Origin of the sequence: Flavobacterium sp. W20_MBD1_R3 (assembly GCF_052119725.1) — a bacterium.
Lineage (GTDB): Bacteria > Bacteroidota > Bacteroidia > Flavobacteriales > Flavobacteriaceae > Flavobacterium.
Map to the genome: position 1 here is coordinate 57,672 of NZ_JBGQOR010000007.1, position 57,671 is coordinate 115,342.

Here is a 57,671-nt window from a genome sequence, read left to right on the forward strand (position 1 = left end):
GGAAGTAGTGCAACGCTACACGATAGATTTTCATAATATTTTAACTGCATTTAACTTTTTGCCGCCAAGTATTGAACCAACGGCAACGGGTCATATTGTAGAACAAATTGAAATTATAAAGACCATTATTGACAAAGGAATTGGTTATGAAGTAAATGGATCTGTTTATTTTGATGTGGTTAAATTCAATAAAACCAATCATTACGGGCGATTAAGCGGCCGTAATATTGAGGACATGCTTGCCAATACCCGTGATCTTGATGGCCAAAGTGACAAGAAAAATCCACAGGACTTTGCCTTATGGAAAAAAGCAGAAACGCAGCACATTATGCGTTGGCCTTCCCCTTGGAGTGACGGTTTTCCGGGATGGCATTTAGAATGTACCGCAATGAGCACCAAATATTTAGGTAATCATTTTGACATTCACGGAGGCGGAATGGACCTGAAGTTTCCACATCATGAATGCGAAATTGCACAGAACGAAGCTTGTACTGGCCAAACTCCTGTAAACTACTGGTTACATGCCAATATGCTGACTTTGAACGGTAAAAAAATGGCGAAATCTACGGGAAATAATATTTTGCCGCGAGAAATATTGACTGGAGAAAACACCATTTTGAGTAAAGCTTTCTCCGCATCGGTAGCCCGATTTTTTATGTTGCAGGCGCATTACAGAAGTATTCTAGATTTTTCTGACGATGCCATAGTTGCTGCCGAAAAGGGATACAAACGATTGATGGAAGCGATGAACTCCTTAAAAGAAATTAATGCTGGCGCAAAAAGCACGATTGATGTTTCAGCATGGAAACAATCCTGCTATGATGCGATGAATGACGATTTTAACACGCCAATTTTAATTGCGCAGTTGTTTGAAGGCGTGCGTTTTGTCAATTTACTAAAGGATGCTAAAGAGACTTTGAACACTGATGACTTGAGCAATTTTGCAAAAGCAATGCACGCATTTGTATTTGACGTTCTTGGACTGGAAGAAGAGAAAATTTTGCATAGCAATAACGACAAGTTAGAAGGAACAGTAAATATGCTTATTGAAATGAGAAAGCAGGCCAGAGACAATAAGAATTTCGCCTTGTCCGATCAAATTAGAGACCAACTGATTGCTTTAGGAATTCAATTGAAAGACGGTAAAGAAGGAACAACTTTTAGCGTTTGATATTTCATTTACTGGATCAACGCAAAATTTCAACTATTAAAATATGATTTCTAAATTCCTCATATTTCCTTTTGTACTATTAGTCAGATTTTATCAAGTTGCGATTTCTCCGTTTACACCTTCTGCATGCAGATTTGAGCCTACTTGTTCATCTTATATGATTGAAGCTTTACGTATTCACGGTTTGTTTTACGGAGGTTTTTTGGGGATAAAACGTATTTTGAGTTGCCATCCTTGGGGAAAAACCGGCTATGATCCTGTTCCAAAAAAAACATGCAATCACAAACATTAACTTTTTATGAGTATAAATGTACTTTAAAACTCTATTTTTACGACTAATAAACAAATTTAACACCAAATGACACACGCTTTAAACATCGTCTGGAATCCATCAGAAGGAATCGATTTAGGCTTTTTTATCATTCGATATTACAGCTTAATGTTTGTAATTGCTTTTGGATTGGGCTGGTATATCATGAAGAATATATTTGAACGTGAAGGTGAATCAATAGAAAAACTAGATTCTTTATTCATTTGGACAGTACTAGCAACCTTACTTGGTGCGCGTTTGGGTCACGTTTTCTTTTATGATTGGGAATATTATCGCAATCACTTATTGGAAATTTTGTTGCCAATTCGAGAAAATCCAAACGAAACAATTTTTTATATAATAAAAGGATGGGAATTTACCGGCTATCAAGGCCTGGCAAGTCATGGTGCTGCTATTTCAATTATAATTGCCATGTATTTCTACAGCAAAAATATATTAAAAAAACCGCAGTTGTGGATTTTAGACCGTGTGGTAATTCCTGTTGCAAGTGGCGCTATTTTTGTGAGGTTAGGTAATTTTTTCAATTCGGAAATTATAGGACACGAAACTACTTCCTCCTTTGGAATAAAGTTCTTGAAAGATCACTTTAGCCCAATGGACGCAGTCAATGCGACACAAATACCTAATCCTACGGCTGCATACTCAGCTATTGCTAACGATCCTAAATTTGCTTCCTTATTAGAGCAAGTTCCCACTAGACATCCTACGCAATTATACGAAGCATTTTGTTATGTTTTTGTCTTTGTAATTTTGTTTTTCTTATATTGGAAAACCGAGAAAAGAAGATATACTGGATTTATCTTTGGAATGTTCCTACTGCTTTTATTCACTGTACGTTTTATTGTTGAATCAGTGAAAGAAAGTCAAGGTGGTTTTGAAAGTGCATTAGGCCTATTTTCAACAGGACAATGGTTGAGTATTCCATTTATATTAATAGGACTGTATTTCATATTTACAGCAGAAAAAGAAATAACGAATTAAAAAGTACTCATCAAAAAAAAAGCGTTAGCCACTTTTTAGTAGCTAACGCTTTTTTTATAGCGAGAATAAAACACCAAAATCAATATTTTTTGTATTATATCCTGAATTATTTTTATACAAACCAGCATTAGAAATATGACGAACAGTAGGTCTAATATCAAAAACCACTTTGTTTATTCTGAAAGTAAACCCTAGTGCTAGAACATCTGCAAAAGCAAAACCTTTAGACAAACGCTCCGTCTCATTATCTATAATCATAGGTCCTATACTTGCTAACACATAAATTGAAGCCGATTTGAAGACCGGCTTCCGCATTAGCAATCCAATATTAAAAACATATTCTTTTACATCTTTTAGTGTTGTATATTTCTCCCGTTTTTCAATATAATTTGGTTCATCAGGTTCTACGAAATACAAATTTAAGAGTTGGTGTGTCGCAAAATTAAGCTCTGGCTGTAGCACTATTTCGTATTTGAAGTTCTTTGACTCTTTTATCTTGGAATAAAATTGCAACTTAAAACTCTGATTGGCATACGTATAATTACGGTTTTTAAATTCACTCCCTAATCCAAACGAAAACCCTAATTGTGTTTTATTCACTTTATCTTGAGCATAAAATGGAATTAAACCACAAATACAAATTGCAATAAAAAGTATTTTCTTAAACATAAAAATTAAGTTTTAAAACGCATCTGACCTTTCTACATTACTGTTAAGTTACTACATAAATTTTGACTTACACTTATAGATAAAAAAAAAGAGATTCAACTTTCGCTGAATCTCTTTTTTGTATCAATAAAAACTACTTCTAGCTTTCTAAATGCGCTTGTTCTACTCTTTCTTTATCTTCTTTTGAAATTGTATCTACCAATATTGGCGTTGCAATAAACAATGAAGAGTAAGTACCAACTATGATACCAACTAACATGGCGAAGATAAATCCTCTAATAGACTCTCCACCAAAAATAAACATAATCAACAAAACCATAATCATTGTTAATGACGTATTAATTGTTCTTGACATCGTTGTATTAATAGATTGGTTTACGATGTCAGAGAAAGAACCTTTAGTTTTTCCGGCTAAATATTCCCGAACCCTATCAAAAACAATTACAGTGTCATTCATAGAATAACCAATAACCGTAAGAATCGCTGCAATAAAGTGCTGGTCTATTTCCATACCAAAAGGCATGAATTTATAACATAAGGAATAAATTCCTAAGACAAAAATAACGTCATGCGCCACAGCAGCAATAGCTCCCAAACTATATTGCCATTTTCTATAACTGATCATCAAGTATAAAAACACAATAGCCATTGCACCTAATACAGCCCAATACGCATTCGTTTTAATATCCTCAGCTACTGTTGGTCCAACTTTTGAAGCTAGTACTATACCGTATTTTTTACCTTCGTAAGCATTCACAAATTTATTATACGTTAAATCAGCAGAAAAATGCTTTTTCAAATTATCATATAATAATTTATTTACTTCTTCATCTACTTTTAATCCAGACTCTTCGACTTTATATTTTGTCGTTATTTTTAATTGATTATCGTTACCAAAAACTTTTACTTCAGCACTACCATCAAAAACTTCACCTAATTCTGCTTTTACAATTTCTGTTTCGATTGGTTTTTCAAAACGTACTTGGAATGTTCTTCCTCCTACAAAATCAACACCTTCGTCAAGACCGTTAATTGCTAGTGAACTAAAACTAATTACAACGATGATACTAGACAATAAATAAGTCCATTTTTTGGCACCAAGGAAATTGAAATTAAAGTTAACAAACAAATTTTTAGAAAAATTAGTAACAAATGTCAAATTGTTCTTCTTGCTGATATTCCAGTCAATAAATATTCTTGCTATAAAAATTGAAGTGAATAATGACGTTATAATACCAATCAATAAAGTGGTAGCAAATCCTTTAATTGGTCCAGATCCAAAAATAAACAACACGGCTCCAGTCAAAATATGCGTTACATTGGCATCAGTAATAGAAGACATTGCACCTCTCCAGCTATAAGAAGTTTTAACAGCTTCTTCTAGTGTTTTACCGGCCCGTAATTCTTCTTTTGCTCTTTCATAAATAATGATATTCGCATCTACTGCGGTTCCCATTGTCAAAACAATACCAGCAATACCAGGTAAAGTTAAAACAGCTCCAATACTTGCTAGAATTCCAAACAAGAAAAGTAAGTTAACTGCTAATGCAATATTAGCAAACCAACCTGCTTTACCATAATAAATCATCATCCATAGTGATACTAACAGTAATCCTATCAATGCAGAATCAGTTCCGTTATCAATAGCTTCTTGGCCTAGGGATGGACCTACTACCTCTGATTGAACGATATCAGCTGAAGCAGGAAGTTTACCCGCTCTCAAAACATTAGCTAAATCTTTAGTTTCTGTAACATCAAAAGCTCCTGATATTTCAGATCTACCTCCTGAAATTGGACCACTAGAAACACCCGGTGCTGAATACACTACATCATCAAGAACAATCGCAATATTACTTTTTTGAGTGTACGCCTTACCAGTTAATTCTTCCCAAGCTTTTGCACCTTGACCATTCATCTGCATTGAAACCGCTGGTTTACCTGATTGGTCAAAAGTATCTTTTGCATCAGTAACTACACCACCAGCCATTGCAGGTACGTTATCTCTGTTGCCTTTTAAAGCATATAATTCTACAGCTTCAACATCTTTTGCTTTATCGTCTTTGATTGTCAATGGTTTTCCCCAAACAAATTTAGCATAACGTTGATCTGCAGCCAATAAAATTCTTATGTCTGCTCTTTTTAAATACCCGTTTACAGTAGCAGTATCTTTTGGAGAGAAGAGACCTAAAACAGGGCCTCCGCCTTGCCCAATAATTTTATCAAATAAAGGATTATTACCCTTTTCTGTAGTAGCAGAATCTTTACCATCAGAAAGTAAAGCACTAAGTGAATCTTTAACAACCGGTTTAACTTCAGTTGTATTTATTTCAGTTTTTTTTAATGACTCATTAGCTGCCATTAAAAAGTTACCAATTTCTTCAATCTTATAGGTCTCCCAGAATTCTAATTGAGCAGTACTTTGTAATAATCTTTTGATTCTGTCTACATCTTTAGCACCAGGAAGTTCTACTAAAATTCTTCCAGTTTCTCCTAATTTTTGGATATTAGGTTGTGTAACACCAAATTTGTCGATACGCTCTCTTAAAACACCAAAAGCACTTTCTACAGACTCGTCAACTTTTCTTTTAATAACTTTTTCAACCTCAGCATCTGTCATTTGGAAATTCACGCCACCTTCACCTTGCAGACTTCTATTCGCAAAAATATCAGGCGAAGCTAACTTTACAGATCCTTTAGAATTTGATTCGAAAGCATCAAAAAATGCATCAAGATAAGTTTGATTACCTTTAAGATTTGCAGTTGCATCAGCTAATGATTTATTGAAAACTGGATTTTTAGAATCATTTGATAAACCCTTTATTATATCTTTAACAGAAATTTGAAGTATAACATTGATACCACCTTCTAAGTCTAAACCTTTATTGATCTGCTTATCGCTTACCTCATTAAAAGTAAAGTTAGTAAACCCTAGGTTAAATACTTTTTCTTTACTGATTGAATCTAAATATCTAGCTTCTTTATCAGGATTTCCACCAGCAAAAGATTTTGCATCATTTTTTATCTTGTTTGCGACAAAAGTGAACGAAAGTTGGTAAATACTGACCAACGCAAATAGAATTGCGAAAAATTTAATAAGTCCTTTATTCTGCATTATTACTAAAAATTAATTATTTTATATTTATTTATTTTTGCTTTAAACCCTATACTACAACAACTTATACTCTTTTACAACCTTAAAGAAGAGTATTTTATGCTGCCTCATTTTTTTTAAACCGAGCAAATATATAATTAACGCTAAGATTAACCAATTTATTTATAGATTAATCTCAAGAAAAAGACTGCAATGATGCAGTCTTCTCTTTTTTATTTGTAAATTTTTATACCAAAATCGATTTTAAAGCGTCATTCATTTGTCTAACAGCTGCTGCACTTTTAGCAAATAAGGCTTTTTCAGCTTCATTTAGTTTAATGTCAAGAATTTCTTCGACTCCATTTTTACCAATAATACATGGAACACCAATACAAATATCATCTTGACCATATTCTCCTTCAACAAAAACAGAACAAGCAATCATTTTCTTTTGGTCATTCAAAATACTATCCACTAAGAAAGCAACTGATGCTCCTGGCGCATACCAAGCTGATGTTCCCAGAAGTCCTGTAAGTGTAGCTCCGCCAACCATAGTATCTGCAGCTACTTTTTGCAATTCGTCTTCTGATAGAAATTGCGAAACCGGGATCCCATTGTAAGAAGCCAATCGTGTCAAAGGAATCATAGTAGTATCACCATGTCCACCAATAACCATCGCTGAAATATCATTAGCTGGTTTGTTTAATGCCAAAGACAAATACGTTCTGAAACGAGAACTGTCTAATGCTCCTCCCATACCTATTATTCTACTTTTTGGTAATCCAGTAGATTTTAATGCCAAATATGTCATTGTATCCATAGGATTAGAAACCACTACTATGATAGTGTCTGGTGAGTGCTTCAATACATTTTCAGCAACTGTTTTCACAATTCCTGCATTGATTCCTATTAATTCTTCCCGAGTCATTCCCGGTTTTCTTGGAATCCCTGATGTAATTACCACTACATCACTTCCTGCTGTTTTTGAATAATCATTAGTAACGCCTACTACTCTGGTATTAAAACCCGTATTAGTAGCACATTGCATGATATCTAATGCTTTACCTTCAGCAAAACCTTCTTTTATATCTAATAACACTACTTCGCTGGCAATTCCTCTATAAGAAATCACATCCGCACATGTCGCTCCTACATTTCCTGCTCCTACAATGGTAACTTTCATATTTTAAAGTTTATTCGGTTATTTATTAATTTTTGTGGTTATTCGATTTTCTATTATTTGATTGGGCATTTCGTATAACCGATTTATAACCAATCAAATAAATTTTTTAATTATGCATCAATATTTGCATAAACTGCATTTTTCTCAATAAACTCTCTTCTTGGTGGCACCTCATCACCCATTAACATTGAGAAAACTCTATCGGCTTCCGCCAAACTATCAATAGTTACCTGGCGAAGGGTTCTAAAACTTGGATCCATTGTAGTTTCCCACAATTGTTCTGCATTCATCTCCCCAAGACCTTTGTATCTTTGTATTCCTGCGCTTCCGCCCATTCTTGCATTTGCTAAATCTCGTTCGGCATCACTCCACGCATATTCTTTCTTATTTCCTTTTTTAACTAGATATAAAGGTGGTGCTGCAATATACACATGCCCTTGTTCTATTAATTCTTTCATAAATCGGAAGAAAAACGTCAAGATTAATGTGGCAATGTGACTACCATCGACATCGGCATCACACATAATAATTACTTTATGGTAGCGTAATTTTTCAATATTTAGTGCTTTACTATCTTCAGCAGTTCCAACTGTAACTCCAAGTGCAGTAAAGATATTTCGAATCTCTTCGTTTTCAAAAACTTTGTGATGCATTGCTTTTTCTACATTCAAAATCTTACCACGTAAAGGCAAAATTGCTTGAAACATACGATCGCGTCCTTGTTTTGCTGTTCCACCTGCCGAATCTCCCTCGACAAGGTATACTTCACATTTTGCCGGATCTTGCTCGGAACAATCTGATAATTTTCCTGGCAATCCACCGCCACCCATTACGGTTTTGCGCTGTACCATTTCACGGGCTTTTTTAGCAGCATGACGCGCTTGTGCCGCAAGAATTACTTTTTGAACAATGATGCGGGCATCATTTGGATTTTCTTCCAAATAATTTTCAATCATTTCGCTCACCGCTTGACTTACCGGAGAAACAACTTCTCTGTTTCCAAGTTTGGTTTTAGTTTGTCCTTCAAATTGTGGCTCCTGAACTTTTACAGAAATAATAGCCGTTAATCCTTCACGGAAATCATCTCCCGAAATATCAAATTTCAGTTTGTCTAACATTCCGGATGCATCTGCATATTTCTTTAAAGATCTCGTAAGACCAGTTCTGAAACCTTGTAAATGTGTTCCTCCTTCGTGTGTATTGATATTATTAACGTAAGAAAAAATATTCTCGGTATAACTAGTGTTATAAATTAACGCTACTTCTACTGGAATTTCTCCTTTTTCATGATCCATAGAAATTACATGTGCAATTATTGGTTCACGATTTCCGTCCAAGTATCGAATGTATTCCTTTAAACCTTCATCAGAATGAAACACTTCGGAAACAAAATTCCCATCTTTATCTAATTCTCTTTTGTCAGTGAATGTGATAGTAATTCCCTTGTTCAAATATGACAGCTCCCGCATACGAGCAGATAATGTATCGTAAGCAAATTCAGTTGTTTGTGTAAATATACTTGGGTCCGGATAAAAAGTAACAATCGTTCCTCTTTTTGTAGTTTCACCAATTTGCTTTACTGGATATAGTGCTTTTCCTTTTTCGTATTCTTGTTCGTACACTTTTCCGTCGCTACTGTGAACAGTTGCGCGCAAATGGTTTGACAATGCATTTACCACCGAAACTCCAACACCGTGTAGTCCACCAGAAACTTTATAGGAATCTTTATCAAACTTTCCTCCTGCACCAATTTTAGTCATTACAACCTCTAATGCAGAAACACCTTCTTTTTTATGAATCCCTACCGGAATACCACGTCCATTATCTTCAACAGATACAGATCCATCTTCATTAATATCGACTATGATTGTATCACAATGACCTCCCATTGCCTCATCGATAGAGTTATCTACAACCTCATACACTAAATGATGCAGTCCTCGAACACCCACATCTCCAATATACATCGATGGACGCATTCTAACGTGCTCCATTCCTTCTAGTGCCTGAATACTATCTGCTGAATAACTGTCCTTCTTGATTTCTTCGCTCATATATTTTATTCTAAAAAATGTAATTTTTGTCTAACACGCAAATATATAAAAACGCAAATTAGATAACCGTTAAATTCCCTTTTTAAGCCCTTAAGTTATTAACATTTGTTCATATATTTATAAAAAAATGCTCTCAAAATTGAGAGCGTTCTTCATTTATATAAAATCGAAAATATTGTTTCAAACTGCAACTCCATTTTTAGCAATTTCGGTATCGGACTGCACGTGTGCAGCATTAGCTCTTCCGCTTGGATCTTGATTTTCTTGCCATTTTGGAATCCACTTTCTAACCGTTTGTGCCGCACTTATTTGGGGATAATATTTATTAAATATCAACCTATAAAAATAAGCTTCTTTGGTAGTTGGTGTGTTGTAAGGAAATTCTTTTGGTGCTGTCGCTAATTGCTCATCTGTTACTTGTGTTGCGCAATAATCAATCAATTCCTCAATCCACCTGTATCCTACTCCATCCGAAAACTGTTCTTTTTGTCTCCACAAAACTTCTTGCGGTAGATAAGGGTTTTCAGGAGTATCAAATGCTTTCCTCAAAATATATTTTTCTTTTCCATCGTAGGTTTTTGGCATTTTTTCCTTGGCTTGGACACGTACGGCCAAATCTAAGAACGCTTTATCTAAAAAAGGAACTCGGGTCTCTAAACCGTGAGCCATAGTTGATTTATCGGCTCTTAACAAATCGGCAGTAAATAATTTTTGTACTCTTTCGATGGTTTCCTTTTGAAAATCTTCTGGTGATGGTGCATTTCTAAAATACAAATACCCGCCAAAAATCTCATCAGCTCCTTCTCCAGAAAGCACCACTTTAATACCCAAATCTGATATCGTTTTTGACAAGAAATACATAGGCGCACTTGCTCGTATTGAAGTTACATCATACGTTTCAAGATGCCAAATTAATTTATCTAAAATTTTAATTCCTTCTTCAACAGTGAAATAAACTTCATGATGTTCTGTTTCTAAAAATTCCGCTACTTTTCTGGCAGCGTGCACATCCGGTGCATCAGCATCTAAACCAATAGAAAAAGAATGCAATTTTTTGCCGCTTTCCGCCAATAATCTCGAAGCAATTGCCGAAGTCAATGAAGAATCTAATCCGCCCGAAAGCAATACTCCAATTGGCACATCGCTCATTAATCGTTTACGAGTGGCATTGATCAATGTTTCTCTGATTGATTCCAAATTTAATTCTTGATCAGCTTTTAAATAATCTTCGTATTCCGGTTTGTAATATTTTACAAAACCTGTTTTTGCTGTGTAGTAATGTCCTGGAGGAAAAGTAGAAAATGTTTTACATTGATCAGAAATTGATTTCATTTCAGAGGCGAAATAAATTCTCCCCCTTTCGTCTAAACCATAATACAACGGCTTCACTCCCATTGGGTCTCTTCCAGCGATAAAATCATCGCCATCAACCACCACAAAAGCCCAGTCTCCGTCCAGCATATTGCAAAAATCATAACCAAACTCTTCGTATAAATGCACGATAACCTCTGAATCTGATTTTGTTCTAAAAGTATGATTTTTCAAAATTCCATCTCTCAATTCCTGATGATTGTATATTTCGCCATTATGAACCATAGATGACGTTTTTGTACCTTGCAAAGGTTGTTTTCCAGAATGCAAATCGATTATTGATAACCTTTCATGACTTAAAATATGCCCTTTCTCAGTAACAAATAGGTCACTTTCATCAGGACCACGATGCATCATTCTTTTTGAAAGTTCCCCAAACAACTGCTCCTCTTTACCTCTTCCGATAATGGCTAATATTCCGCACATAACTCTGTATTTTTATTTTTTACAATTCCAAGTCGACAAATATGCAATAGCAGTTACAAACACAAAATACAATTGTGATATTTGGTTACTATTTAAAACAATAAAACATGTTTAACATCAAAAATGTAATTTAATCATCAAAAGAAACAAACCTTATGCAACAACTATAATCCACAAAGCGCTTCCATCTAATTATTTGACCTTCTGACCTTTTAAATAGGTATTACTTGGTTTCATTTTTACTATCATGTCTTCTTTCACCATAATTAAATCCTGATCAAACATCACAAAATCAGCCCATTTTCCAACTTCAAGACTTCCTTTTTCTTTTTCTTCAAAATTAGAATAAGCGGCCCAAATAGTCATCCCTCTTAAAGTTTCAACTCTGCTCAAAGCATTTTCCATTTGGAAACCACCTTTTGGATATTCCTTACTGTCTTTTCGAGCTACGGCAGCATGAAAAGTGAGCATCGGATTTACTTCTTCTACTGGAAAATCAGTCCCTAAAGCTACCATTCCAGCTTTTTGAAGTAATTTTTTATAAGCATAGGCATTTTTCATTCTTTCTTTCCCCAATCTGTCTTCAGCCCAATACATATCTGATGTGGCGTGAGTAGGTTGAACCGAAGGAATAATTCCAAATTTGAAATAATCAAAATCTTGTTCACGCAAAACTTGGGCATGCTCAATTTTCCATCTTCGGTCTTTTGTACCGGCCAAAACTTCTGCATAAATTTTCAAAATCACCGTATTTGCTGAATCGCCAATAGCATGTGTATTCAATTGAAAATCTGAAATAGCAATTTGTCTGGCTACGTCTTTTAATTCTGGAACTGGCGCTAACAAAGCGCCATATTGGCCTGGCTTGTCAGAATAAGGTTTGTGCATGCAAGCACCACGAGATCCCAAGGCGCCATCACCGTACATTTTAAAGGATCTAACATTTAGATTATCCGTTTTATAAATTCCTTTTTTTAGATATAAATCAATATTTTTTTGATTTGCAGTAATCATAGCGTACACATTAAGCTTCATCACCTTTGCTTTTTGTAAACTGTCCATCAAATGAATAATATCCGGATCCAATCCTGCATCATTTACAGTTGTCAAACCATAATCAAACATGACTTTTTCGGCATCCAACAAAGCGGCTATTTGTGTTTTACGCGTTGGTTTTGGAATTATTTTGAACACTAATTCCATCGGATTGTCTACTAAAATTCCCGTTGGCTCTCCGTTTGCAATTTCGATCTGACCGCCAACAGCTTTCGTATCCTTCGTAATTCCTGCTAGCTCCAAAGCCTTACTATTCACAATAATGGCATGACCGTCTATTCGATTTAAAACTACGGGGATATCAGGAAAAACAGCATCTAATTCTGCTTTTGTAGGATACTTTTTGACTTTCCAATCGTTTTGATCCCAACCATTTCCAACGATAAAGGTTGCATTTTTATCTTTTTGAAAAGCCTTTAAACGGATAATTATTTCGTCCATACCTTTGGTACCGCGCAAATCAGCTTCCTGCAAGCTTAACCCATAACTATAAAAATGGCAATGGGCATCAATCAAGCCAGGATAAATGAATTTCCCTTCCGCTTCTATTGTATTTTTAGATTCGTATTGTTTTGCAATTTCACGATTAGTACCAATAGCAACAATTTTTCCCTTGTCGATTGCCATAGCCGAAGCCTTCTCAAAAGAGTTATTGACCGAGTAAATCGTAGCATCTGTAATAATGGTGTCAACGGAAATTTTATTTTTTTGATCGCAGGAAATCAACAAAAACAAAGCAAGAAATAAAGTAATAGCTCTCATAATAAACATTTTAGTTCTGCTAATATAAAAAACTCCGAGTAATTAATTTAGACAATATGCAATTATCACGTTTTTTCAAATTTTAAACTTCGCGATAAATATATTTCTCATAAAAAAAACGCTCTCGAAAAGGAGAGCGTTTGTCTTTTTAAAAAATATTTTTTATTTGTGTTTATGCTTTTACATATGCATCATCATGCACACTAGCTACAGCTCTTCCGGATGGATCATTCATGTTTTTGAACGCTTCATCCCATTCTAATGCAATTTTTGTACTACACGCAACGCTTGCTTCTTGCGGAACACACAAAGCAGCTGCATCACTTGGAAAATGCTCATGAAAAATAGAACGATAATAATATTCCTCTTTTGAAGTTGGTGTTTGTAAAGGGAACTTGTATTTAGCATTTGCTAACTGTTCATCCGAAATTTCAACCGCTACCACTTCTTTCAAAGTATCAATCCAACCGTATCCTACACCATCACTAAACTGTTCTTTTTGTCTCCAAGCAACACTTGGCGGCAACATTTCTTCAAAAGCTTTACGAACTACCCATTTTTCCATTGGATGTTCTGCATTAATCATTTTATCTTGTGGATTAACTCGCATCGCTACATCCATAAATTCTTTATCTAAAAACGGAACACGCCCTTCAATTCCCCATGCTGCTAAACTTTTGTTCGCACGCAAACAGTCATACATGTGCAATTTACCTAATTTACGTACGTTTTCTTCGTGGAATTCTCTTGCGTTCGGCGCTTTATGAAAGTATAAATATCCTCCAAAAAGTTCATCTGCTCCTTCACCTGACAATACCATTTTGATACCCATTGATTTAATAACTCTCGCCATTAACCACATTGGTGTCGATGCTCTAATCGTAGTCACATCATACGTTTCTAAGTTGTAAATTACATCTTTAACCGCATCCAAACCTTCTTGAATAGTGAATTTAATTTCGTGGTGAATCGTTCCTATATGATCAGCTACAATTTGAGCCGCGGCTAAATCCGGAGAACCTTCCAATCCTACTGAGAAAGAGTGCAATTGTGGATACCAAGCATCGGCAACATCACCGGATTCAATACGTTTTTGCGCATATTTTTTGGCTACAGCCGAAGTAATAGAAGAATCTAAACCTCCTGAAAGCAATACTCCATAAGGCACATCGCTCATCAATTGTCTGTGAACCGCAGCTTCTAAAGCAACTTTAATTTCATCAATGCTGGTTACGTTGTCTTTAACGGCATCGTAATCTGTCCATTCTCTTTTATACCATTGTACAAATTCACCGTCTTTGCTCGTCATATAATGTCCTGGAGGAAACAATTGTATTTTGGTACAATAGCCTTCTAAGGCTTTCAACTCTGAAGCTACATAAAAAGTTCCGTGCTCATCCCAACCAATGTATAATGGAATAATCCCCATGTGATCACGAGCTACAAAATATTCGTCTTTTTCTACATCATAAATAGCAAATCCAAAAATTCCGTTCATTTCATCTATAAAATGAGGTCCTTTTTCTTTGTAAAGTGCTAGAATTACTTCGCAGTCACTTTCTGTTTGGAAGTTGTATTTTCCTTCAAATTGTTTACGCAATTCTCTGTGGTTATAGATTTCACCATTTGCAGCTAAAACAAGTTGCTTATCTTCACTGAACAACGGTTGCTTTCCTGAAGCAGGATCAACAATTGCCAAACGTTCGTGAGACAAAATTGCTTTTTCATTACTAAAAATTCCACTCCAGTCCGGTCCACGATGACGGATAATTTTAGACATTTCTAATACTTGCGGTCTTAAAACTTCCGCTTTTTGTTTTAAATCAAAGGCACATACTATTCCGCACATAACTATATATTTTTAATGTTTTGTTTATTTTGATAAGGCAAAGATGCAGTTATAGTTCTAATTGAAAAACACAAATGCTATTTTTAGTTATAAATTACAACCAAAAAATAGTATTTGTATTTAAAATGTAATTAAAAGAGAATAAAAAAGGAATCGAAGTTGTGGATTGTAAAAATGGAATAAAAAGTAGACAAATTTTATTCAATAGTCTGCACTAAATATTTCGTACCATTAATCTCAAAAGTAAAACCTTCTTGATTTCCCATGAGTTTATTTCCCAAAGGCGATTGTGGTGATAATGCGATAATATTGATTCCCTCGACATTAATTTTAGGAAGCGCCACACTCAAATACAAATAGATTCCGTTTGCTTTTACCAAACTCCCCACAATAATCGTTTCGGCAATTGCGGCGGCATCAATTTTGTCCAAAACTGTTTTTTGATCCAAAACTTCTCTCAATTTACGATTGAGTTTTTCCTGCTCAATATGCATCATTGATAAAGCGGTTTCGTGTTTGTCTCCGGCAGAACCTTTGGCATCGTTCTTAGAATCTTCGGTAAGCGCCACAATCATGTCTTTGAAAACATCGATTCTATCCTGAACTAATTGCAGATAATGAGTGTGTATTTTTTGTTTGAATGTCATCTGGGAAATTTAACCGCAAAGTACGCAAAGATTTTCGCAAGGTTCACAAAGAAATTCTATAAAAAAGCTCACAGCAAAATATTGAAAATTTAAAAAATAAAAACTTCATTTTCGTTGCGTAGAACTTTGCGTACTTTGCGCTAAAAAACCTTAAAAATCAAATTTATAGTTCACTCCAGCAATAACTTGAAGACCTTGAACAGGAGTATTCATCCATTTTTCATAAGATGTATTGGTGATATTGTTCGCTCTCAAGAAAGCGGTCAATCGGTCGCTGTATTTATAACCAATATTGGCATTGACATCAAAATATGATTTTAGAGTTACCGCAGCAGCATTAGCAGCAAAGTCAGTATTAATCTGAAGATCTTTTCGCTCGCCTACATAAAACACATTTGCACCAGCGAACCATTTTTCTGTGATATTAAAATCTAAGCTTGAATTTATTTTTATGGCTGGTAAGTTCCACGCTTCTTGCTGAAAATCATTAGTAAAACTGCTAAAACTCCCGTTGATTCCAAAAGTCACGTTCTTAGAAAAATCAGCTTTTACTTCTCCGAAAAAATTCAAAGTTCTCATATCGTCATACACTACCTGAAAGGAATTTCCATACGCATAATATTGATTAGCCGTATTTTCATTATAGTCATTGCTTTTAAACAAGGATTTATTACGCTCATTTATGTAAGAACCTCTAATGTTATAACTCACATTATTTGTCAATTTACCTTTTAATCCAGCAAAAACATCATACTGCTGATCCGTTGGTGCTATTCTCAATGTTGGTGATAAAAACGGATTTTCATCTACAAAATCTTGATAGGAATTTTGTTCCAAATTTCCTTCAGCACCTGCATAGAAAATCATCAAATCGCCAACAACTTTATAGGAAGCATTAAATTTTGGATATACATAAAAGGAATTATTGTTATTTTGATTGTCCATGCTATAAAAAATAGCAGCACCAATATTCAATGTCCAATTATCTTCCTGCATCACAAAACTTGGTGCTATTCCAAAATTTGTAACGCCGTATTTCATGGCTTCCGTATTTGTATTTAAATAATTTTTCTTAAAACTACCACTAACGTAATCTACGATTAAGTCTGTTTTCACTGCGCTGTCCATCACATCAAATTCAATGGTCGGCTTGGCATAGAACCTGTTTTCTGAAGAATCAAAAGCATCTGAAAAATGATTAAATTTCAGATTCATTTTATTAAAAAAACTTTCATTAAAAGCAACATTTCCGCCTAATGTCAGCGTGCTGTAGGATTGCTGTGGCCTAATTCCGCTGATCAATATTGCTCTGTCCTGAGGCACCAGCGTACTACCAAAGGCAGCAGGCAGACCATACCAATTATAAATCTGGTTTTGATATCCTAGATCCAGATTCCACGAAACCTCTTTCCGATTTGAACCGTACATCAAATCAATCGACGTGTCATAAAAACGATCGTCTAAAACTACATTTTTAATACCGCCTTGGGAGGAATGATGCCTAAACATCCCGCCAATATAATCTGTATCGCTAAGGTCATGATTTACAAATAATTCCCCTATGAAGGTTCCGTAATTTCCAACACCAAATGTGGCATAATTTTGAAACAAAACCGCTTCTTTTTCTTTATCCACGCCTGCTGCTTTTCCTTTTGAAGGAGTAAAGGTTGATGCTACCGGAAAGGAGAAAATAGTATATTTTACTGCTTCTTTTTTAGTGTTTTCCTCTTCGCCCAGCGACGGTATTTCTTTTACTTTAAAGGCATCGGAGATTGTAGGTGCGTATGATTTGACAACATTTACAGTTTCAGTACCTATTTGCTCTTTCTTTTGTGCAAACGAGGATTGAGCGAACAAAAGGAACAAAATCCCCACCCCTGCCCTGCCCGAAGAAAAGGGTGCCATGAATGTTACAAGCGTACTAATAAATGATGTTATTTTTTTATCTTTAAATGTCATGTCTTATTTTTTTACTTCTTTATTTCTAATTCTACATTCTTAACCTTGTGCTTAAACTTCCCAGTCTCCTTTTGCAATAAATTGCGTTTTTCCACCAATTTTAATATCAAAAAGACCCTCTTTCAATTTACCTTCAAAATAAATTTGGGATGATCTGTTTATAAAATCGCCCTGATGATTAATCATTTCAATCTCCGCCGAATGATATTTTAAAAAAAAAGCCTGCAAACATGCACTCGCACTTCCCGTAGCCGCATCTTCTATAAGCTGATTCTCTTCAATACAAAACATCCTGCTGCTCAGCTTTTTTTCTTCTAAACAATAAAAATAAAACGCCCTATGACTGGTTTTGCAATGTTCAATCAGCCAATTATTCATTTTATCCTTATCCAAGATCAACTTGCCTAGAGCCATTTTACTTTTAACAGGAACAATGACAAAAGCGCTTCCCGTGGTCACTTCCTGAATAGGAAAAGTATCATCAAAGTCACCACTGCTTAAGTTACTAAAAGATTCAAAATTCTTCTTTGAGAAAATATTTAGAAACTCGGGTTGAGCAGCCTGCAGCCAAACCAAATCTCCCGATTGATGTACTAGAATTTCACCAATAGGAACCGATAGCGTGATCTTTTCTGGTTTATTATCAAATATTTTATGGATCAAAACCCATGATGTCCCTATAATTGGATGTCCTGCAAACTGCATTTCATGGTCAGCTGTAAAAATCCTAATAGTGGCAACTTTATTCTTTGTGTCAAGCTTTGTGATAAAGGTACTTTCAGCAAAGTTAATTTCTCTCGCAATTTGCTGCATTTGTTCCCCACTCAAGGAGTCAGCACCTAAGAAAACCGCGAGTTGATTGCCCGCATACTTTTTCTCTGCAAATACATCAACGATATAAAAAGATAGGTTCATTCTTTGTTTTTTTGATTTTCAATGATCTAAAAAATTAAGTATTGATTTAGGTCGTTTTTCCAACTTCTAATCAAAGCGCTCTTTATTTTGTTATTGATGAATTTGTTTTAGACTCTTCCGCTTTAATTTTGTCTAGTTCTGTTTGTGCATCTAGGACAACATCTTGAAAATCAGTAAAATTTTGGATTACATTTTCTAAAATATACGTTGCCTGATAACTGTCATTTAATCCATAAAAGTTTTTTGCCATTACCACTAAGCCTTTGGCTCCAAAATACTTATAACTCGCATAGTTTTTGGCTAATTTTTGAACTGCAATATTAGAAGCTTCAAACTTATTGTCTTTATTTTTGAAATAAGCATCATAATACAATGCTTCAGCCGCTAATTCTCCCTTAGCAATTATCATCACTTTAGAATAAGCGGAACGAGCTTTTACTTCATCATCGGTTTGCATGGCTGCTCGTGCAATAATAATTTGTGCATCACTTTTGACGTTATCATCCGTTTTTGGATTCATTAAGACCTTCTCGGCGTAAACCACTGAATTTTGATAATCTTTGTTTTCATAAAAACATTTCATCAAGTTAGATTGTGCATATGTTTTATTATTAGAAACATCGGCTTCATTTTCTAACCGCGACAATACTAAAATTGCTTTGTCATATTCTTTGTTTTTCAGAAAAATCTGTGATAATCTTGACAATGATGGTTCTGTAAATTCACTTCTGGATTGCGAGACAACGAATTCATAATTAGGAATTGATTTACTTTCAGCTCCCTCAGAAAAATACAATTGCGCCAAGTAATAATTAGCCTTCAAAGCATGAATTCCTCTAGAAAATTGACTTAAATAACCATTGAAACCTATAATTGCTTGCTTGGTATTGTTTTGTTGAAATTGCTTTTCGGCTGCTTCAAAAGTATCATTATCCAGTTCCGCATCAGTAACGGCAACAAAATCTAAAGTACGCACCCAAGTTGCATATTCATCTACACGACCTGTGTCTACATAAATCAATCTGGCTGCGGCAACCGCTTGTAATGACTCGGGAGTTCGAGGAAAATCAGCGGTAACTTTCTTAAATTTTACTAATGCCTGCTCATTTTTATCTGAATTAAAATAAATTAAACCCTGACGCAAGATAGATCTTGCAACAAAAGAACTCTTTTTGAATTCTGTGTTGAGTTGTTCGTACGCTTTAATTGCCTGATCATTCTTATTTTCAGCAACATACGTATTTCCAAGTTCGAATAAAGCATCATCTCGATAAACTGATTTTGGATACAATTGTAAAAAAGAATTCAACTCATCGATTTTTCTATCATTTTTAGCTAAAAACCCATAGGAAATTGCTTTTTGAAAATAGGCATAATCCGCATCAACACTTTTAGCGGCTATCACTTTAGAGTACGCATCCATTGCTGGACCGTATTTTGAAGTTACAAAACGACAATCTGCTAAACGCAAATACGAATCATTCAAGCGCACTTTATCTTCAGCTGCTCTTTCAATTTGATTTTCAAAATAATTTCCCGCCTGATCGTACTCTTTCAATTTGAAATAGGCATACGCAATATTGTAATTGTAATTTTTATATTCCGGTGTTTTTGACGCTTGTGCAAAGCCTGCAAATTGCTTAAAACTCAATAAAGCATTTTTAAAATCATTCAAAACATATTCTGTTTCCGCTTTCCAGAAAGCCGCTCTGGCAGTGAAATAAGGATCTTTTTGTTCGTTCATAGATTGGGTAAACATTTTCAATGCTTCCGGATATTTTCCGTCAGTGTACAATTCTAGCCCATTATAAAACGTAACTTTTTGATACGCTAATTTGTTTTCAGGTGATTTGTTTTTTTCTAATATTACTAAAGCCTCCTTGTAGTTTTTAGACGAAATATAGGAATCAATCAAAAGTTTTTCTATCTCAGAACGATTGGCATTATCTGGATATTTATTTAAAAAAGCTTGCAAAACTGCAGGTACACTTTGGTAGGAATTTCCAAGTTCATAGCTCAGTTTAGCATAGTTTAAACTCGCATCCTCTTGAATTGCAGCATCAAAACTCATTTCCGAAGCATTTTTAAAAGCATTCAAAGCTTGTTGTTTTTTATCTGTATTCAAATAGCTTTCACCCAGATGATAGTACGCATTTTGTGCTACAAAATCCTTCCCACCAATGATTTTATTAAACTGAGAAATGGCATTTTCATAATCTTTTTGTTTGTAATACGCATAACCCAATTGATAGAAATCCGTATTATTCCACTTTCCTTTTTTACCTTTATAGGCAACTAAATACGGAATTGCGGTATCGTATTTTTTTAAATTAAAATAGCTTTCGCCAATGATTTTATTTAATTCTGATTTTTCTAAAGGATTTGATTTGGCCATTGCTTTTTCCCCTAAATCAATTGCTTTTTGGAAATTTCCTAATTTAAAATTCATATCGGCTTGATAATACGACAGTTTTTCTTTGTATTTTTCTTCACCGGAAACGGCATCAAAATATTTTGTTGCCTGCTTGTAATCATCTCCTTCATAAGCCATAAATCCCAGATAATATTTGGCTTGCGAACCATATTCAGCTGAATTCACTACTTTATTAAAATAGACAGTGGCCTCTTTTTTATTTTTGGCATTAAAAAAACTATAGCCTTTTTGAAAATTAAATTGATCTTGTTCCTTACTGTTTAAATTCCGTTCATCAACTTTGTTAAACCATTGCAGCGCTTGAGTATAATTCTCCTGACTAAAGTGATACTGTGCCACTTCAATATAAGCTTGATTTTGTTTGACACTTGTAGGATAATCAAAAACAAAGCGTTCCATCATCTCATCAGCATTAGCTTGATTAGTCCGTATGGCGCAATTTGCGACGTAGTATGCACAATCTGATTTTAATTCATCGGTACCGGCAGATTCTTTTACTTTATTAAAAATAATTTGTGCCGATGCATATTGCTCTTCATTAAACAACGAAACCGCTTTATTGAAATCCTTTAAATCGTGGGTATAAATAGTTGATTTTTGTGCCGAAATACTAGCAGCACTAAAACAAAAGAGACTACAGAAGAGCCAAGAAATTTTACGCATTGTGATTTTATTTTAATAATTCAAATGTATTGCATTCTGCTCTCTATAACGAATTGCGATTGGTTTTTATTATCAACATTTTTTACAAACCACTAAGAATCGTACCTTCTTAAACTAAACAGACCAATTATTATACGTTTTGATAACTTAAACTGGGGGTCAAATAACACAACCATAACTGACAACTAGTTTTGGCTTAACATGTAAAAAATATCTTTACTTCAAATCAATTCAAACAAAAAAAGAAAAGAAATGAAAGTAAATTACTATTTTATTTTATTATGCACACTGTGGTTTTTCTCTGGTGAAGCACAAGAAAAAAGCAATTTAAAAGGAATTATCACCGATGAAATAGGTAAACCTCTTATTGGCGCCAGCATCAACATCAGCACATTATCTAAAAACACTATTACTGATGGGTCCGGGAGCTACAGTTTGCAAAATATAAATTTTGGCACCTACACCATTCAAATCGCATACCTTGGTTACGAAAGTCAAAAAATCTCAGTTAGCTTAACTCAAACTGAAACCATCAAAAATTTCACATTAAAAGAAAGTTCTTTTCAATTAGATGGCATTATTGTTACCGCTCAAAAAAGAGAACAATTAAATAAAGATGTTCCCATCGCTATTACCTCTTATGGAGGTAAGTTTATTGAAAATTTAGGAATTGCAGAATATGATGCCTTTTCAGATTATGTTCCTGGATTACAAATCCAAATTCAAAGTGTCAATAATCCAGGTATTGTTATTAGAGGAATTACCAGTGATAGTGGAGATTCACGGGTTGAACCTCGAGTTTCTATTTTTCAAGACGGTGTTTCTATCAGTAAATCGCGAGGTTCTGTAGTAGAATTATATGACATAGAACGTGTTGAGGTACTGAAAGGTCCACAGGGAACACTTTTTGGTAGAGGTGCGCAAATTGGTGCTATGCATATTATTCAAAATAAAGCTAAAAACGAAAAATCAGGTGAACTAAAATTGGGCGCAGGTAATTATAATCAGTTTTCAGTGAATGGGTTTGTAAATACTCCTATTATTAAAGACAAATTATTTGTAAGAGTAGCCGGAATCCTGAGCAAAAGAGATGGTTTTATTGAAAACAGGTCTGGAGGCAACTTGAATGGTAAAGAAACAGTAGCGTTCAGAACTTCTTTAAAATATTTAATCAGTGACAAAACTAGTTTAGATTTAATTGCCAACTGGCAACAAGACACTCCGCCCGGAACTGGTTTCAAAAGTGGGACATTTGCACCTCTTGGAGGAACAACCAATCCTAATACTTTTGCAGATTTAGAACGGGGAACCGAACTAGGAATTGATAGAAAAGTTTTTGGTATTACAGCAATATTGAAATCAGAGATTAACCCTAACTGGGACATGACAGCCACTACAGCTTATAGAGAATTTGATTCGGATGAAGCATTTGATGCCGATGGTACAGCAGCTCCGGCACTATATTTTAGAGAAATTGCCGAAGGAAAACAATTCAGCCAAGAAGTGCGATTTAATTTCAGTGACAAAAATAAATTGTCTGGTTTTATTGGTGCAAATCTATTTTATGAAAAAGGACAACAAGCAGTTCCTTTTGAAGTAAATGAACAAAGTTATTTTGCATTATTAGCAGCCAGAAACTCACTAATTGTTGATGGTGTTCCTACTTTATATCCGAATATTCCAAACGATCCTGCTTTTGGTCCTTTAGCTGGAGCTCCGCTTTTAGCTTTTAATAAAGAAAAATCAACCAATTTTGGCGAAAATTATTCCGGAGATATTTTTGCAGATGCATCGTATGACGTAACGGAGAAATTGAGTCTTACATTAGGGATAAGAGCTACTTTGGAAAACAGTAATGCAGGATTAGAAGTTCAAAATGCGGATCAGCCAGGCGTATTAGGTAATTTTTTAGGCGTTTATCCTAATAATTTATTTGCGGCCACAAATGGAAGAAAAACTGCCAGTGAAACCTTTACCTCTGCCGTTGGACGTTTTGCTGTAAATTATGATGTTACAGATCATATTACTCTTTTTGGAAATGTTGCCAGAGGCAGAAGACCAAATGTAATCAATGTCACAGCAAAAACAGTCGCCATTTTATCAGACGAAACGGTTTGGTCGTATGAATTTGGAGCTAAATCTCTTTTCCTTAGCAACCGATTACAATTTGACATTAACGCTTTTATATACGATTACAGTAATTTTCAAACTACAATTGCAAGGTTAGACGAGCAGGATGGTTTAGTAATTCTTCCTAACGATAGTGGTTCCGCTTCCTCTTTTGGTTTTGAAACCGCAGTACAATATCAGTTTACAAAAAACAGTTCTTTCTTTGCTAATTATGGATACATCGACGCAGCATTTGATGAAACTGACTCAAATGGAAACCAACAACAATTAGCAGGAAATACTTTCCGACTGACTCCTAAACATTCGTTCTCTGTTGGGTTTAATTACAATCCATCAGTCAATACTGCCGTAGATCTTTACCTTAGACCAAGCTATACTTACAAATCGAAAGTGTTTTTTGAAGAAACAAACTTACCTAATATTGCACAAGATGGTTATGGTATTTTGAATATTAGAACAGGTTTAAACATTAGAAAAAAATACGAAATAGGCATATTTATGACTAATGTATTTGATAAAAAGTATATTATTGATGCCGGAAATACGGGTGGTGGTTTTGGAATACCTACTTTTATAGCAGGTGCTCCTCAATTTTATGGGGTACAAATGTCGGTGAAATTTTAAACTCTAAAAAAATGAAAAAAGTAACAAACACGCTACTTGCAGCACTCTGTTTTTGTAGCTCTGTTTTCGGACAACAACAAATTAATACTGTCGAAATAGCAAAATTAGATTCCTATATCGCAGCCAAAGAAGCTAAAATAATGGGAATAAGACCCAATAACGAGGCCGAAATAATGTGGGCTGATGGCTTCCAAAACAAAAAAACTGCTATTGCTTTTGTCTATTTACATGGTTTTGGTGCTAGTCATCGTGAAGGAGAACCAGTTTTAAAAATGCTTTCCGCAAAATATAACGCCAATATTTTCCTGTCGCGTTTAGAGGAACATGGTATAGATCGCGAAAATAGTTTTGAATTTCTTACTCCTGAAAACTACATGGCCTCAGCAAAACAGGCCTTAGAAATTGGAAAAATACTTGGTGAAAAAGTGATTTTAGTAAGCACATCCACTGGAGGAACATTAAGCTTAAAATTGGCCTCAGAAGATCCTAGCATTTCAGGATTAATTCTTTATTCGCCTTTTGTGGACTTATATAATCCCGCTATGTCAGGTATTATTCTGCCTGGCGGTAAAGAAAAGTTCAAAGCAAGCATTGGCGGAGACATCCAAAAACAAAACCGTCCCGTTGAAGAAGCTAAGTATTGGTCTACCAATTACCACATAAATGGTTATGTTTCTTTGATCACCATGCTCAAGCAAAATATGATCAAAACTACTTTTGAGAATATTACATGTCCAGTTTTTTTAGGTTATTACTATAAAAATGAAAAGGAGCAAGACCAGGTAGTTTCCGTTTCTGCGATGCTTAAAATGTATGATTCGCTGGGAACACCCAACCTTGAAAAAACAAAAATAGCTTTTCCAGAAAGTGGCAACCATGTTATTGCTTGTGATTTACGTTCTAAAGATTGGCTGGGAGTGTACGAGGCAACAGTCACTTTTATGGATCAAACACTATTAAAATAAAAAAAATGAATAAAGTTTTAATCACGGCTGCATTAGTCTTTAGCCTTCTTGGTTGTAAAGCAAAGTATGAAAAAAAGATGGTCCAAATGAGTTCTGAAACAAATCAAAGTCACTTCAATTTTGATTTACAAGGACACCGTGGAGCAAGAGGGCTCTATCCAGAAAATTCTATGGTTGCTTTCGCAAAAGCAATCGAATTAGGTGTAAACACGCTAGAATTAGATGTTGTTGTCACTAAAGACGATCAATTACTGGTTTCGCATGATCCTTTTTTCAATCATATAATTTGTTTAGATAGTTTGGGAAAGACCATTAACAAGGAGAACGAACTGCAGCTCAACATCTATAATACCCTTTATTCTCAAGTAAAAGAATACGATTGCGGCAGTATCAACCATTCACAATTTCCGGAGCAGCAAAAAATTAAAGCGTCAAAACCATTACTTTTAGATGTGATCGAACAGTCTGAAATCTTGTCTGAACAAAAAATTAATTATAATATCGAAATAAAAAGTACTCCAGAAGGAGATACAATTTATCACCCAACTCCACAGGTTTTTGCAGATCTGTTTGTTAGCACCATCAAAGGACTTATTCCTTTAGACAGACTAACAATCCAGAGCTTCGATTTTAGAGTATTGCGCTATTTACACGACACCTATCCAGAATACCAACTAGCTGCTCTTGTGTACAAAGGCGATGTAAAAACAAACTTAGATGCTTTAGGTTTTGTTCCAAATAGTTACAGTCCAGAACACTCAATGCTGACACCAGAAATTGTATCCGAATTGCATGCCAAAGGAATGAAAGTTATTCCTTGGACCATCAATGAAACAAGTAGGATGAGTACTCTTTTGAGCTGGGGAGTTGACGGAATTATAACTGATTATCCAGATAGAGGGTTGCTAATTAAGAAATAAAAACTATCCTTTAAAGGTAATGCTTCCCAAAAATTTAAAAAACCGATGTTTCAAACATCGGTTTTTTCAGTAAAAGCAACTATGTCTAAAAAGTAAATAGCACTTACAGGAATTCGAACTTTCTAAATACTCAAAACAAACATCCCGCTTTTCTCGTTATTCTTAATTAATGAAATTCTCTTTAATAGAATAGAATTTATTTTGAATACAACCGTTATCTTGTTACTTTTACCCCATAAACAAACTTTATTATGTCACAATCTGTCCTGTCTTTAAAAAACGTAACCATATTCCAAGAACAAAAAACTATTTTAGCACATGTAAATTTAGAAGTAAACCACGGTGAATTTCTATATATAATAGGAAAAACAGGTTCAGGAAAAAGTAGTTTAATGAAGACGTTATATGGTGATTTACCTTTAAAAGAAGGAGAAGGAAGTATCGTAGACTTTGATTTAGCTACCTTAAAAGAGGCTGATATTCCGTTTTTGAGAAGAAAAATTGGAATCGTTTTTCAAGATTTCAAATTACTACCGGACAGAACCATAAAAGATAACATGTTATTTGTACTGAAAGCCACAGGCTGGACTGATAATGATGAAATGCAACGAAAAATTGATGAAGTGCTCGACAAAGTGGGCATGAAAGAGTTTAGTGCTAAAATGCCACACCAAATTTCAGGAGGAGAACAACAGCGTGTTGCTATCGCCAGAGCTTTGCTGAACGATCCGGAACTAATTCTTGCCGATGAACCTACTGGAAATCTGGATCCGCAAACTAGTGCTGAAGTGCTAGAAGTATTAAAAAGCATTAATGCCAACGGAAAAACGATCATTATGGCCACACACGATTATGCTTTGCTAATGAAATTTCCTTCAAAAACATTGAAATGTGAAGACGAAAGAATTTTTGAAGTAGTACAACAGAGAACTGTGTAATGCTCTCTATTCTTGTTCCAACATACAATTATAATGTATATCCTTTAGCAGTTGAGCTTCATAAACAGTGTTTAGAATGCAATATTGATTTTGAGATTTTATGTCAGGACGATGCTTCTCATTCTCCGCTAAATGTTTTTAACGAAAAAATAAATTTGCTTTCTCATGCCAGTTTTGTCGCATTAAAACAAAACATTGCCCATCGAGAAAATCGAAATTCACTTGCGGAAAAGGCAAAATTTGAATATTTACTTTTTGTAGACGGTGACTCTAATATTCTGAGTTTTGATTACATCAAAAATTACTTATCTAATTTATGTGATTTTGACGTGATTTACGGGGGACGAATACACCCTGACCGATGCCCCTCTGACAATCAAAAACTACGTTGGAAATACGGAAGATTAATCGAGGATAAAACTGCTGAAAAAAGAAAAATAAAACCCTATCATTCCTTACTTTTTAATAATACAATCATTAAAAAAAACTGTTTCAACAGCATAAAATTTGATAAAACTATAAAAAAATACGGTCATGATGACACCCAACTTTCGTTTCAACTAAGTAAATTAAAATCGAAAATAAATCACATCGAAAATCCCGTTGAACATGGAAGTATCGATACAAATTTAGAGTATTTTAATAAAACCAAAGAGTCGTTAGAAAACTTAATCACCCTTCATAGTGAAGCAAAAGTTGATGTTGAATTTGTACGAATGCTTAAACTGTATCATTTTTTACAAGTAACAAAATCAACCTTTATTATTTCAAAAACACATGCCGTTTTTAAAAAATTATTGTTCAAAAACCTAACCGGAAAAAATCCTAATATACTGGTTTATAATCTGTTTAGAGTTGGCTATTTATGTTCTATTGCCCTAAAAAGTAAAACCTAAAATTCCTTTTTGAGTTCAAGAAACAACTGATTCCAAGTTTGCATAATGGCATCTAGATCGTATTTTTTACTCGATAATTTTGCTTTATTTGCCATTTCACCTCGTAACACCTCGTTTGCTATTAAAGTTTCTATTGCTGCTACATAATCAGATTCGTGCCCATTTTCAATTAAAAATCCATCTTCTCTATCAGTGATTATTGCTCTTGGTCCGCAAGGACAATCATAAGCAATACAAGGTAATCCGGAGGCCATTGCCTCAATTAACACCATGCCAAAACCTTCATATCGAGACGTCATCACATAGAACGACGCTTCTAAATATTTTTCGTTGATGTTTTGAATCGGTTCCTGAAAAACAACATTATCTGTAATATTTAAATTCTCAGCCAAAGTTTTTAAATCGAAATTCTTATCTGATTTTCCATAAATTTCTAAGACCCAATCTGGATGTTTCAAAACAATTTTTTTCCAGATTTGCAACAAGCTATCAAAACCCTTTTCATAGGTATGTCGTCCTACCGCAATTGCTTTCTTGTTTTTAAGTTCACTAGATTTTTCGGTTACAAACCACAACGGATTCGGAATAACCATCGTGTTTTTTACATTCCATTCTGCAATACTTTCGTTGGTTACAACTACAAATTGATCGTATTTTTTTATACCCTTTTTTTTGAATTGAAAAATAATATTGGAATACATTGTAGCGAAACTGTTTTTCATACTTCCACTTTCATCAATAAACCTCGAACTGTGCATTTCTAGCACCAAAGGAATTTTATTATTTAGAATAAAAGGAATTAAATAAGCCTTCAAACCATTATCACAAACAATGATAATATCCGGTTTTATGGTCTTAACAGTACTGTTCAATTGCTTACGATAAGTTTTTAAAAAAGAAAGATTCTTTCCTTTTAAAATCATATCCTGAAAAATTATTTTTTCATTAAACGAGTAAAATAAAGGGAAATTACCGCCGTTTTGCGTCAGAATAACAACTTCATAGCCCAGATGCTCAACGAGATAATTAGCTTTGACGGCAATAACTCGCGCAACACCTCCTGCATTATTAATGTTGGGAACTACAAATAGCAACTTCATTATTTTGATTTCAAAAATTCATCAAAATCTCTGATATAATCCTCTTCTTTGAATACATCTGAGGCTAAAACCAAGCATACGGCTCCCGAAGAAAAATTTTGTAGCTCTCGCCAAATTCCTGTGGTAATGAGTAAACCTATATTTGGTTTATTTAACAAAAAACTTTTTTTATTGAAACCGTCCTGAACAACTACCTCAAAACTACCACTCAACGCAATTAAAATTTCTTGTTGCTGAATGTGGGAATGTCCTCCCCTAAAAGCAGTACTAGGCACATCAAAAAGATAATACACCCGCTTGAATTCAAAAGGAATTACATCATTTTGAATGTATGCTAAGTTTCCTCGAACATCGTCTACTACAGGAATTTTTAATAATTGTACGTCTTTAAGAGTTGTTTTCATTTTTTATTATTTCTAAAATCAATTTTTGCCATTGAAGTCCTATAATTTTAACATCAAATTTTTTGATGCTATTAATGCTGTTAGACTTACAATAATAATAAAATTCTTTATCAAAAGCCATTTTATTTAGTGCAGCAATTAGCAGTTTTAAATTTTGATTTTCGACTAAAATTCCGTTTTGTCCATCAATAATAATTTCATTAGGCCCCGAAAAACAGTCAAAAGCCACTACTGGTGTCTCGCAACATAAAGATTCAATAAGAACCATGGGCAATCCTTCAAATAGACTTGATTGAACCAAAAACTTAGCATGTCTAATTATTACATACGGATAATCAATTTGACCCGCTAAATGAATGTATTTTGAAGAAGATGTTTTTTGTATTAATTTTTCTAAATTTTCTAACTCTGGACCGTCTCCAACAATCACCAAATGAATATTGGAGGATAACAAATCAGATAATAGATAAGCTTCAATCAACTTGCAAAACTGTTTCGTGACTGATAATCTACCAACTGCAACAATATATTCAAAATCAAATTCATCTGATTTCTGAGAATTACTCATTGTTTTTATTTCATCGATATCTACAGGATTATAAATTGTTTCTAAATTAGAAAAATTCAGTTCCCTTTCAATCAATTGTTGCTGTCCTTTAGAAACGGTAATTATTTTATTAAAATCCCTAAATATATAGTTTGAGAGTACTTTGTATTTAAATAGATAACTCTCATATCTTCCACTGTGTACAGTTTGTATTTTTGGTAATTTATAAATAAATTTATAAATAAAAAACTCTTGAAAATAAACCACTCTAAATCTAAAATCTATCAGCAAATCAAAATTTTGCTGATTTACATATTTTTTAAATGTAATGAACCGATTTATTTTATTAAATAATCCATTCGATTTGCTTCTAAGCTTCCCTAAATTAAGCAACTTACCACCGTAATTGTAAGTTACTTGGTCAATCATTATTATAGTATGTACCTCAAAATTGTTTTTATGCAAATACTGCGATAACGTTGATAGTACTCGTTCAGCCCCGCCATTACTTAACATATATCCTATTAAGGCTATTTTATATTTTCGGGGAGTTTCGTTCATTTAAATCACTATTTTTGTTCAAATATAATAAACAAAAACTGATTTGAATTCCCATAATCCATTAGTGAGCGTCATTTGTCATTGCTATAATCATGAAAAATTTGTTGCTGATTCTTTGAACTCTATTTTGAATCAAAATTATACAACTATTGAAATAATTATTGTTGATGACTGCAGCACCGATAATTCAGTAGCGGTAATTATTGATTATGTAGCAAAACATCCTGAAATTATATTTATAAGAAATACTCAAAATTTAGGAATAACAAAATCGTTCAACAATACCCTAAAAATTGCCAAAGGGGAATTTATTATTGATCTAGCAACTGATGATATTTTACGTCCGAATTGTATTGCATTACAAGTAGTAACGTTTCAAAATAGTCCCTATAAAAATCTTGCTATCGTCTATGGAAATGCTGAATTAGTAGAGGAAAACGGCAAATTTAAATCCTATTTTTTTGAGGTTGATGCGTCAAAAAAAGTAATTGCTAAAAGACCAACTGGTGCTATTTATGCTACAATAATAACATCTGGCAAGACATTTTGTTCCGTTTCTGGTATGATAAAAAGAGATGTTTATGATACTTTGAACGGATATGATGAAAGACTAGAATATGAAGATTATGATTTTTGGATTAGAGCGTCAAGAAATTATGAAATTGATTTTATTGACGAAATTCTTATTCAAAAAAGAGTCGTCACAGATTCTTTGGAAACTTATTTTTTCAAAAAGAATAACGCTAGAGCAAAAAAAATTAATCATTCAACTCATTTGATTTTAAAGAAAGTAATCCAAATGAACAGAAATAAAACAGAAGATTTAGCTCTTCAAAAAAGATTACATTATGAAATTATACATTGTTGGAAAAATAAAAATTATAGTTTACTATTAAAAAATCTTAGCTTAAGAATGATATTGTCTTGGAGAAAAAATTTCAAAACATATTAAATGAAAAACGCTATTTTTTATAATAATCTCGAAACAAGCAGTTTGTGTGATCTCATTTTGGATCTATAAAACAGCCAACCATTGTTCTAAATTCTCATTTTCCCCTTCCCAATCTCTGGAAATATTTGTTTTAATTAATTTTGCCGGAATACCACCAATAAAGATATTAGAACCAAATGCGGTATAATCTGCAGTACATAAACTACTGGAACCTATCGTACAAAAATCAGGTGTTTTAGTCCCCTGAAGCACTGTCACTCTGCTTGCTGCATAATTGTAATTTCCTATACTAATTGGCGCTGTAATTTTGAACTTTTCACCTGTTATACTGTCCATCATCTGATGAAAATTAGTATCCATAATTTGAGATTCTGATCCAAAACGGGCGTAATCCCCCAATACGACATACTCCATACAAATCAATTTTGCATTGGAAGCCAGCGAAGCCATGTGCCCCAATTCGCAATGCCCGTTCTCTCCTAGGTAAATAAAATAATCCTTCCCCAATTGCACATGACCCTTGAAAACGAGAGTTCCTAGAATTGTAATTTCGGCAATTCCTTTATGAATAGTATTCAGTTCATAGGGTTGTCCAAAACCAATCATGCCGCTTTTGATGGCACCTTCTATTTTGATGGTACCAGTTATTGATGTAAATTTTACTTTTCCATAAAAAAAAACAGGAAGCTGTTTTGCAATAGAATACGGAAATTTTTTGAAATTAAAATATAGCGTTTTGATCCAGTTTACGGAATAATACAGTTGCAACCGGTGATAAAAAGACCTTAATTTTCTATAAATATTCTTAAGTACATCAATCATTCTTTTTCTTAATTATAGCATTGAACACTTCTTTTAATGCGGTCTTTTTATTTATTTCAAATAAAACAAAAACAATCGATATTACCACCATCATTGACATTAAACCATACTTTAAAATTGGATTTGGAACGTATCGAAACACAAAAGTAACAACACACATGAGGATACAAATTAAATAGGTGGTATAAAAATCGCTTTCAAAATAAAACCCATATCTTTTTTTAGTGATTATTTTTAAACCAAAAAAATGAATGAAATAATAAAGCAAAAAACTAATTCCAAGACCTTCTAAACCATAATAGTAATACCCTAATACATTCAAAATAAGCGAAATACTATTAAATACAACAGCAGTTCGCATAAATATTTTCGAATCTCCTTTAGCGATCAAAATATAGCCCATTGACCATGAAACGGCACGAAATATCATTGCTATGATTCCAAAACAAACCATCGGAATAATGGAGTTAAATTGTGGGGTGAACATAATTTTTACAATCAGCGGAATGCACGTTAAAAATAAAATTATAATGGGTGTAATAATCAATATCGAAACAAATGATTGCTGAACAACACTATTTCGTACTTTATCGTTATCAGCACTAATTGCGGCTAATCTTGGAAAATAATCAGTACTCATGACTGTGAAAATTATTCCTACATACGAATTCAACAAGGTAAAACCGGCATTATAAAAACCCACTTGTTCTAAACCTCCTAATTTTCCAACGAAAATTTGGATTAAATAAGTGGACAACAACGTCAACAAACCACTTAAAGTCAGTAAAACGCCCAACCGAATGATACTTTTGCCTTCAGTGTTTAGTTGTTCTCTAGAAATTATACTTTTTGGAAAGGGAATTTTTTTTGAATAATAGAAAGAAACTAACACTGCTGATAAGGAAGCTATTATAATTGTGGGAACAATTGCATCAATCCGGTAATAATAGTACAACGGAATTGAGAATAACAATCCTAATCCATTTCCGTAAAGATTTGTTTTGGCTAAAAGCCGCATTTTTCTTAAACCTTGAAAAACAACTAAATGTCCCATCATTACTTGTCTAAAAAGTAATGTGATCGAAATAAAAATAAAGGATAAGGTATGATTAAAATTCCCAAAAGTTAGTTGACTTAGCCATTTAGAGAAGATAATAACAAGAGCACATCCTAAAACACCAGTTAAAATTGCCAGTTTTTTTAGCACTGTAATTACAGCTGTTACAGTATTTAAATCGTCTTTTTTATAGCGACTGGAAAGGTGTTTTATACCACTGGTTTCAATTCCTAAACCCGTGACGCCACCAACAAGATTGACCGTTGAATTCAACAAAGAAAAAATCCCCATTCCTTCCGCGCCAATAAACACAGCAATACATTTAGTCCTAATTATGGCAATAATTATCGTAAAAAACTGAATTCCTCCAAAAAGCGAGGTGGTTTTTAAAATGCGATGATATGACGTTTTACTATCGGACACTTTTTAAAATGTATTTAAAATCGCGATAATATGATCCACTTCTTCCATTGTCAAAATAGGACTTATAGGCAAACTCAAAACCTCATCATGAATTTTCTCTGTAATTGGGAACGACAATGAATTCCATTTAGAAGTCTCAGAGGAAAATGCTTTTTGCAAATGTGGAGGAACTGGGTAATGAATCATCGTTTCAATCCCGTTTTGAAATAAATAAGCCTGTAATTTTTCTCTGTTTTGAGTTCGAATAACAAACAAATGAAAAACAGAATTGAGTTGTTTTGCTTGATTCAATAATAAGGTTGGGAGGATAATTTTATTATTTTTTATTTCAGATAAATAGCGTTTAGCAATTGTTCTTCGACGTTCGTTCTCCGAGTTTAAAAAAGGTAATTTCACATTCAGAAAAGCCGCTTGTAATTCGTCTAATCTAGAATTCATCCCAACATAATCATTGTAATATTTGGTTTCCGACCCATAATTTCGAAGCGATCGGATCACTCTAGCTAATTCAGCATCATTTGTAGTAACAGCACCGGCATCTCCTAATGCACCGAGATTTTTTCCTGGATAAAAACTATACGCTTGGGTTTTGGGTTTTAGGTCCTGAGTGTTATAACTTTCCTCTTCAAAGGAAGCGCCGTGAGCTTGAGCCGAATCTTCAACAACCAGTAAATTATTTGCTATAGCAATTTCATTTACCCTGTCCATTTCAGCTAGTTGTCCATAAAGATGCACGACCAAAATCGCTTTCGTTTTTGAAGTAATTTTTTCCGCAATTAAATTAGGATCCATATTATAGGTTTCCAACTTTGGCTCGACCAAAACAGGAATTAAATCTGCTTGTATGATAGCGAGAATACTGGCAATATAGGTATTTGCCGGAACAATAACTTCGTCGCCTTTGTGCAGTTTTCCTAATTCGATGTAGGCTTTAAAAATGAGCACTAGCGCATCAAAACCATTTCCTGTACCAATGCAATATTTTGTTCGGCAATAGTTGGCAAAACTAGTTTCAAAGGCACTGACTTCATTCCCTAAAATATACCACCCATTTGTTAAAAAATTTTTTAATTTTTCTTGAAAAGCGTTTTCATAGGGCTTGTTTATTTTTTTTAAATCTAAAAACGGTATCATACTAGATTCATTTTATAAAAGTCCTGGCTAAATACGGAACCGCCTAATTCTTCTTTTTGTTTCAAAAGTCCAGCATGAAATCCTTTCTCATTGGTGTCATTAACAATCCCCATATCAAAAAAAAGGGTGCCCAGTTTCTTGTATTTTTCGATCAAGCTAATGAATGCAAAATCCAATGCGCGCAACTCTTCACCTATTTTAGTGGTGGCTCCATATTGTGATTTTACGACTGTTTCTGTTTCAAATACTGTTATTCCGGCAACTATTGCACCATTATAATACACTGAAAACTGTTTGATATTTCGCGGAAACAAAGCCTTTAATTTGGTGATTTCTTGCAACGAATGAACCGGTTTAGCATTATACTTTTCCAGTAATCTTGGCTCTAAAACCAATTTCCAGAAAGAATCCAGCTCTGTTTCCTCGATAAGTTCTAAATCAAGTGCTTCGTTTTTCTTTAAATGTTTTAATTTGCTTTTAGAAATAGTCAAAGGCATTGCTAAATTGATGACTAGATTCATTTCTTTTTTGTAGAGAGAAGCTCCCCTGTTGAGTAAGAAAAACTCCATTTCAGCATTTCCTTTTGAAGGATAAATAAAGGGAATTTGTTTCAAAAAAAAGGTTTCGATACTGCAATCTTTAAAGAAAGACAAAAGACAATCTAAAAGATCTGCAACTTGTTCTCCCTTTATTTTATGGGGATAAACTAAGCCACCGTAAGTAAGACCTTGATGCGAAAAAACAGCATTCGACACTTTGTTTGCGGGCAAAACTGCAAGTAGTTTACCGGCATCAAAAATCAGAAGAGAAAAATCCTCAAAACGATCCTCATGGTATTCCATAAAATCACGATGAAACAAAAAGGTAGCATTTTTGGCTTGACCAATAAAGGAATTCCAAGTGGCATAATCACTTTTCTGATATCGTTTGACGGAATACTTTTTCACGTTTTAATTTTAGACTTTGTGAAAGTAATCATTTTTTATTTATGTTCTATGGTGGGCAAATACCATTTGAATTTTACGGCCATCAGACGAATCAGAATTATAATAATTGAGGTTGTTATATATAAAATATCTTTGGCCAAATTAAATTCCAGCAATATAAAAAACATAATTCCGCCTAGAATGCAAATTGTAGCGTAAATTTCACGTCTAAAAATCACAGGAATATCGTTACATAAAATATCTCGGATAACACCTCCAAAACAAGCGGTAATGGTTCCTAACGCGATGCATACAATTGGATGTAAGCCTATATTTATTCCCTTTTCAAGTCCAATTAATGTAAAAACCCCAAGCCCGATTGTGTCAAATAAAAATAAAGAAGTTCGCAAACGATCAAATTTTTTCCGAAATAAAACAGCAAAAACAACCGCAAAAATTATTGCATAAACATAAACTAAATCAAGCATCCAGCCTACCGGAGTTCGACCAATCATAACATCACGCAACGTACCTCCACCCACAGCGGTCACAAAAGCAACAATAAACACACCAAAGGCATCCATCCTCTTACTCATGGCAGTCAATGCGCCTGAAAGTGCAAAAGCGATCGTTCCAATAATATCTAAAATATGAAACATGAAGTAATTTGGATTAAAAATTAAGAAATAAGCAGGTACGAATTAATGCATCAGTCGCACAAAATTAAAGAAAATTACTGGTGTAAAATAGTTCCTTCAAACTTATCTAAAAAAACTGTCTTTCAATTCAGAAATAATCCATTTTAATTATTTAAAACTGCATTTTCTCGCTGTATCTTTGTTAAATATCTAATAATTAAATTTCAAAATATTTTGAAACAAATCACTTCCATTCAAAATCCGTTCATAAAATCCTTAGTTTTATTGCAAGAAAAAGCAAAAAATCGCAAACAGACGGGCACGTTTTTAATAGAAGGAAAACGGGAAATTTCAATCGCTGTCAAAGGCGGTTACGAAATAGAAACGCTGTTGTTTTTACCGGAAATTTGTTCCGAAGCGGACGCACGACAATTATTTAAAAATGCGGAGTTGGTAGCACTAACTAAAGAAGTCTATCAAAAACTGGCTTATCGAGATACCACTGAAGGTGTTTTGGCTGTAGCCAAAAGTAAATCGTTGCAATTATCCGATTTACAATTATCAGAAAATCCTTTGATTCTTGTGGCCGAAGCACCAGAAAAACCAGGAAACATAGGTGCCTTATTGCGTACTGCAGATGCCGCTAATCTGGATGCAGTGATTATCGCTAATCCAAAAAGCGATTTATACAACCCAAATATTATACGTTCGAGCGTAGGTTGCTTGTTTACAAACCAAATTGCAACTGGCACCACAGCAGAAATTATTTCTTTTTTAAAGGACAGGAAAATCAGTTTTTACTGTGCAACTTTGCAAAACTCTACCGCCTACCACACGCAAGACTATACGACTCCAACGGCATTAGTCGTAGGAACAGAAGCAACAGGGTTGACAGCAACATGGCGAGAAGAAGCAACCCAAAATATTATTATTCCCATGCAGGGTGAAATCGATTCGATGAATGTTTCTGTTGCAGCAGCCATCCTAATTTTTGAAGCTAAAAGACAGCGGGGTTTTTAGATAACTATTTTATTAGATGATCAATTTGGAAACATAATAACTAAATTGAATTTGATGTTTTAAAGTTTCATTGGCACAATAAAAAAAGTAGCGGGACTGCCTATAAAATGAATTCCTGAACTCAAGGATATCCGATTTTATTTAAAGGATATAATATCTAAAAACCAGTAAAACGACGTTTAAATAAAATTGCATATCTACAAACTTATGCCTATTTTTAGAAAATGAACCATGCCGTTATGACAGAAATAGATTTAGAAAAAGAAAATAAGGCTATTGCTCGGGAGTACAAAGAGTTACTTCGAATAAGCTACCAAACATTAAGCGATGAAGACAAAAAACTCATCCGAAAAGCCTTTGATGTTTCCGTAGAAGCCCATAAAGAACAACGCAGAAAATCTGGGGAAGCCTACATTTTTCATCCTATTGCTGTGGCAAAAATTGTTGCTTCAGAAATAGGTTTGGGGGCGACATCAATTGCAGCGGCATTATTACACGATGTGGTTGAAGACACACCCACAACTGTGCAGGATATTGAGCGCTTGTTTAATCCTAAAGTGGCTCAAATCGTAGAGGGACTAACAAAAATATCGCTTGTACAAAGAGATTTAAATGTTTCGATGCAAGCAGAAAATTTTCGTAAGATGATTTTAACGCTCAACGATGATGTACGCGTTATCCTGATAAAACTTGCTGATCGCTTGCACAATATGCAAACCATGGATTCGATGCAAGAATATAAACAAACCAAAATTGCATCTGAAACCTTATATATTTATGCTCCTCTGGCCCACCGATTGGGTCTGTACAACATTAAAACAAAACTAGAAGATTTAGGTTTAAAATATACGGAACCAGCGGTATATAATGAAATAGTCAGTAAAATAAAAGAAACTAAAGAGGAACAGGACGCATATATTGATGCAATTTCAAATGTATTAAAAGCTTCCTTAGATGCTGAAGAAATTGATTATATCATAAAAGGCCGTCCCAAATCAATTTACTCCATCCGGAGAAAGATGCAGGCACAAAACGTAAGTTTTGATGAAGTGTTTGATAAGTTTGCACTGCGAATTGTATACAAATCAACTCCACATGACGAAAAATTCATCGCTTGGAAAATATACTCCATTGTAACAGATCACTACAGACCAAGCCCGAGTAGATTACGCGATTGGATCTCGTCGCCAAAATCAACAGGCTACGAGGCCTTACACATTACCGTAATGGGACCTAAAGGACGCTGGGTAGAAGTTCAGGTCCGCAGCGAACGCATGGATGAAATTGCCGAAAAAGGATACGCTGCCCACTACAAATATAAAAATGGTGCTACTGAAGAAAGTGGCCTAGATGTTTGGCTCAATTTACTAAAGGAAGCCTTAGAAAATTCAGAAACAAATGCTGTAAATTTTGTAGAAGATTTCAAAATGAATTTATATTCAAAAGAAATTTTTGTATTTACTCCAAAAGGAGAAATTAAATCATTGCCAAAAGGAGCTACATCACTTGATTTTGCATTCAGCATTCACTCCGAAATAGGAATTAGAACCAGAGGAACGCGCGTCAATGGTAAATTAGTACCCCTAAATTTCGAATTAAAAAGTGGTGATCAAATTGAAGTGATTACTTCGCAACATCAAAAACCAACGGTCAACTGGCTTGATTACGTAACCACTTCAAGAGCTAAAACAAAGATTAAAAATGTTTTAAATGAAAACACAAAAAAAATAGGTGAAGAAGGAAAAGAGCTGCTTACCAGAAAATTAAAACATTTAAAAATAACGTTGAGCGAACAAGTTATTAATGAGTTAGTCAACTTTTTTAAATTAAAAACAAGTTTAGATTTATTTTACCGAGTGGGGATTGGTGCAATAGAAAACCAACAACTGAAAGATTACGCTTCGCAAAAGAGCAACACGTTCATTAATTTTTTGAAAAATAAAATAAAACGCTCTCCAAGCTCTACATCTGATGAGGAAATTCATAAACCAGTCATTAACAGCAGTTATGACATGCTTGTTTTTGGAAAAGACCACGACAAACTCGATTATAAATTATCGCCTTGTTGTAACCCAATTCCTGGTGATGAAGTATTTGGATTTGTTACTATAAATGAAGGCATTAAAGTGCATAAAAAAGATTGCCCAAACGCCATAGGAATGCAGTCCAACTACGCCTACCGTATCATGTCAGCTAAATGGATTGACTCTTCTCAAGAGGAATTTAAAGCAATGATAAACATTACTGGAATGGATATTTTAGGATTAACAAATCAGTTGACAAAGGTCATTTCGAATAATATGAACGTGAACATACAAAGTATTTCTCTAAGCACAGAGGCAGGTATATTTCATGGACAAATTGCAGTAATTGTTAGAAATAACACGATACTGAAAAAATTAATCAACAATATTAAAAAAATTGACGGAATTGATAAAGTAACGCGAGTGTATAAATCGTAGAAAAGTTAGCCTTTAATTTTCAGAAATGGATTTTCCGTCTGGAAATCAAACAAACTTTAAACTAAACAAACCCGAAACTTTAAACTTTAAACTAAAAATTTTATCTTTGCCAGTATATGACACTCATTTCCACAGATAACAACAAAAACCAAGAAATTGTAAAAAATGTTTTTACAATGTATCTTGAAAAAAAAGGACATCGCAAAACGCCTGAACGTTATGCTATTCTTCAGGAAATTTACGACAGCGAAGAACATTTTGATGTAGAGAATCTTTATATCAAAATGAAAAATAAAAACTACCGTGTCAGCAGGGCAACCCTTTACAATACTATTGAATTATTATTGGACTGTGCTTTAGTGCGCAAACACCAGTTTGGACAAAATCAGGCACATTACGAAAAATCATATTTCGATAAACAGCACGATCACATTATCATGACAGATACTGGCGAGGTAATCGAGTTTTGTGATCCAAGAATTCAAAGTATCAAAAAAACAATTGAAGAAATTTTTGAAATAGAAATAACAAATCACTCTTTATATCTTTATGGTGTAAAGAAAGAAAAAAATAAGTTGGACGAATAAAAGTCCGAAAAATAAAAATTAACTACAAATAACATACAGAATGGCCGTAGATTTATTATTAGGATTACAATGGGGAGATGAAGGAAAAGGAAAAATTGTTGACGTTCTAACTTCTAAATATGATATAATTGCACGATTTCAAGGAGGTCCAAATGCAGGTCACACCTTAGAATTTGACGGAATAAAACATGTTCTTAGAACTATTCCTTCCGGTATTTTTCATAAAACTGCTGTAAACATTATAGGAAACGGAGTTGTAATTGATCCTGTTGTTTTTCAAAAAGAAATTGAAGGTCTTGAGAAATTTAATTTAGATATTAAAAGCAAATTAATCATTTCACGAAAAGCACATTTAATTTTGCCAACCCACCGCTTATTAGACGCGGCTTCAGAAGCATCAAAAGGGAAAGCAAAAATTGGATCCACCTTGAAAGGAATTGGCCCCACGTACATGGACAAAACCGGAAGAAACGGAATACGTGTAGGAGATATTGAGTTAGAAGATTTCGCAGATCGTTACAGAGCTTTAGCTGACAAGCACGAAGCCATGATAAAATTCTATGATGTTGCAATCCAATATAATTTAGAGGAGTTAGAAAAAGAATTTTTTGAAGCCATCGAAGAACTAAAAAAATTAGACTTTATCGATAGTGAAGAATATTTACACCAAGCTCAAAAAGCGGATAAATCAATATTGTGTGAAGGCGCTCAAGGCTCCTTATTAGACGTTGATTTTGGAACATATCCATTTGTAACTTCATCAAATACTACTGCTGCTGGTGCTTGTACTGGTTTAGGGATTGCTCCAAATAAAATCAAGGAAGTATACGGAATTTTCAAAGCGTATGTAACTCGCGTAGGAAGTGGTCCGTTCCCTACAGAACTTTTTGACGAAGATGGTGCTGCAATGGCACGCGTGGGAAATGAATTTGGATCAGTAACCGGAAGACAAAGACGTTGCGGTTGGTTAGACTTAGTAGCACTGAAATATGCAGTTCAAGTAAATGGTGTAACACAATTAATGATGATGAAAGGCGATGTACTTTCCGGATTTGAAACGTTGAAAGTATGTACCGAATACAATTACAAAGGAGCTAATATTTCTCATTTTCCTTACAATATTGAACCAGAAAATGTAACTCCAGTATACCGTAATTTCAAAGGTTGGAAACAAGATTTGACCGGAATGACTATGTACGAAGAATTACCAAAAGAATTAAAAGAATACATTGAATTTATTGAAAAAGAATTAGAAGTTCCTATCAAAATAGTTTCTGTGGGTCCAGACAGAAAGCAGACCATATTGAAATAAGATTACAAACGCTCTGAAAATTCAGAGCGTTTTTTTTTACTTTAAAAAATCAATCCTACCAAATGAAAAATCCAACGATTAAAATACAAAAAACCGAATTGCTTTCAGACAATTGGTATACCTTGAACAAAGTAACTTTTGATTATCAAAAAGAAGATGATTCTTGGATTACTCAAAAAAGAGAAGTTTATGACCGCGGAAATGGAGCTGCCATTTTGCTTTACAACACTCAACAAAAAACAGTTATTCTTACGAGACAGTTTAGATTACCAACGTATTTAAATGGAAATAAAACTGGGATGATGGTTGAAGTTTGTGCAGGACTTCTGGACCAAGATAATCCAGAGCAATGCATCATTAGGGAAACCGAAGAAGAAACAGGATACCGTATTTCTAAAGTACAAAAAGTAATGGAAACCTTCATGTCACCGGGTGCTGTAACTGAAATTTTATACTTATTTGTTGGTGAATACAATGAATCGATGAAAGTAAGTGATGGTGGCGGCGTAGCACATGAAGAAGAAAATATAGATGTTATGGAAATGCCTTTTGAAGAGGCGTATGCAATGATCGAATCGGGTCAAATGCAAGATGCAAAGACAACTATATTATTGCAATACGCCAAAATACACCAGTTGCTTTAAGGAACAGCAGAAGTAATTTTGTTTACCATTTAATTTAATTGATTCAAAAACAAGTAGTTGGACCTATTTAATCTCCTACTAAAAAATGAGTGAAATAATATTTAACATATAAGTCATATAAGAATTAAACCTTAAATGACCTTATGATTGTTTAAGTTACATAAGGCTAACACAATCGAAACTTAAACTTACATGACTTATATGGTAAAAAAAAAAACGCAACATTGTTTTATTCTTCTTGCTTATAATTTTGTAGCAAAGAAAGTAAGAACTTAATCAACATAACATATTAAATTTAAAACCTTACTAACAAATAAGAAAGCAGAATGAAAATAAATTCATTCTGCTTTCTTATTTGAGAGGTTTTTCTAAAAATTCCTATTTATTAGGCTGTGGTGTCATGCGTAAATAGGGCTTAACTCTGTCATAGCCTTTTGGGAATTTAGCCGCAATGTCTTCGTCTTTAATGGCTGGTGAAATTACTACATGATCACCATCTTTCCAATTGGCAGGTGTAGCCACGCTATAGTCAGCAGTCAATTGCAGACTATCAATAACACGCAATAACTCATCAAAATTTCTACCGGTTGACGCTGGATAGGTCAAAGTTAATTTTATTTTTTTGTCTGGTCCAATGATAAAAACGGAACGAACTGTAAAACTTTCACTGGCATTGGGATGAATCATGTCATATAACGCTGCGATATGCTTGTCTTCATCGGCTATTATAGGGAAATCTACGGTGGTATTTTGCGTTTCGTTAATGTCTTTAATCCATTCCATGTGCGAATCGACACCGTCTACGCTCAATGCGATAACTTTAACGTTTCGTTTTTTGAATTCAGGATAATACAATGCGGCTGTTCCTAGCTCAGTGGTACAAACTGGTGTGAAATCAGCAGGATGAGAGAACAAAATACCCCAAGAATTACCAAGCCATTCATAAAATTTTATTTTTCCTTGTGACGTTTCTGCTTCAAAATCAGGAGCAATATCGCCTAATCGTACTGTTGCCATGCTTATTTATTTTATTAATTAGTAACATTGTAAGTTAATCAAATAATGGCTTTCATCAGGAAAAACAAATCTTAAAATTCTACTAATATTTATAAAACTCAGAAAGTGATTTTGAAAAAAAAACCATTAGGAAAGTAAATAAGTAGTTGGACCTATTTAATATCCTACTAAAAATTGAGTGAAATAATATTTAACATATAAGTCATATAAGAATTAAACCTTAAATGACCTTATGATTATTATAGTTTACATAAGGCTAACACAATCGAAACTTAAACTTACATGACTTATATGGTAAAAAAAATGCGATTTTGTTTTATTCTTATTGCCTAGCTCCTATAAAAACATTATTTTTTCTTCAAATTTGGCAAAAAGAAAGCAATACTACCGATCAATGGCAAATACGCACACAAATAATATACATAAGTGATGCTGGTATGATCTGCCAAATTTCCGAGCAAAGCAGAGCCTAAGCCACCCATTCCGAAAGCAAAACCATAGAAAAGTCCAGAAACCATTCCGAGTTTTTTAGGCAACAATTCCTGCGCAAAAACTAGAATAGCAGGAAAAGCGGATGACATGACAGTTCCAATAACAACGGATAGCACTCCGGTCCAAAATAAATCAACAAACGGCAACAGCAATGTAAAAGGTGCTGCTCCCAAAACAGAAAACCAAATGACGTATTTCCTTCCGTATTTATCGCCTATGGGTCCACCAATTAAAGTTCCTACAGCACAAGATGCCAAAAACAAAACCAAGTGAAACTGGGCTTCTTGCACTGACAATCCAAATTTTTCGATTAAATAAAAGGTGAAATAGCTGGACATACTGGCCATATAAAAGAATTTTGAAAATATCAAAACCATCAAAATTCCTACTGATATTGCAATCGTTTTCTGCGATAAATTTGGCAAATTGATCTCGGCTTTTTTTGTACTTCTTAAACTCAGATGATTTTGATACCAAAGGGCAATTCTACTCAAAACAATCAATCCGATTATGGCTATAGCAACAAACCAAATAATGTAATATTGAGAATTAGGAACCACAATTAAAGCAACCAATAATGGTCCGATAGCTGTTCCTGCATTTCCTCCCAACTGAAAAATAGATTGTGCTAAGCCACGCTTTCCGCCAGAGGCCAAAAAAGAGATTCGAGATGCTTCTGGATGAAAAATAGACGAACCAATCCCGACCAAAACAACCGATATTATGATCATTGAAAAGCTGGAAGCGTAGGACAAAACCACAATACCGGATAAGGTAAAAAGCATTCCGAAAATTTGAGAAAAGGGTTTTGGTCTTTTGTCCGTGTAGAGCCCAACGACCGGCTGCAATATAGATGCGGCTAATTGATAGGCCAAGGTAATTAACCCAATTTGGGTGAAGGTTAAATTAAAATTTTCTTTTAAAATAGGATACGCTGCTGGAATAACGGCTTGCAATAAATCATTGAGCAAGTGAGCAAATGCAATAGAAAACAAGACAGGGTATACAGTTTGTTGGGCTATAGCGGTACGATCAATTTGTGTTGCATTATCAGAAGATGAACTCATATTTTTAAGAAAACTGTATTATTAATGCTAATTATAACTTAGCTAAAAGAAGAAAATCCTTCAATTAATTCAAAACATAAGAGGGAAAGCCTTACTATTTGAGATGCTTTTGAGTCTTTTTGATCTAATGACGAAGTGTAACTAAAGTGCCAAAATTAGTCAAAAAATGTGCTTTAATCCGACAAAAAGTTTAAAATTTAGAACAAAATTCATTTCAATGGTGAATTGAAATGAATCTTCTTTTATAAATTTTGTACTCGGCTCTTTGGATAAATTAATAGCAGATTAACAAAGTACTTTGACGCTAATTACTGACTACAATTTAATCTCATTTATGATTAAGCTTTTACTTTATTGGCACCAACTTATAACGATAGCTTCGTTGTGCGGCTCTAAAAATGGTATTAAAACTCTTTATATGTAAAAGTAGCTTTTGGTGTTAATCCCTATCTTTTATCTTTCTTTGGAATTAAATAAAAACTTGAAACATTTTTATTTTAGCGTAGATTTTTAAACCGTTGGTTAAAAACACTCTTAATCAAACTAAAAAATTTTGTTACTAAAAAACATTTGCTTTAGTCCTAATTAAAATGATACCAGACATCAAATAAATTTTGGAAACAAGCATAGCGAATTTCAATTTTATAAATACATTCTCGGTAATTATACTTTCTAGAAACCCGAAGTGAACTATACTATTTTATATAGAAACTTCCGTTTTCAATCTATTTTGATAACCAAGTAAGGAATGAAAATCATCGACATTCGTTAACCATAGCTTAAACTCGTTTCGGTTCCCAAGAAGATAAAATTGATTTCATTTGTGGCAACTACCATAGCATGAAAACGACACTACTGCGATTATCAGATACCGATTTACAAAAAAAACTACAACACCAAGATCAGCTAGCCTTTGAAGTCTTGTTTGATCGGTATTGGAAAAGACTATATTCCTTTGCTTTTAAAATCTACAAAGAAGAAGCCATTTGCGAGGATATTGTTCAGGAAATCTTTATCAGTCTTTGGGAAAAATCTGCCACAACTTCTATTGATAATTTGGAGGGCTACTTACTTCGAGCCGTCAAATACAAAATTGCTAATCACATTCGGGATTTAAAATTTGATTACGGACATCTTGAAATACTCCAAAACATTCCGCATCCTTCTAGAACCGACAAACATTTAGTATATCAAGAATTTGAAGCCGGAATTTTCAAGGAAATCAAAAAATTACCTCCCAGAAGTCAGCAAGTATTAATTCTTAGCCGGTTAGAAAATTACACTAATATTGAAATAGCCCAAAAACTAGGATTATCAGTTCGAACAGTAGAAAAGCACATTAGCGATGGATTAAAATTGCTCAAAATGAAGATTGATCCCTATCAATTCTCCGTTTTTATTACGGGAATGTTGTTACAATGTTAACCAAAGAGAATCGCTGTTAACAAATCTTTAAGACAAGATTGTTCACTACGTAATAAAGGTAAAAGTTGGGACTTATAGTAAAAAGACCTGTTTTGCAAAAAGAAGACTTCATAGCACTCGCTCAAAAATATGCTCAAAATAACTGTTCCTTATCCGAAAAAGAAGCCGTAGAAACCTTTTTCTTAAAACAAATGGAGAAAGAGCAAAATACCATCATTCTTTCCTTGAACGAAGAAAAAAGGAATTCAATACTGCTTAAAATAAATACTAAAATTAATAAACCGAAAGCAAAACTTCGGAATTTATATTATAAAACAGCTGCAATCGCCGCAATTGCTGTTGTACTACTCGGAATTCCTTTTTTGATAACCCAATCAACAACTAAAAATACTGTAACCCAATCAGCTGCCAAAGGGGAAATAAAAAAACTCATTCTACCGGATGGAAGTCTGCTCATACTAAATGCCAACAGTAGCGTAACTTACTTATCCGACTTTGAAAACAACCGAAAACTAAAACTAAAAGGAGAAGCGTATTTTGAAGTAGTAAAAAATCCAAAAAGTCCCTTTACAGTTGAAACAACCCAATTCAACATCAAAGTATTGGGGACTTCATTTACCATTAAAGCTTATCCAAATTACCCAAATACCATTAAGGTTCTTACGGGGAAAGTAGCTGTACACGATAAAGTGAATCCCGATACCAATATTTTGCTGATCAAGAATCAACAACTACTTTTTACAAAAAAACAATTACCGCTACTCACCAACAATTACCAAGAGGATTTCTTGGCTTGGACAAAGAACATTATAGTCCTGAAAAACACAAGTCTTGGCGAAACAGCTGAAATATTAGAAAACAGATTTAATGTCATTATCGATTTTGATAATTCAGAAATAGAACAACTTGGAATAACCGGAAAATTTAAAGATGAAAATATCACTACAATCCTTGAAAGTATTGCGGAAGTAAAACAATTAGAAATCGATTTTCAAACCCCAAATAAAATTTTTATACGAGAAAAACCAAAGAAGTAATTGCTGGAATTCGCTATTAAAATCAAGAATAAGTTGCATTCAGATTGAGATCCTATTAAAAATTAAACACTTAAAAATCATTAAAATGAATTTGAAAATCCAATTTCTTTTTTCCATGAAATTAAAAAAATACCTTTATCTATTAAGTTTCCTCTTTATATTTTCTGAAACCTTCGCTACACCATTAAATGCTACTAATGATGGAGAAGAAAATCTCTCGATCAACCTGAAAGAAGTCCAAATCACAGAGGTATTCGATGTTTTGGAGAAAAAGACTAAGTATACCTTTGTCTTTGACGAAAAAATTTCCGCTTCAAAGCAACGTTTAACTTTATTGGTAAACAAAGAAAGTATGCACACTATTTTAAGTAAAATAACTGCTCAAACAGGCTTTCAATTTCATCGTATCAATAACACTATTTCGGTTACTAAACCCGTTGCTATCCAGCAGCTCATCCGAGGAAAAGTAAATGATTCACAAGGACTTCCTTTACCTGGAGCGACCGTTCTAGAAAAAGGAACTAAAAACAGTACTACAACTGATTTTGACGGAAATTTTAGTTTAAAAACTGCTACTGCTAATGCGCTCTTAGTGGTCTCTTATATGGGTTTTGATGACAAAGAAGTGCCTGCCAGTACTACCTCCTTGCTAATAATTGGCTTAATTGAAAACACCAATGCACTCAATGAAGTTGTGGTAACGGCATTAGGAATTAAAAGACAAGAAAAACAATTAGGTTTTTCGCAACAAACCATTAGCGCTGATAACTTGGCACAAACCGCTCCAAACAACTGGTCATCTGGACTAAAAGGAAAAGTGGCAGGTTTGAATATTGTTTCCTCAGGATCTGGTCCTTTAAACTCGCAACAAATTACCTTAAGAGGAAATAATTCGCTGAATCCTAATGGAAATAATGCTTTAATTGTTGTAGATGGCGTTCCTATTAATAGTAAAATAACTAGTTCAGGATCCGATAGTGCTTATATGGGCAGCGATTCTCCAGTTGATTTTGGAAATGGTATTTCAGATCTTAATATGGATGATATTGAAAATGTAACGGTCTTAAAAGGTCCTGGAGCAACCGCTCTTTATGGAAGTCGCGCAGCGAATGGTGCTTTGATCATTACAACCAAATCAGGTAAAAAAAATAAAGGCCTTGGAATTAGCTATAACACGGGAATTACTTTTGATGTTATTCAGCGCTGGCCAGATTATCAATACGAATACGGTCAGGGTACCGGAAAATCATTTAACAAAAGTGGTGATCCATATTATTCGTATTTAAGTTCTGTCGATGGAAACAATACAGGTTCTACGAGTAGTGCTTGGGGACCAAAATTTAACGGACAATCCTACTTTCAATACGATCCTTTAACAGAAACACAAGGAACTGAAAGAACACCTTGGATTCCTTACAAGAATAATATTAAAGATTTCTGGCGTACAGGAACTACTATAAACAATAACATCACGCTTCAGGGTGGGGACAAAAATGGATCCATGAGAATGTCCATTGGCCATTCAAAAAATGAATGGATTATGCCCAATACCGGATTTGAAAGAGTAACTGCTTCAGTAAATGCCGATTATAAAATATCGGATAAAATTAAAATTGCATCGGTGATCAATTACAACAACAGAGACAGTGATAATTTACCAAGCACGGGTTATAATAATGGCTCTATAGCCTACTTTACGATTTTCCAAAATCCAAATGCTGATCTTGATTGGTACAAACCGATTTGGAGACAAGGTCAAAATCAAATCCAACAACTGCAACCCTTCAGCAGTTACATTGATAATCCTTATTTAATTGCTAATGAAGCAACAAACTCTTTAGCAAGTAATCAAATTGTAGGTAATTTGAACGCTACAATTAAGTTAGCTCCTAATTTAGATCTTTTGTTGAGAACATCCTTAAACACCTATCATCAAGATCGCGAACAAAAAAGACCTTATAGCATCAATCGTTATGCTAAAGGATTTTTTAGAACTCAGGATGTTTTTATGCAAGAAGTAAATTCTGATTTTTTATTCACTTATAAAAATAAACTCTCTAAAGATTTTTCTTTTTCTGCTTCAGCGGGAGGAAATGCCATGAGTTATAAATACCAAAGAATGGATGCTGCCGTTGAAGGCTTGGTCGTTCCCACTGTTTATAAATTAGCAAATGGGGTCAGCAATCCTATCATCAGCGTAAATGACAGTTACAAAAAAGTCAATAGTTTGTACGGACTGTTTTCCTTCTCGTTCAAAGATCAGATTTTCTTAGATGTGACAGGCAGAAACGATTGGTCTAGTACTTTGCCAGAGCAAAACAATTCGTTCTTTTACCCATCTGTAAATACTAGTTTTATTCTTTCTGAAATATTCAACTTACCTAAATCTCTGGAATATTTCAAATACCGATTGTCCCTTGCTCAGGTAGGTAATGATACTGATCCTTACAGAACGAGTAAATACTACGATCAATCTGCTTTTGCAAGTTCAGCAGTAGCGCCGTCAACGTTGTACAATGCTAACTTTAAGCCAGAAATTACGACAAGTATTGAAACTGGTTTTGAAGGGAGATTATTCAAAAACAGAATAAATTTTGATGCAACGGTGTATCAAACAACGACTAAAAACCAAATTATTTCTGTTCCCTTAGACATCACAACTGGATTCAGTTCCGGTATTATGAATTCTGGCGAAGTACGAAATCGAGGAGTTGAACTTACCTTAACCGGAAAAATTATCAATATGGATAAATTTAAATGGTCAACAACTTTAACTTGGTCTAAAAACTGGAATCGCGTTATGGAACTTGCCGATGGTATTCAGGGTCAACAAACCATTGGATCAGGAGGTACAGCTACCTTGATTGCCAAAGAGGGCGGGACAACAACTGCAATATATGGTTATGGTTTTGTACGATCTCCTGATGGACAAATTGTATATGACAATTCAGGCTTACCAGCATATCCGGATGAAATTCAATACATAGGCGATGCAACACCTGATTGGAAAGCCGGTTTGTACAACAGCTTTAAATTTGGAAATTTAGGTTTAAATGTAATGCTTGATGGACAACTTGGAGGAATCATTTATTCTCAAACACATCACAAACTATCTGAAATGGGGAAACTAATGTCGACAATGAAAGGTCGTGAAGAGGGAGTGATTGTAGGTGAAGGAGTGGTATTAAATACAGATGGAACCTATTCTCAAAACACCACTGAAGCATTGACTCCAGACTGGTACGCTCGTTATTATCGAAGAGCCAATATCGAATCCAATGCTTTTGAAGCTTCTTATGTCAAATTGCGAGAAGTAAGTTTGCAATACAGCATCTCTTCTGCTTGGCTTAAAAACACGGGGATTACGAGCTTAGATCTGTCTATTTTTGGTAGAGACCTAGCGGTTCTTTCTGACTTTCCAATTTTTGATCCAGAAACAGCAGCCTTAAATGGAGATACTATTTTACCGGGTATCGAAATGGGCCAAATGCCTACTCCTGCTACCTATGGTTTTAACATAAAAGTGAATTTCTAAACTAATTTTTAAAGATGAAAAAGATAAAAATTTTTACTGCAACTTTAGCCCTAGTTCTGCTAAACTTGGCTTGCACGGGTGATTTTAATGAACTCAATGAAGATCCAAACCGGATTGCCGAAATAAGTCCGGGAACTTTAATTAATCCTATCATTTATGGCCTAGCTACGCACAACGCCACCAGAAGTGCTAATGTTACTTTCGATTTAATGCAGGTTTCATTGCCCTTTCCCAGCGTTTCGGGAGGGTTGCACCGCTATGATTTAAGTCAGGAAATAGGCTATTCCTCTTGGGCAAATTATTACAAATGGCTTAATAATATCAAGGAGATGAAAGCCGCAGCAATACAAGCCGAAGATCGAAATTATGAAGCAATTGCATTGACGTTAAATGCTTTGGTGTATTCTAATCTTACGGATATTTTTGGACCAGTTCCCATGACCGAAGCCGTAAGTGGTGAAGAAGGAAATCTTTATCCTGCATTTGATTCTCAGGAATTGATTTACACCACGATTTTAGCTGATTTAGAGCGAGCCAATACGTTGTACAATACTGCTGCTCCAATGATTTACGCCAGTGATATTCTTTTTCAAAACAACGTCACTAAATGGAAAAAATTTACTAATTCGCTTCAAATGCGTTTGTTGCTGAGAATATCCAATCGTACGGAAACCAAAGCTTTCCAAAAATTGGCTACTATGATTCAAAATCCAACACAATATCCTGTTTTTGAAAACACGGCTGAATCTGCCATACTGAAAGTTACCGGAGTAACTCCTAACGTTTCTCCTTGGGGAAGACCTCAGGATTTTAGTTTAAACGTAAAAATAACTTCTTTTTTTATAGACAATCTAAACACCATGACCGATCCTCGAAGACCAATAATTGCTGGCGTTGCACGTGACATGGACAATGTTTCCATAGGATATAAAGGAATTCCTAGCGCGTATGCTGGTGCTGAATCTCAGTTTGCTTACAATGCTTCTACATTTAATGCTACTCAGATTACAAATCCAATGAACATTTTCTTGATGACTTACGCCGAAGTAGCCTTTATAAAAGCTGAAATGGCACAAAGAGGATTCATATCGGATGCCGAATCGCATTATAAAAAAGGCGTTCAGGCGGCCATGGAACAATTAGGAACCACAACACCTAGTACTTATTTTGAAAATTCATTAGCGGCTTATGATGGCACTTTAGAAAAAATAATGCTTCAAAAATATTATGCGCTTTATTTTATTGATTACCAACAGTGGTTTGAATACCGTAGAACCGGATTTCCTATTCTTCCTACAACAACAGCCATGGAGAATAACGGAATCATGCCTTCTCGTTTTTATTATCCAACAAGTATTCAAATCAACAACCAACAAAATTATCTGAAAGCAGTTGAAATGTTGGGTACGGATGATATCAACACTAAAGTTTGGTGGGACAAATAAATCTTAATTAAAATACATAAACGATGAAAAAATCAATAGTATCAATATGTGCCTTGCTATTTTCAATAGGAATAACAGCACAAAATAATGTTCAGGGCTTTGTTTTTGAAGACCATAATGAGAATGGCAAAAAAGAACGAAATGAAAAAGGAATTGCTAATGTTTCCGTAACCAATGGTCTGCAAGTGGTTCTCACCGATGAAAAAGGCAAGTATATCCTCCCAATAAGTGATGATGCAATTATAGCCGTTATTAAACCTGCCAACTATAAAGTGGGCGTGAATGACAATAATTTACCTCAGTTTTTTTACAATCACAAACCCAAAGGTTCTCCTGAGTCAAAATTTAAAGGAGTGGATCCAACAGGAAAATTGCCTAAATCAGTCGATTTTGGTCTGGTTCCTCAACCAGAAAATCAAGAGTTTACAGCCCTTATTTTTGGAGATCCACAACCGTACACGCAAGCTGAAGTCGATTTCTTTGCGAAAGGAATTGTAGCCGAAGTAGAGGGAATTAAAAATGTTCCCTTTGGTTTGAGTTTAGGCGATTTAGTGGGAAATGATCTCGCGCTTTTCAATCCTTATATTCGAGCGGTAAAAAAAGCGGGGATTCCTTGGTACAATTTACTAGGAAACCACGATCTTAATTTTGATGCTACCACTGATGAAATGGCCGATGAAACCTATGAAGCTCATTTTGGACCAGCTAATTACGCGTTCAATTATGGAAAAGTCCATTTTATCGTAATGGACAATGTGCTCTATCCTGATCCAAGAAATCAAAAAGGATATTGGGGTGGTTTTACACCAAATCAGTTGCAGTTTATTGCCAATGATTTGAAATTGGTTCCAAAAGAGAATTTGATAGTATTAGCATTTCACATTCCATTAAGTGAAACTCAAGGGGATTCATTTAGAGATGCGGATAGAGAGAAACTATTCGAACTTTTGAAAGATTTTCCAAATACGCTTTCTCTTTCTGCACATACCCATATTCAACGCCAAGATTATTTTGGCAAAACCGATGGCTGGTTACAGGAAAAACCGCATCATCATTATAATGTTGGAACCACCTCGGGAGATTGGTACTCGGGAAAACTAAATTCAGATGGAGTTCCGGTTTCAACCATGCGCGATGGAACGCCAAAAGGATATGCTTTTATTAATTTTAAAGGCAATCACTACAGTCTAGATTACAAAGTTGCGGGTAAACCCAAAACCTACCAAATGGAAGTTTTTGCTCCCAAAGTAGTTGAAAAAGGTCGTTCTACCCGATCCGGAATTTATGTCAATTTCTTTATGGGAAGTAAAAATGACACCATAGAATACCGCGTAGACAAAGGAGAATGGAAAACAATGGACTACGTAGAGGAAATAGATCCATCTTATGCAACTGATGTTTATGAATGGGATCTTACAGAAGAATTATTTCCCGGAAGACGCTCGTCAAATCCTATCGAAAGCAAGCATCTTTGGAGAGGAAAAATTCCAACCAATCTTGAAATAGGAATCCATCAAATCGAGATTAAAGCCATCGATCAATTTGGAAAAACCTACACTGACACAACTTCCTACCGTTTAGAGAATCAGAAATAAGTTTTTTTTTTTAAAGGCTCGCTGAAGATTTTTATCCAGGCGAGCCTTTTTTTTTATAAAAATAGTTGCTAGAACTGTAACCAAGTTCTTAAACAGAAGAATATTTTTTTGGAATAAAAAATAAAATCAGCGTCTTTTATCTTCTAAGCAATAAGAATAAAACAATGTCGCATTTTTTTTACCATATAAGTCATGTAAGTTTAAGTTTCGATTATGTTAGCCTTATGTAACTTAAATAATCATAAGGTCATTTAAGGTTTAATTCTTATATGACTTATATGTTAAATATTATTTCACTCATTTGTTAGTATGACATTAAATAGGTCCAACTACTTAAAACAATTCCAACTGAAGCTTTATTCCAGCGGTACACCACTTATTCCAATATAAGAAGACTTACTTTGTTTTCTTTAATTAAAAAGAAACTACACATATTGAACCACAAAATACCAAAATGACAACGTAATAAAGGAGATTGGAATTCCAAAACCTATCATCATACTACTCAATCTAGGTTTTAAACCATGAGTGGATGCTAAAATACAAGCCGTAATCATAGGCGCCATAGCCGACTCTAAAAGGGCAACTTGGATAATTTTAGAATGCTGTTGCAAAATCACTACATACAACACATAAATAAGAGCCGGAGTCAGAATTAATTTATATAAAAGTCCCAACCCTAGAAACTTCCAATGCTGACTTTTCCGTTCAAAACGCAACTGTAAACCAACTGAAAGCAAGGCCAAAGGAGTTACGCCACTTCCCATTTTTTGGAGTAAAATTTGGATATATTCATGAAAATCGACATTAAAAACATTCATTAAACAAGCTACCAAAAAAGTTATAAAAGGTGGAAAAAAAAGAATTTTTTTAGCAATTTGAACACCACTAGGACTTCCTGTAGAATAAACCGTTGCAACCAGAATTCCCAAAGTAGAAAGCACTACAAAAGAACCGGGCTGATCTACTAAAATTGCTGTCTTTAAACCTTCTTCACCATATAGCGCTTCAATTATTGGAAAACCTAAAAAAGACGTATTCCCCAACCCAGCAGTGATAATTAAGCAGCCTGTGAGTTTTTTAGACCATCCAAATTTGCTCCCTAACAAACTAAAAAACAAATAAGAAACTACAAATCCAATCCACGCCACACCAATAGGAAACAACAATTCAGGACTCCATTTTATTTTTGGAATATAATATAAGGCCAAGGCAGGCAAACAAAAATAAATCACAAGCTTGTTTAGCAACTTGTAAACCCGAATAACGGGAAATACTTTTATGTTTTGCAGGACAATACCAAGGAATAAAAAAACAAAAATCAAATTAAAATTATTCATAGTGTCGCAAAGGTATTGACTAATCTGCTATAATAAGGATCCAAAAAATAAAAATAATGATTTACTTCACGTTTAAAAGTACGATAAGGTGCCATTTGATATTTTATGTAAATCTGCGTTCATTCACCTCCTTTTTTCATTAATTTTACTTTCAAAAAAATTGCTTTGTCAAAACAAAAACAATCACATTCTGCCCTTAACGAGAAACCTGGTATTTTATCTCCGGAAAGTATCAGTACTGCTGCCGTGGCACATATTCAGCAATTTAGAAAAATTCAACCTTCAACAAACGAACTGGTTAGCGGAATATTATCGGGAAACATTACGGCCTTAAGTCGTGCTATTACGTTAGTCGAAAGCACGAATACTGGTCATTTGGCGAAAGCCAATCAAGTCATAAATGCCTGTTTGCCTCATGCCAATAAATCCGTCAGAATAGGAATAACAGGAGTTCCGGGCGTAGGAAAAAGCACTTTTATTGAAGCCTTTGGTTTATACCTGACAAGTTTGGGGAAAAAAGTAGCTGTTTTGGCAGTAGACCCAAGCAGCACGATTTCCCACGGAAGTATTTTAGGAGATAAAACCCGAATGGAAGAATTGGTAAAAGACAAAAATGCCTACATACGGCCATCTGCATCAGGAGAAACCTTAGGTGGAGTAGCCCGAAAAACCAGGGAAACCATAACGCTTTGTGAAGCTGGCGGTTTTGATATTATATTGATTGAAACGGTAGGCGTTGGTCAAAGCGAAACCGCCGTACACAGTATGGTAGATTTCTTTTTATTATTAAAAATTACTGGTGCGGGCGATGATTTACAAGGAATAAAAAGAGGTATTATGGAGATGGCAGATACTATTGTTATCAACAAAGCCGATGGAGACAATATCCGGAAAGCGCAATTAGCCAAGCTGGAATTCAAGCGAGCTCTGCACCTTTTTCCAGCCAAAAAATCAGGCTGGATCCCAACCACTTCTACCTGCAGCTCGATAAGTCATGAAGGAATCGCCGAAGTCTGGAAAACAATAGAAGATTTTTTAAAGCTGACAAAAGGAAACCAATCCTTCTTTGATAAAAGAAAAGAACAAAACCAATATTGGATGTTAGAAACCATCAACGAACAATTGAAAACCAATTTTTATAGCAATCCAGAAATTCAAAAATCATTGGATACAACCAAAAAAGCGGTGCAAAACGATGAAATTTCACCTTTTGCAGCCGCTCAAAAATTATTGGAAACCTATTTTAAAAAATAGATTTATTCTTCGTAAAGCTTTATTTCTCTATCGTAAAAGGCATTGGCAAGGACAATTAACCCCTCCATTTCAGCATTTAATTCTCCTTCATCAAGATCTTCAGCTTCCTCGATAAATTCAACTTCATCATCTTTCAGATTAATAATAAACCGGGGATAATCCAAATGGATGATAAAAATATCTTCGGGAAAATCAGTGTTGTCGCCTAGTAAAAATTTTGGTAATTCCATGTTGCTCTAATCGTTAATTTACTTCTTTGTTGAATGTACATTGAAAAAACAAATTAACGATTAAGGATTTGAAAAAACTATTTATCAGACAAAATTATTGGTGTATTTCCTTTACCATTCATAAAAATAATTTTGGTATTGGCAGAAGCAGCTAGTTCTTTTTGCGCTTTGATAGATTCATATTGCAATTGTTTGTCAGACAAACCGGTAGAAATAATCTTTTGATAATCCGCAATACCTTGCGCTTCCACTCGTTTACGTTCTGCTTCTTGTTTTTCTTTTTGAAGAACGAAAATCATTTTTTGAGCATCTTGTTCCGCATTAATTTTACTTTCAATTGTTGTTTTCACAGATGTAGGTAAATTAATATTTCGTATCAATAATTGTTCTAAAACAATTCCTCTTTTCTTGAAATCGGCTTCAATACTTTTGAAAATTCGTTGTTGAAATTCATTTCTTTTTGTTGAATACAACGAAACTGCATCATAGTAAACCGCATTATCCCGGATTCGGGTTCGTGTAACTGGCAAAACAATTTTATCGTTATAATTGACCCCTATTTGTTTTAAAATTACAGGTGCATCTGTAGGAATGATTCGGAATAAGACAG

At 34.4% G+C, this 57,671-nt stretch carries 44 protein-coding genes (2 of these 44 cut by a window edge); 20 read left to right on the forward strand and 24 right to left on the reverse strand.

Annotated elements, in window-relative coordinates; all coding sequences use genetic code 11:
- From cysS to lgt, 3 genes are all read left to right on the forward strand, one after another.
- Nucleotides 1-1,171: the 3' portion of a cysteine--tRNA ligase gene (gene cysS / locus ACEN2F_RS10680; protein WP_441738894.1), read on the forward strand. It extends 308 nt beyond the left edge of the window; only the last 1,171 of its 1,479 coding nucleotides appear in the window; its start codon lies beyond the left edge, outside the window; it ends in the stop codon at nucleotides 1,169-1,171.
- Nucleotides 1,172-1,214: 43 nt separating this feature from the next.
- Nucleotides 1,215-1,463, forward strand: a complete 249-nt coding sequence (gene yidD, locus ACEN2F_RS10685) for a membrane protein insertion efficiency factor YidD (RefSeq protein ID WP_441738896.1) — start codon at nucleotides 1,215-1,217, stop codon at nucleotides 1,461-1,463.
- A 66-nt stretch (nucleotides 1,464-1,529) separates the two neighbouring features.
- The gene (lgt, locus tag ACEN2F_RS10690) at nucleotides 1,530-2,483 is read left to right on the forward strand and encodes a prolipoprotein diacylglyceryl transferase (protein ID WP_441738899.1); all 954 of its coding nucleotides are present in this window, start codon (nucleotides 1,530-1,532) and stop codon (nucleotides 2,481-2,483) included.
- A gap of 54 nt (nucleotides 2,484-2,537) precedes the next feature.
- Here lgt and ACEN2F_RS10695 read toward each other — a convergent pair whose 3' ends face one another.
- The 11 genes from ACEN2F_RS10695 to ACEN2F_RS10745 all read right to left on the reverse strand — a co-directional run bounded on the left by ACEN2F_RS10695 (nucleotide 2,538) and on the right by ACEN2F_RS10745 (nucleotide 21,562).
- A complete protein-coding gene (locus ACEN2F_RS10695) occupies nucleotides 2,538-3,152 on the reverse strand; it encodes an acyloxyacyl hydrolase (protein WP_441738902.1) in 615 nt (204 codons plus the stop codon).
- A 139-nt stretch (nucleotides 3,153-3,291) separates the two neighbouring features.
- Nucleotides 3,292-6,264, reverse strand: coding sequence for a protein translocase subunit SecDF (gene secDF, locus ACEN2F_RS10700; protein WP_441738904.1), 2,973 nt, complete (start codon nucleotides 6,262-6,264; stop codon nucleotides 3,292-3,294).
- Between the two features lie 226 nt (nucleotides 6,265-6,490).
- The gene (gene mdh / locus ACEN2F_RS10705; protein ID WP_441738907.1) at nucleotides 6,491-7,426 is read right to left on the reverse strand and encodes a malate dehydrogenase; all 936 of its coding nucleotides are present in this window, start codon (nucleotides 7,424-7,426) and stop codon (nucleotides 6,491-6,493) included.
- Nucleotides 7,427-7,536: 110 nt separating this feature from the next.
- The gene (gene gyrB / locus ACEN2F_RS10710; RefSeq protein ID WP_441738909.1) at nucleotides 7,537-9,480 is read right to left on the reverse strand and encodes a DNA topoisomerase (ATP-hydrolyzing) subunit B; all 1,944 of its coding nucleotides are present in this window, start codon (nucleotides 9,478-9,480) and stop codon (nucleotides 7,537-7,539) included.
- A gap of 180 nt (nucleotides 9,481-9,660) precedes the next feature.
- Nucleotides 9,661-11,277, reverse strand: coding sequence for an asparagine synthase B (gene asnB, locus ACEN2F_RS10715; protein ID WP_441738912.1), 1,617 nt, complete (start codon nucleotides 11,275-11,277; stop codon nucleotides 9,661-9,663).
- 192 nt (nucleotides 11,278-11,469) lie between these two features.
- On the reverse strand, nucleotides 11,470-13,095 hold the full coding sequence (locus ACEN2F_RS10720) for an amidohydrolase (protein WP_441738914.1): 1,626 nt from the start codon (nucleotides 13,093-13,095) through the stop codon (nucleotides 11,470-11,472).
- Between the two features lie 172 nt (nucleotides 13,096-13,267).
- Entirely contained in the window at nucleotides 13,268-14,944 is a 1,677-nt protein-coding gene (gene asnB / locus ACEN2F_RS10725) for an asparagine synthase B (RefSeq protein WP_165151742.1), read from the reverse strand.
- A gap of 197 nt (nucleotides 14,945-15,141) precedes the next feature.
- Nucleotides 15,142-15,591 (reverse strand): hypothetical protein, encoded by a 450-nt coding sequence (locus ACEN2F_RS10730; RefSeq protein ID WP_441738917.1) that lies wholly within the window; start codon nucleotides 15,589-15,591, stop codon nucleotides 15,142-15,144.
- Between the two features lie 150 nt (nucleotides 15,592-15,741).
- Nucleotides 15,742-17,496, reverse strand: a complete 1,755-nt coding sequence (locus ACEN2F_RS10735) for a TonB-dependent receptor (RefSeq protein ID WP_441739072.1) — start codon at nucleotides 17,494-17,496, stop codon at nucleotides 15,742-15,744.
- 105 nt (nucleotides 17,497-17,601) lie between these two features.
- A complete protein-coding gene (locus ACEN2F_RS10740; RefSeq protein ID WP_441738919.1) occupies nucleotides 17,602-18,465 on the reverse strand; it encodes a PhzF family phenazine biosynthesis protein in 864 nt (287 codons plus the stop codon).
- An 82-nt stretch (nucleotides 18,466-18,547) separates the two neighbouring features.
- Nucleotides 18,548-21,562 carry a tetratricopeptide repeat protein gene (locus tag ACEN2F_RS10745; protein ID WP_441738922.1) on the reverse strand — a complete coding sequence of 1,005 codons (3,015 nt, stop codon included), beginning with the start codon at nucleotides 21,560-21,562 and terminating at the stop codon, nucleotides 18,548-18,550.
- Nucleotides 21,563-21,814: 252 nt separating this feature from the next.
- Here ACEN2F_RS10745 and ACEN2F_RS10750 point away from each other — a divergent pair, with 252 nt between their 5' ends.
- From ACEN2F_RS10750 to ACEN2F_RS10770, 5 genes are all read left to right on the forward strand, one after another.
- Nucleotides 21,815-24,316, forward strand: coding sequence for a TonB-dependent receptor (locus ACEN2F_RS10750; protein WP_441738925.1), 2,502 nt, complete (start codon nucleotides 21,815-21,817; stop codon nucleotides 24,314-24,316).
- 11 nt (nucleotides 24,317-24,327) lie between these two features.
- The gene (locus ACEN2F_RS10755) at nucleotides 24,328-25,281 is read left to right on the forward strand and encodes an alpha/beta hydrolase (protein WP_441738927.1); all 954 of its coding nucleotides are present in this window, start codon (nucleotides 24,328-24,330) and stop codon (nucleotides 25,279-25,281) included.
- A gap of 5 nt (nucleotides 25,282-25,286) precedes the next feature.
- Nucleotides 25,287-26,201 (forward strand): glycerophosphodiester phosphodiesterase family protein, encoded by a 915-nt coding sequence (locus ACEN2F_RS10760; RefSeq protein ID WP_441738930.1) that lies wholly within the window; start codon nucleotides 25,287-25,289, stop codon nucleotides 26,199-26,201.
- A 251-nt stretch (nucleotides 26,202-26,452) separates the two neighbouring features.
- Entirely contained in the window at nucleotides 26,453-27,139 is a 687-nt protein-coding gene (locus ACEN2F_RS10765; protein ID WP_441738933.1) for a cell division ATP-binding protein FtsE, read from the forward strand.
- Complete coding sequence (locus ACEN2F_RS10770) at nucleotides 27,139-28,035, forward strand: glycosyltransferase (protein WP_441738935.1); 897 nt, start codon at nucleotides 27,139-27,141, stop codon at nucleotides 28,033-28,035. The genes ACEN2F_RS10765 and ACEN2F_RS10770 overlap by 1 nt, the downstream gene beginning before the upstream one ends.
- Here ACEN2F_RS10770 and ACEN2F_RS10775 read toward each other — a convergent pair.
- From ACEN2F_RS10775 to ACEN2F_RS10785, 3 genes are read right to left on the reverse strand one after another with little or no spacing between them, the layout of a single operon-like run.
- Nucleotides 28,032-29,135: a glycosyltransferase family 4 protein gene (locus ACEN2F_RS10775; RefSeq protein ID WP_441738938.1), complete on the reverse strand. Its 1,104-nt coding sequence runs from the start codon at nucleotides 29,133-29,135 to the stop codon at nucleotides 28,032-28,034. The genes ACEN2F_RS10770 and ACEN2F_RS10775 overlap by 4 nt on opposite strands.
- On the reverse strand, nucleotides 29,135-29,539 hold the full coding sequence (locus tag ACEN2F_RS10780) for a sugar 3,4-ketoisomerase (RefSeq protein ID WP_441738940.1): 405 nt from the start codon (nucleotides 29,537-29,539) through the stop codon (nucleotides 29,135-29,137). Before ACEN2F_RS10780 ends, ACEN2F_RS10775 begins: the two co-directional genes overlap by 1 nt.
- Nucleotides 29,523-30,647, reverse strand: coding sequence for a glycosyltransferase (locus ACEN2F_RS10785; RefSeq protein WP_441738943.1), 1,125 nt, complete (start codon nucleotides 30,645-30,647; stop codon nucleotides 29,523-29,525). Before ACEN2F_RS10785 ends, ACEN2F_RS10780 begins: the two co-directional genes overlap by 17 nt.
- A 43-nt stretch (nucleotides 30,648-30,690) precedes the next feature.
- Between ACEN2F_RS10785 and ACEN2F_RS10790 the strand changes: the two genes are divergently transcribed.
- Nucleotides 30,691-31,599, forward strand: a complete 909-nt coding sequence (locus ACEN2F_RS10790; RefSeq protein ID WP_441738946.1) for a glycosyltransferase family 2 protein — start codon at nucleotides 30,691-30,693, stop codon at nucleotides 31,597-31,599.
- A 63-nt stretch (nucleotides 31,600-31,662) separates the two neighbouring features.
- On the opposite strand, the gene ACEN2F_RS10795 is transcribed toward ACEN2F_RS10790, so the two are convergent.
- Genes ACEN2F_RS10795 through ACEN2F_RS10815 form a run of 5 tightly spaced genes read right to left on the reverse strand, consistent with a single transcriptional unit; the run spans nucleotide 31,663 to nucleotide 36,620 of the window.
- Complete coding sequence (locus ACEN2F_RS10795) at nucleotides 31,663-32,421, reverse strand: acyltransferase (RefSeq protein WP_441738949.1); 759 nt, start codon at nucleotides 32,419-32,421, stop codon at nucleotides 31,663-31,665.
- Nucleotides 32,414-33,901 carry an oligosaccharide flippase family protein gene (locus ACEN2F_RS10800; protein WP_441738952.1) on the reverse strand — a complete coding sequence of 496 codons (1,488 nt, stop codon included), beginning with the start codon at nucleotides 33,899-33,901 and terminating at the stop codon, nucleotides 32,414-32,416. The genes ACEN2F_RS10795 and ACEN2F_RS10800 overlap by 8 nt, the downstream gene beginning before the upstream one ends.
- Before the next feature lie 3 nt (nucleotides 33,902-33,904).
- On the reverse strand, nucleotides 33,905-35,035 hold the full coding sequence (locus ACEN2F_RS10805) for a DegT/DnrJ/EryC1/StrS family aminotransferase (RefSeq protein ID WP_441738954.1): 1,131 nt from the start codon (nucleotides 35,033-35,035) through the stop codon (nucleotides 33,905-33,907).
- A complete protein-coding gene (locus ACEN2F_RS10810; protein ID WP_441738956.1) occupies nucleotides 35,032-35,982 on the reverse strand; it encodes a FemAB family protein in 951 nt (316 codons plus the stop codon). The genes ACEN2F_RS10805 and ACEN2F_RS10810 overlap by 4 nt, the downstream gene beginning before the upstream one ends.
- A gap of 35 nt (nucleotides 35,983-36,017) precedes the next feature.
- On the reverse strand, nucleotides 36,018-36,620 hold the full coding sequence (locus ACEN2F_RS10815) for a trimeric intracellular cation channel family protein (RefSeq protein ID WP_441738958.1): 603 nt from the start codon (nucleotides 36,618-36,620) through the stop codon (nucleotides 36,018-36,020).
- 213 nt (nucleotides 36,621-36,833) lie between these two features.
- On the opposite strand from ACEN2F_RS10815, the gene ACEN2F_RS10820 reads away from it, so the two are divergent.
- The 5 genes from ACEN2F_RS10820 (at nucleotide 36,834) to nudK (ending at nucleotide 42,624) form a co-directional block, all read left to right on the forward strand.
- Nucleotides 36,834-37,619 carry a TrmH family RNA methyltransferase gene (locus ACEN2F_RS10820; RefSeq protein ID WP_441738960.1) on the forward strand — a complete coding sequence of 262 codons (786 nt, stop codon included), beginning with the start codon at nucleotides 36,834-36,836 and terminating at the stop codon, nucleotides 37,617-37,619.
- A gap of 239 nt (nucleotides 37,620-37,858) precedes the next feature.
- Nucleotides 37,859-40,081: a RelA/SpoT family protein gene (locus ACEN2F_RS10825; protein ID WP_441738963.1), complete on the forward strand. Its 2,223-nt coding sequence runs from the start codon at nucleotides 37,859-37,861 to the stop codon at nucleotides 40,079-40,081.
- A 116-nt stretch (nucleotides 40,082-40,197) separates the two neighbouring features.
- Nucleotides 40,198-40,668, forward strand: a complete 471-nt coding sequence (locus tag ACEN2F_RS10830; RefSeq protein WP_441738965.1) for a Fur family transcriptional regulator — start codon at nucleotides 40,198-40,200, stop codon at nucleotides 40,666-40,668.
- A gap of 40 nt (nucleotides 40,669-40,708) precedes the next feature.
- Nucleotides 40,709-41,980: an adenylosuccinate synthase gene (locus ACEN2F_RS10835; RefSeq protein WP_441738968.1), complete on the forward strand. Its 1,272-nt coding sequence runs from the start codon at nucleotides 40,709-40,711 to the stop codon at nucleotides 41,978-41,980.
- A gap of 62 nt (nucleotides 41,981-42,042) precedes the next feature.
- The gene (gene nudK, locus ACEN2F_RS10840; RefSeq protein WP_441738970.1) at nucleotides 42,043-42,624 is read left to right on the forward strand and encodes a GDP-mannose pyrophosphatase NudK; all 582 of its coding nucleotides are present in this window, start codon (nucleotides 42,043-42,045) and stop codon (nucleotides 42,622-42,624) included.
- Between the two features lie 378 nt (nucleotides 42,625-43,002).
- On the opposite strand, the gene ACEN2F_RS10845 is transcribed toward nudK, so the two are convergent.
- Together ACEN2F_RS10845 and ACEN2F_RS10850 are read right to left on the reverse strand one after the other, a co-directional pair.
- Nucleotides 43,003-43,641 carry a peroxiredoxin gene (locus ACEN2F_RS10845; RefSeq protein ID WP_441738972.1) on the reverse strand — a complete coding sequence of 213 codons (639 nt, stop codon included), beginning with the start codon at nucleotides 43,639-43,641 and terminating at the stop codon, nucleotides 43,003-43,005.
- Between the two features lie 347 nt (nucleotides 43,642-43,988).
- The gene (locus ACEN2F_RS10850) at nucleotides 43,989-45,200 is read right to left on the reverse strand and encodes an MFS transporter (RefSeq protein ID WP_441738975.1); all 1,212 of its coding nucleotides are present in this window, start codon (nucleotides 45,198-45,200) and stop codon (nucleotides 43,989-43,991) included.
- 840 nt (nucleotides 45,201-46,040) lie between these two features.
- Here ACEN2F_RS10850 and ACEN2F_RS10855 point away from each other — a divergent pair.
- The 5 genes from ACEN2F_RS10855 (at nucleotide 46,041) to ACEN2F_RS10875 (ending at nucleotide 54,237) form a co-directional block, all read left to right on the forward strand.
- Entirely contained in the window at nucleotides 46,041-46,625 is a 585-nt protein-coding gene (locus tag ACEN2F_RS10855) for an RNA polymerase sigma factor (protein ID WP_441738978.1), read from the forward strand.
- A gap of 92 nt (nucleotides 46,626-46,717) precedes the next feature.
- Nucleotides 46,718-47,662 (forward strand): FecR family protein, encoded by a 945-nt coding sequence (locus tag ACEN2F_RS10860; protein WP_441738981.1) that lies wholly within the window; start codon nucleotides 46,718-46,720, stop codon nucleotides 47,660-47,662.
- Between the two features lie 85 nt (nucleotides 47,663-47,747).
- Nucleotides 47,748-51,197, forward strand: a complete 3,450-nt coding sequence (locus ACEN2F_RS10865) for a SusC/RagA family TonB-linked outer membrane protein (protein ID WP_441738984.1) — start codon at nucleotides 47,748-47,750, stop codon at nucleotides 51,195-51,197.
- A 14-nt stretch (nucleotides 51,198-51,211) separates the two neighbouring features.
- Nucleotides 51,212-52,642 carry a SusD/RagB family nutrient-binding outer membrane lipoprotein gene (locus ACEN2F_RS10870; protein WP_441738986.1) on the forward strand — a complete coding sequence of 477 codons (1,431 nt, stop codon included), beginning with the start codon at nucleotides 51,212-51,214 and terminating at the stop codon, nucleotides 52,640-52,642.
- A 23-nt stretch (nucleotides 52,643-52,665) separates the two neighbouring features.
- Nucleotides 52,666-54,237: a calcineurin-like phosphoesterase C-terminal domain-containing protein gene (locus ACEN2F_RS10875; protein WP_441738989.1), complete on the forward strand. Its 1,572-nt coding sequence runs from the start codon at nucleotides 52,666-52,668 to the stop codon at nucleotides 54,235-54,237.
- Between the two features lie 425 nt (nucleotides 54,238-54,662).
- On the opposite strand, the gene ACEN2F_RS10880 is transcribed toward ACEN2F_RS10875, so the two are convergent.
- Entirely contained in the window at nucleotides 54,663-55,577 is a 915-nt protein-coding gene (locus tag ACEN2F_RS10880; protein WP_441738991.1) for an AEC family transporter, read from the reverse strand.
- A gap of 165 nt (nucleotides 55,578-55,742) precedes the next feature.
- Here ACEN2F_RS10880 and meaB point away from each other — a divergent pair, with 165 nt between their 5' ends.
- Nucleotides 55,743-56,831 carry a methylmalonyl Co-A mutase-associated GTPase MeaB gene (gene meaB / locus ACEN2F_RS10885; RefSeq protein ID WP_441738994.1) on the forward strand — a complete coding sequence of 363 codons (1,089 nt, stop codon included), beginning with the start codon at nucleotides 55,743-55,745 and terminating at the stop codon, nucleotides 56,829-56,831.
- Between the two features lie 2 nt (nucleotides 56,832-56,833).
- Here the strand turns inward: meaB and ACEN2F_RS10890 are convergent, their stop codons facing one another.
- Together ACEN2F_RS10890 and ACEN2F_RS10895 are read right to left on the reverse strand one after the other, a co-directional pair.
- Nucleotides 56,834-57,061, reverse strand: a complete 228-nt coding sequence (locus tag ACEN2F_RS10890; RefSeq protein ID WP_441738997.1) for a hypothetical protein — start codon at nucleotides 57,059-57,061, stop codon at nucleotides 56,834-56,836.
- A gap of 77 nt (nucleotides 57,062-57,138) precedes the next feature.
- Nucleotides 57,139-57,671, reverse strand: the 3' portion of a protein-coding gene (locus ACEN2F_RS10895) for a prohibitin family protein (RefSeq protein ID WP_441738998.1). The gene runs 379 nt beyond the window's last position; only the last 533 of its 912 coding nucleotides appear in the window; its start codon lies beyond the right edge, outside the window — the gene reads right to left on this strand; its stop codon occupies nucleotides 57,139-57,141.

Coding starts and splice junctions, on each gene's coding strand:
- asnB (WP_441738912.1), bottom strand. CDS start 11,277: ATGTGCGGAATATTAGCCATTATCGGAAGAGGTAAAGAGGAGCAGTTG.
- ACEN2F_RS10770 (WP_441738935.1), top strand. CDS start 27,139: ATGCTCTCTATTCTTGTTCCAACATACAATTATAATGTATATCCTTTA.
- ACEN2F_RS10775 (WP_441738938.1), bottom strand. CDS start 29,135: ATGAAGTTGCTATTTGTAGTTCCCAACATTAATAATGCAGGAGGTGTT.
- ACEN2F_RS10695 (WP_441738902.1), bottom strand. CDS start 3,152: ATGTTTAAGAAAATACTTTTTATTGCAATTTGTATTTGTGGTTTAATT.
- ACEN2F_RS10830 (WP_441738965.1), top strand. CDS start 40,198: ATGACACTCATTTCCACAGATAACAACAAAAACCAAGAAATTGTAAAA.
- ACEN2F_RS10845 (WP_441738972.1), bottom strand. CDS start 43,641: ATGGCAACAGTACGATTAGGCGATATTGCTCCTGATTTTGAAGCAGAA.
- ACEN2F_RS10850 (WP_441738975.1), bottom strand. CDS start 45,200: ATGAGTTCATCTTCTGATAATGCAACACAAATTGATCGTACCGCTATA.
- ACEN2F_RS10815 (WP_441738958.1), bottom strand. CDS start 36,620: ATGTTTCATATTTTAGATATTATTGGAACGATCGCTTTTGCACTTTCA.
- ACEN2F_RS10760 (WP_441738930.1), top strand. CDS start 25,287: ATGAATAAAGTTTTAATCACGGCTGCATTAGTCTTTAGCCTTCTTGGT.
- ACEN2F_RS10880 (WP_441738991.1), bottom strand. CDS start 55,577: ATGAATAATTTTAATTTGATTTTTGTTTTTTTATTCCTTGGTATTGTC.
- ACEN2F_RS10780 (WP_441738940.1), bottom strand. CDS start 29,539: ATGAAAACAACTCTTAAAGACGTACAATTATTAAAAATTCCTGTAGTA.
- secDF (WP_441738904.1), bottom strand. CDS start 6,264: ATGCAGAATAAAGGACTTATTAAATTTTTCGCAATTCTATTTGCGTTG.
- ACEN2F_RS10745 (WP_441738922.1), bottom strand. CDS start 21,562: ATGCGTAAAATTTCTTGGCTCTTCTGTAGTCTCTTTTGTTTTAGTGCT.
- ACEN2F_RS10735 (WP_441739072.1), bottom strand. CDS start 17,496: ATGGCACCCTTTTCTTCGGGCAGGGCAGGGGTGGGGATTTTGTTCCTT.
- nudK (WP_441738970.1), top strand. CDS start 42,043: ATGAAAAATCCAACGATTAAAATACAAAAAACCGAATTGCTTTCAGAC.
- yidD (WP_441738896.1), top strand. CDS start 1,215: ATGATTTCTAAATTCCTCATATTTCCTTTTGTACTATTAGTCAGATTT.
- ACEN2F_RS10765 (WP_441738933.1), top strand. CDS start 26,453: ATGTCACAATCTGTCCTGTCTTTAAAAAACGTAACCATATTCCAAGAA.
- ACEN2F_RS10835 (WP_441738968.1), top strand. CDS start 40,709: ATGGCCGTAGATTTATTATTAGGATTACAATGGGGAGATGAAGGAAAA.
- lgt (WP_441738899.1), top strand. CDS start 1,530: ATGACACACGCTTTAAACATCGTCTGGAATCCATCAGAAGGAATCGAT.
- ACEN2F_RS10730 (WP_441738917.1), bottom strand. CDS start 15,591: ATGACATTCAAACAAAAAATACACACTCATTATCTGCAATTAGTTCAG.
- ACEN2F_RS10755 (WP_441738927.1), top strand. CDS start 24,328: ATGAAAAAAGTAACAAACACGCTACTTGCAGCACTCTGTTTTTGTAGC.
- ACEN2F_RS10875 (WP_441738989.1), top strand. CDS start 52,666: ATGAAAAAATCAATAGTATCAATATGTGCCTTGCTATTTTCAATAGGA.
- ACEN2F_RS10855 (WP_441738978.1), top strand. CDS start 46,041: ATGAAAACGACACTACTGCGATTATCAGATACCGATTTACAAAAAAAA.
- ACEN2F_RS10740 (WP_441738919.1), bottom strand. CDS start 18,465: ATGAACCTATCTTTTTATATCGTTGATGTATTTGCAGAGAAAAAGTAT.
- ACEN2F_RS10890 (WP_441738997.1), bottom strand. CDS start 57,061: ATGGAATTACCAAAATTTTTACTAGGCGACAACACTGATTTTCCCGAA.
- ACEN2F_RS10785 (WP_441738943.1), bottom strand. CDS start 30,647: ATGAACGAAACTCCCCGAAAATATAAAATAGCCTTAATAGGATATATG.
- ACEN2F_RS10720 (WP_441738914.1), bottom strand. CDS start 13,095: ATGAGAGCTATTACTTTATTTCTTGCTTTGTTTTTGTTGATTTCCTGC.
- gyrB (WP_441738909.1), bottom strand. CDS start 9,480: ATGAGCGAAGAAATCAAGAAGGACAGTTATTCAGCAGATAGTATTCAG.
- asnB (WP_165151742.1), bottom strand. CDS start 14,944: ATGTGCGGAATAGTATGTGCCTTTGATTTAAAACAAAAAGCGGAAGTT.
- mdh (WP_441738907.1), bottom strand. CDS start 7,426: ATGAAAGTTACCATTGTAGGAGCAGGAAATGTAGGAGCGACATGTGCG.
- ACEN2F_RS10795 (WP_441738949.1), bottom strand. CDS start 32,421: ATGATTGATGTACTTAAGAATATTTATAGAAAATTAAGGTCTTTTTAT.
- ACEN2F_RS10865 (WP_441738984.1), top strand. CDS start 47,748: ATGAATTTGAAAATCCAATTTCTTTTTTCCATGAAATTAAAAAAATAC.
- ACEN2F_RS10750 (WP_441738925.1), top strand. CDS start 21,815: ATGAAAGTAAATTACTATTTTATTTTATTATGCACACTGTGGTTTTTC.
- ACEN2F_RS10805 (WP_441738954.1), bottom strand. CDS start 35,035: ATGATACCGTTTTTAGATTTAAAAAAAATAAACAAGCCCTATGAAAAC.
- ACEN2F_RS10825 (WP_441738963.1), top strand. CDS start 37,859: ATGACAGAAATAGATTTAGAAAAAGAAAATAAGGCTATTGCTCGGGAG.
- ACEN2F_RS10870 (WP_441738986.1), top strand. CDS start 51,212: ATGAAAAAGATAAAAATTTTTACTGCAACTTTAGCCCTAGTTCTGCTA.